General features: G+C 71.8%; 45 protein-coding genes, 8 tRNA genes and 1 riboswitch (2 of these 54 cut by a window edge). Of the genes, 24 read left to right on the top strand and 29 right to left on the bottom strand.

The features are described from left to right. Positions 1-555, bottom strand: the 5' end (the start) of a protein-coding gene (locus ACGFZW_RS13685; protein WP_393893247.1) for a M23 family metallopeptidase. 624 nt of this gene lie to the left of the window's left edge; 555 of the gene's 1,179 nt are visible here — the first part of the coding sequence; its start codon is at positions 553-555; the stop codon falls past the left edge of the window. Positions 556-566: 11 nt separating this feature from the next. Further along, positions 567-710, bottom strand: a riboswitch (cyclic di-AMP (ydaO/yuaA leader). A 538-nt stretch (positions 711-1,248) separates the two neighbouring features. On the opposite strand from ACGFZW_RS13685, the gene ACGFZW_RS13680 reads away from it, so the two are divergent. Further along, positions 1,249-2,355 carry a DUF2332 family protein gene (locus tag ACGFZW_RS13680; RefSeq protein WP_393893246.1) on the top strand — a complete coding sequence of 369 codons (1,107 nt, stop codon included), beginning with the start codon at positions 1,249-1,251 and terminating at the stop codon, positions 2,353-2,355. A 108-nt stretch (positions 2,356-2,463) separates the two neighbouring features. Here the strand turns inward: ACGFZW_RS13680 and ACGFZW_RS13675 are convergent, their stop codons facing one another. The 5 genes from ACGFZW_RS13675 to ACGFZW_RS13655 all read right to left on the bottom strand — a co-directional run bounded on the left by ACGFZW_RS13675 (position 2,464) and on the right by ACGFZW_RS13655 (position 8,032). Next, positions 2,464-3,543 (bottom strand): PP2C family protein-serine/threonine phosphatase, encoded by a 1,080-nt coding sequence (locus ACGFZW_RS13675; protein WP_393893288.1) that lies wholly within the window; start codon positions 3,541-3,543, stop codon positions 2,464-2,466. A gap of 499 nt (positions 3,544-4,042) precedes the next feature. Next, positions 4,043-4,115 (bottom strand) — tRNA-Lys (locus tag ACGFZW_RS13670). Between the two features lie 334 nt (positions 4,116-4,449). Continuing rightward, on the bottom strand, positions 4,450-6,657 hold the full coding sequence (locus tag ACGFZW_RS13665; protein WP_393893245.1) for a DEAD/DEAH box helicase: 2,208 nt from the start codon (positions 6,655-6,657) through the stop codon (positions 4,450-4,452). Between the two features lie 225 nt (positions 6,658-6,882). Continuing rightward, entirely contained in the window at positions 6,883-7,506 is a 624-nt protein-coding gene (locus tag ACGFZW_RS13660) for a hypothetical protein (protein WP_393893244.1), read from the bottom strand. A gap of 175 nt (positions 7,507-7,681) precedes the next feature. Further along, a complete protein-coding gene (locus ACGFZW_RS13655; RefSeq protein WP_393893243.1) occupies positions 7,682-8,032 on the bottom strand; it encodes a metallopeptidase family protein in 351 nt (116 codons plus the stop codon). Between the two features lie 194 nt (positions 8,033-8,226). On the opposite strand from ACGFZW_RS13655, the gene ACGFZW_RS13650 reads away from it, so the two are divergent. The 4 genes from ACGFZW_RS13650 (at position 8,227) to ACGFZW_RS13635 (ending at position 10,223) form a co-directional block, all read left to right on the top strand. Next, positions 8,227-9,867 (top strand): metallophosphoesterase, encoded by a 1,641-nt coding sequence (locus ACGFZW_RS13650; protein ID WP_393893242.1) that lies wholly within the window; start codon positions 8,227-8,229, stop codon positions 9,865-9,867. An 82-nt stretch (positions 9,868-9,949) separates the two neighbouring features. Next, positions 9,950-10,022: transfer RNA gene (locus ACGFZW_RS13645), tRNA-Glu, on the top strand. 48 nt (positions 10,023-10,070) lie between these two features. Beyond that, positions 10,071-10,145 (top strand) — tRNA-Asp (locus ACGFZW_RS13640). A 4-nt stretch (positions 10,146-10,149) separates the two neighbouring features. Continuing rightward, positions 10,150-10,223 (top strand) — tRNA-Phe (locus ACGFZW_RS13635). A gap of 148 nt (positions 10,224-10,371) precedes the next feature. Here the strand turns inward: ACGFZW_RS13635 and ACGFZW_RS13630 are convergent. Next, positions 10,372-11,448, bottom strand: a complete 1,077-nt coding sequence (locus ACGFZW_RS13630) for an ABC transporter permease (protein WP_393893241.1) — start codon at positions 11,446-11,448, stop codon at positions 10,372-10,374. 192 nt (positions 11,449-11,640) lie between these two features. On the opposite strand from ACGFZW_RS13630, the gene hrpA reads away from it, so the two are divergent. The 3 genes from hrpA to ACGFZW_RS13615 all read left to right on the top strand — a co-directional run bounded on the left by hrpA (position 11,641) and on the right by ACGFZW_RS13615 (position 16,475). Next, positions 11,641-15,723 (top strand): ATP-dependent RNA helicase HrpA, encoded by a 4,083-nt coding sequence (gene hrpA, locus ACGFZW_RS13625; RefSeq protein WP_393893240.1) that lies wholly within the window; start codon positions 11,641-11,643, stop codon positions 15,721-15,723. A 96-nt stretch (positions 15,724-15,819) separates the two neighbouring features. Then, positions 15,820-15,894: transfer RNA gene (locus tag ACGFZW_RS13620), tRNA-Asp, on the top strand. Between the two features lie 347 nt (positions 15,895-16,241). Next, positions 16,242-16,475 carry a DUF6274 family protein gene (locus tag ACGFZW_RS13615; RefSeq protein ID WP_393893239.1) on the top strand — a complete coding sequence of 78 codons (234 nt, stop codon included), beginning with the start codon at positions 16,242-16,244 and terminating at the stop codon, positions 16,473-16,475. A gap of 532 nt (positions 16,476-17,007) precedes the next feature. On the opposite strand, the gene bldC is transcribed toward ACGFZW_RS13615, so the two are convergent. Further along, positions 17,008-17,214: a developmental transcriptional regulator BldC gene (gene bldC / locus ACGFZW_RS13610; RefSeq protein WP_003949541.1), complete on the bottom strand. Its 207-nt coding sequence runs from the start codon at positions 17,212-17,214 to the stop codon at positions 17,008-17,010. Positions 17,215-17,716: 502 nt separating this feature from the next. After that, positions 17,717-18,553, bottom strand: a complete 837-nt coding sequence (locus tag ACGFZW_RS13605; RefSeq protein WP_393893238.1) for a hypothetical protein — start codon at positions 18,551-18,553, stop codon at positions 17,717-17,719. 195 nt (positions 18,554-18,748) lie between these two features. Here ACGFZW_RS13605 and ACGFZW_RS13600 point away from each other — a divergent pair, with 195 nt between their 5' ends. Next, positions 18,749-19,867: a Leu/Phe/Val dehydrogenase gene (locus ACGFZW_RS13600; protein WP_393893237.1), complete on the top strand. Its 1,119-nt coding sequence runs from the start codon at positions 18,749-18,751 to the stop codon at positions 19,865-19,867. Between the two features lie 325 nt (positions 19,868-20,192). Further along, complete coding sequence (locus tag ACGFZW_RS13595) at positions 20,193-20,441, top strand: DUF3073 domain-containing protein (RefSeq protein ID WP_393893236.1); 249 nt, start codon at positions 20,193-20,195, stop codon at positions 20,439-20,441. Between the two features lie 140 nt (positions 20,442-20,581). Here ACGFZW_RS13595 and purM read toward each other — a convergent pair whose 3' ends face one another. Further along, positions 20,582-21,676, bottom strand: coding sequence for a phosphoribosylformylglycinamidine cyclo-ligase (gene purM / locus ACGFZW_RS13590; protein ID WP_393893235.1), 1,095 nt, complete (start codon positions 21,674-21,676; stop codon positions 20,582-20,584). A 32-nt stretch (positions 21,677-21,708) separates the two neighbouring features. Then, entirely contained in the window at positions 21,709-23,268 is a 1,560-nt protein-coding gene (purF, locus tag ACGFZW_RS13585) for an amidophosphoribosyltransferase (protein WP_393893234.1), read from the bottom strand. 43 nt (positions 23,269-23,311) lie between these two features. Between purF and ACGFZW_RS13580 the strand changes: the two genes are divergently transcribed. Together ACGFZW_RS13580 and ACGFZW_RS13575 are read left to right on the top strand one after the other, a co-directional pair. Further along, positions 23,312-23,521, top strand: coding sequence for a putative leader peptide (locus ACGFZW_RS13580; protein ID WP_393893233.1), 210 nt, complete (start codon positions 23,312-23,314; stop codon positions 23,519-23,521). 261 nt (positions 23,522-23,782) lie between these two features. Then, the gene (locus ACGFZW_RS13575) at positions 23,783-25,300 is read left to right on the top strand and encodes a sulfatase (protein WP_393893232.1); all 1,518 of its coding nucleotides are present in this window, start codon (positions 23,783-23,785) and stop codon (positions 25,298-25,300) included. A gap of 61 nt (positions 25,301-25,361) precedes the next feature. Here the strand turns inward: ACGFZW_RS13575 and ACGFZW_RS13570 are convergent, their stop codons facing one another. The 6 genes from ACGFZW_RS13570 to purS all read right to left on the bottom strand — a co-directional run bounded on the left by ACGFZW_RS13570 (position 25,362) and on the right by purS (position 30,996). Continuing rightward, entirely contained in the window at positions 25,362-26,162 is an 801-nt protein-coding gene (locus ACGFZW_RS13570; protein WP_393893231.1) for a sterol carrier family protein, read from the bottom strand. 88 nt (positions 26,163-26,250) lie between these two features. After that, complete coding sequence (locus ACGFZW_RS13565) at positions 26,251-27,090, bottom strand: M23 family metallopeptidase (RefSeq protein WP_393893230.1); 840 nt, start codon at positions 27,088-27,090, stop codon at positions 26,251-26,253. A gap of 29 nt (positions 27,091-27,119) precedes the next feature. After that, positions 27,120-27,632: an ArsR/SmtB family transcription factor gene (locus tag ACGFZW_RS13560; protein ID WP_393893229.1), complete on the bottom strand. Its 513-nt coding sequence runs from the start codon at positions 27,630-27,632 to the stop codon at positions 27,120-27,122. 192 nt (positions 27,633-27,824) lie between these two features. Further along, entirely contained in the window at positions 27,825-30,074 is a 2,250-nt protein-coding gene (gene purL / locus ACGFZW_RS13555) for a phosphoribosylformylglycinamidine synthase subunit PurL (protein ID WP_393893228.1), read from the bottom strand. After that, positions 30,074-30,754, bottom strand: coding sequence for a phosphoribosylformylglycinamidine synthase subunit PurQ (gene purQ, locus ACGFZW_RS13550; protein ID WP_393893227.1), 681 nt, complete (start codon positions 30,752-30,754; stop codon positions 30,074-30,076). The genes purL and purQ overlap by 1 nt, the downstream gene beginning before the upstream one ends. Continuing rightward, positions 30,751-30,996 carry a phosphoribosylformylglycinamidine synthase subunit PurS gene (purS, locus tag ACGFZW_RS13545; protein WP_393893226.1) on the bottom strand — a complete coding sequence of 82 codons (246 nt, stop codon included), beginning with the start codon at positions 30,994-30,996 and terminating at the stop codon, positions 30,751-30,753. Before purS ends, purQ begins: the two co-directional genes overlap by 4 nt. A 299-nt stretch (positions 30,997-31,295) precedes the next feature. On the opposite strand from purS, the gene ACGFZW_RS13540 reads away from it, so the two are divergent. The 4 genes from ACGFZW_RS13540 to ACGFZW_RS13525 all read left to right on the top strand — a co-directional run bounded on the left by ACGFZW_RS13540 (position 31,296) and on the right by ACGFZW_RS13525 (position 32,560). Further along, on the top strand, positions 31,296-31,616 hold the full coding sequence (locus ACGFZW_RS13540; RefSeq protein WP_393893225.1) for an Lsr2 family protein: 321 nt from the start codon (positions 31,296-31,298) through the stop codon (positions 31,614-31,616). Positions 31,617-31,734: 118 nt separating this feature from the next. Further along, a tRNA-Gly gene (locus tag ACGFZW_RS13535) sits at positions 31,735-31,806 on the top strand. Between the two features lie 74 nt (positions 31,807-31,880). Then, positions 31,881-31,953, top strand: a tRNA-Gly gene (locus ACGFZW_RS13530). A 534-nt stretch (positions 31,954-32,487) separates the two neighbouring features. Further along, positions 32,488-32,560, top strand: a tRNA-Gly gene (locus tag ACGFZW_RS13525). Positions 32,561-32,621: 61 nt separating this feature from the next. Here the strand turns inward: ACGFZW_RS13525 and ACGFZW_RS13520 are convergent. From ACGFZW_RS13520 to purD, 4 genes are all read right to left on the bottom strand, one after another. Then, the gene (locus tag ACGFZW_RS13520) at positions 32,622-33,521 is read right to left on the bottom strand and encodes a phosphoribosylaminoimidazolesuccinocarboxamide synthase (RefSeq protein WP_393893224.1); all 900 of its coding nucleotides are present in this window, start codon (positions 33,519-33,521) and stop codon (positions 32,622-32,624) included. Between the two features lie 138 nt (positions 33,522-33,659). Beyond that, positions 33,660-35,138, bottom strand: coding sequence for a N,N-dimethylformamidase beta subunit family domain-containing protein (locus tag ACGFZW_RS13515; RefSeq protein WP_393893223.1), 1,479 nt, complete (start codon positions 35,136-35,138; stop codon positions 33,660-33,662). Positions 35,139-35,522: 384 nt separating this feature from the next. After that, entirely contained in the window at positions 35,523-37,379 is a 1,857-nt protein-coding gene (locus tag ACGFZW_RS13510; RefSeq protein WP_393893222.1) for a hypothetical protein, read from the bottom strand. Positions 37,380-37,851: 472 nt separating this feature from the next. Beyond that, the gene (gene purD / locus ACGFZW_RS13505; RefSeq protein WP_393893221.1) at positions 37,852-39,144 is read right to left on the bottom strand and encodes a phosphoribosylamine--glycine ligase; all 1,293 of its coding nucleotides are present in this window, start codon (positions 39,142-39,144) and stop codon (positions 37,852-37,854) included. Between the two features lie 357 nt (positions 39,145-39,501). On the opposite strand from purD, the gene ACGFZW_RS13500 reads away from it, so the two are divergent. Continuing rightward, complete coding sequence (locus ACGFZW_RS13500) at positions 39,502-40,290, top strand: SLATT domain-containing protein (protein WP_393893220.1); 789 nt, start codon at positions 39,502-39,504, stop codon at positions 40,288-40,290. A 62-nt stretch (positions 40,291-40,352) separates the two neighbouring features. Here ACGFZW_RS13500 and ACGFZW_RS13495 read toward each other — a convergent pair whose 3' ends face one another. The 4 genes from ACGFZW_RS13495 to ACGFZW_RS13480 all read right to left on the bottom strand — a co-directional run bounded on the left by ACGFZW_RS13495 (position 40,353) and on the right by ACGFZW_RS13480 (position 44,330). Next, the gene (locus ACGFZW_RS13495) at positions 40,353-41,003 is read right to left on the bottom strand and encodes a hypothetical protein (RefSeq protein ID WP_393893287.1); all 651 of its coding nucleotides are present in this window, start codon (positions 41,001-41,003) and stop codon (positions 40,353-40,355) included. 94 nt (positions 41,004-41,097) lie between these two features. After that, positions 41,098-41,775 (bottom strand): GntR family transcriptional regulator, encoded by a 678-nt coding sequence (locus tag ACGFZW_RS13490; RefSeq protein ID WP_393893219.1) that lies wholly within the window; start codon positions 41,773-41,775, stop codon positions 41,098-41,100. A gap of 156 nt (positions 41,776-41,931) precedes the next feature. Next, positions 41,932-43,302, bottom strand: a complete 1,371-nt coding sequence (locus tag ACGFZW_RS13485; RefSeq protein WP_393893218.1) for an aspartate aminotransferase family protein — start codon at positions 43,300-43,302, stop codon at positions 41,932-41,934. A gap of 233 nt (positions 43,303-43,535) precedes the next feature. Continuing rightward, entirely contained in the window at positions 43,536-44,330 is a 795-nt protein-coding gene (locus ACGFZW_RS13480) for a VTC domain-containing protein (RefSeq protein WP_393893217.1), read from the bottom strand. A 243-nt stretch (positions 44,331-44,573) separates the two neighbouring features. Between ACGFZW_RS13480 and ACGFZW_RS13475 the strand changes: the two genes are divergently transcribed. The 4 genes from ACGFZW_RS13475 to ACGFZW_RS13460 all read left to right on the top strand — a co-directional run bounded on the left by ACGFZW_RS13475 (position 44,574) and on the right by ACGFZW_RS13460 (position 49,762). Continuing rightward, positions 44,574-45,242 (top strand): DJ-1/PfpI family protein, encoded by a 669-nt coding sequence (locus ACGFZW_RS13475; RefSeq protein WP_393893216.1) that lies wholly within the window; start codon positions 44,574-44,576, stop codon positions 45,240-45,242. Further along, complete coding sequence (locus ACGFZW_RS13470) at positions 45,239-45,730, top strand: MarR family winged helix-turn-helix transcriptional regulator (RefSeq protein WP_393893215.1); 492 nt, start codon at positions 45,239-45,241, stop codon at positions 45,728-45,730. The genes ACGFZW_RS13475 and ACGFZW_RS13470 overlap by 4 nt, the downstream gene beginning before the upstream one ends. 134 nt (positions 45,731-45,864) lie before the next feature. Beyond that, positions 45,865-47,694 (top strand): serine/threonine-protein kinase, encoded by a 1,830-nt coding sequence (locus ACGFZW_RS13465; protein ID WP_393893214.1) that lies wholly within the window; start codon positions 45,865-45,867, stop codon positions 47,692-47,694. A gap of 202 nt (positions 47,695-47,896) precedes the next feature. Then, positions 47,897-49,762 carry a serine/threonine-protein kinase gene (locus tag ACGFZW_RS13460; RefSeq protein ID WP_393893213.1) on the top strand — a complete coding sequence of 622 codons (1,866 nt, stop codon included), beginning with the start codon at positions 47,897-47,899 and terminating at the stop codon, positions 49,760-49,762. A gap of 65 nt (positions 49,763-49,827) precedes the next feature. Here the strand turns inward: ACGFZW_RS13460 and ACGFZW_RS13455 are convergent, their stop codons facing one another. Further along, the gene (locus tag ACGFZW_RS13455; RefSeq protein WP_393893212.1) at positions 49,828-51,114 is read right to left on the bottom strand and encodes an adenylosuccinate synthase; all 1,287 of its coding nucleotides are present in this window, start codon (positions 51,112-51,114) and stop codon (positions 49,828-49,830) included. Positions 51,115-51,350: 236 nt separating this feature from the next. Between ACGFZW_RS13455 and ACGFZW_RS13450 the strand changes: the two genes are divergently transcribed. Next, entirely contained in the window at positions 51,351-52,307 is a 957-nt protein-coding gene (locus ACGFZW_RS13450) for a hypothetical protein (protein ID WP_393893211.1), read from the top strand. 52 nt (positions 52,308-52,359) lie between these two features. On the opposite strand, the gene ACGFZW_RS13445 is transcribed toward ACGFZW_RS13450, so the two are convergent. Further along, the gene (locus ACGFZW_RS13445; RefSeq protein ID WP_393893210.1) at positions 52,360-52,872 is read right to left on the bottom strand and encodes a GbsR/MarR family transcriptional regulator; all 513 of its coding nucleotides are present in this window, start codon (positions 52,870-52,872) and stop codon (positions 52,360-52,362) included. A gap of 94 nt (positions 52,873-52,966) precedes the next feature. On the opposite strand from ACGFZW_RS13445, the gene ACGFZW_RS13440 reads away from it, so the two are divergent. Both ACGFZW_RS13440 and ACGFZW_RS13435 read left to right on the top strand, forming a co-directional pair. Further along, positions 52,967-53,926 (top strand): ATP-binding cassette domain-containing protein, encoded by a 960-nt coding sequence (locus ACGFZW_RS13440; RefSeq protein ID WP_393893209.1) that lies wholly within the window; start codon positions 52,967-52,969, stop codon positions 53,924-53,926. Further along, positions 53,923-55,569, top strand: coding sequence for an ABC transporter permease (locus ACGFZW_RS13435; protein ID WP_393893208.1), 1,647 nt, complete (start codon positions 53,923-53,925; stop codon positions 55,567-55,569). The genes ACGFZW_RS13440 and ACGFZW_RS13435 overlap by 4 nt, the downstream gene beginning before the upstream one ends. Before the next feature lie 354 nt (positions 55,570-55,923). On the opposite strand, the gene ACGFZW_RS13430 is transcribed toward ACGFZW_RS13435, so the two are convergent. Beyond that, a complete protein-coding gene (locus tag ACGFZW_RS13430; RefSeq protein WP_393893207.1) occupies positions 55,924-56,580 on the bottom strand; it encodes a response regulator in 657 nt (218 codons plus the stop codon). Then, positions 56,577-57,671, bottom strand: the 3' portion of a protein-coding gene (locus tag ACGFZW_RS13425; RefSeq protein ID WP_393893206.1) for a sensor histidine kinase. 261 nt of this gene lie beyond the right edge of the window; only the last 1,095 of its 1,356 coding nucleotides appear in the window; the start codon falls outside the window, past its right edge; its stop codon occupies positions 56,577-56,579. The genes ACGFZW_RS13430 and ACGFZW_RS13425 overlap by 4 nt, the downstream gene beginning before the upstream one ends.

Below are 57,671 nucleotides of genomic sequence, written 5' to 3'. Positions count from 1 at the left end.
GCGCAGTGCCTCGCCCGCGTCCTTGCCCTGGGAGGCGAGGGGGGCGCCGGCGACCGCGGAGTCCGCGCCACCCGCGGCCGATGCGGCAGAACCGGAGTCCTGGTCCGCGTCGGATATGAGGCCACCGATGCCGGGGAGCGACTTGGCGTCCGGCAGCTTCTCGGAGAGGTCGTCGGCCATGCCGCTGACGTCCGGCATCGAGATCGGGACCGGCGGCCGGCCCTCGGCCGTGGCCATCCCGCCGGCGCCGACCGCGGCGATCACGCCGACGCCCAGGACGGTGCTGCTGCGGGCGAGTCCGCCGCCGCGCTGTCTGGCCACCCGGTGCTTGCCGCGGACGGGGCGGATGGACTCCTCGGTGGGATTCCACTCCTCCCATTCCCCGTCGCCGTCACGGTCGGCGGGAGGGAATCCGAATCCGGAGTCCCGGACGTCGAGGGGACCTCGGCCGTCAGGGGATCCCGGGCCGTGGAGGGGACCCGGCCCGTCGAAGACGCTCCGGTCATCGAGGTCGTAGGCGGACGGAACCTCGGGGGCAGGCCTGTTGGACGCCACGGGGGCGCACTCCTTTCCTTCCTTCTCGCCTACCGGGTTAGCTGACGGGTTCGGAGCAGGAAGGTCTCCTACGGGCACCCTCTGGCGAGAGCGTCCGATTCACCCCAAGGTGGTGGTTCCCCGGTTCCCTTGGTGCAGTTCGGTGCGTTTCGGTGCGCCTTCGGCGAGCTCGGCAGGGCCGGTGTGTTCCGCGGCTCCGGCCGACGGCTTCGGGCCTTCGGCGCGACTCGGCGGTCTTCGGTGCACCGGAGCAGGTCGTGCGGCCGACCGGTACGAGGTGCGGTGGCGGCGTGCGCGATGTGCAGAAGGTGCGTGAAGTGCGGGAGTTGCGTGAAGTTCGGAGCGAGACTGGAGATACGGAGGGTGCGGCATTGCTGGGAGTGCTGGAGGTGCGGGAGTGCGTGAAGTGCGCTTACGGGATTCGGCGTCGGCGCGCGGTGCCGCCACTTGCGACGGCTGGGACGACCGCGCTGCGTTATCGGACAGTAATAGAGATGGCCACTGAATTCCAAGCGTTCCCGGGAATCCGTATGTGCTCCGTAGGACCTTTGGCTTGGACTTTTTCACCCATGGGTGCCCCAATCCGGGCGAGTTGATCGCTCCGCTCCAAACGATCTCGCGACGATCGTGCGCCAGTCGTTATGCGGAGGGGTGCCCGCCCCTCACGGAGCGTGAGAGCAGTAACGTCGGATCATGGTCGTCAACGTCGTCAACAGCGCGCAGACAGTGGCCGATCGATACCGGGAGTTCTCCTGGCAGCAGGCGCGGGGGCAGTCCGACGCCCACGAGGAGCTGACCGCGCGGATCAGTCAGGACGCCGAGTTCTGCGACGTGCTCGCGGGTTCGCTGCCCGCCGGGAACAAGCAGCAGCCCAATCTCCTCCTCGCCGCCGTCCGCTATCTCGACGGTCCGCACGCCGAACAGGGCCCGCACGGTGAGGCCGCGTACGGGCGCTGGCGGGAGTGGACGATCCGGCACTGGGACGAGGTCCGCGCGGTGATCATGCAGCGCGCCACCCAGACCAACGAGCCTGCCCGCTGCGCCACCCTGCTTCCGCTGCTCGCCCGGCTGCCACAGCCGCTGGCGCTCCTGGAGGTCGGTACGTCGGCCGGGCTGTGTCTGCACCCCGATCGCTACCGCTACCGCTACGAGGGCGGTACCGAGGGACGCGGCCACGGCACCCAGGAGATGGGCGCCCCGGGGAGCCCGGTGACGTTCACCTGCCGTACGAGCCGGGCGACGCCCCCGCCGGCGGACGGTCCGCCCGCGCCCACCTCCCTGCCGGAGATCGTCTGGCGTGCGGGCATCGATCTGGACCCGCTCGACCCGATCGCCCGGCCCGACGACCATCGCTGGCTGCAGGCCCTGATCTGGCCCGGCCAGCGGGCGCGTGCGGACCGGCTCGCGGCCGCCGTCGAAGCGGTACGGGACGCGCCCCGCCCCGCTATCGTCCGCGGGGATCTGGTCGACGAGCTGCCGGCGCTGGCCGCCGCGGCCCCGCGGGAGGCGACGCTGGTCATCTTCCACAGCACCGTGCTGATGTATCTGCCGCCGGCCCGCCGTGCGGAGTTCGCCCGGCTCGTACGGTCCGTCCTCGCCGAGCGGGGTGGCCCCGGGCACTGGATCTCCAACGAGCACCACACCGAGCTGCCCTGGATCACCGACCCGGCGCACGACGCGCTGCCCCCCGAGTACGCACACCTGCTGACGCTCTCGCTGAACGAGCAACCGGTCGCCCTCACCGGACCGCACGGCCAGATCCTGCACTGGCTCCGGGAACCCGACCTCGGGGCCCGCTGACCGCCCTGCCCGGACGAAGGGGCCCGAGGGCGGCGGAGCCCCGTAGCGGCCCGAAGGCCGCCGAGCCCGAAGGAGGGTACGGAGCCGCGGGCAAGGGAGCCGCCGCCGCTAGACCCCCAGCGGCCGCTGCACCGCGAGCAGCGCCATGTCGTCGGCGGGCGCCCCTCCCGTGTGCCGCGCGACGTCCTTCACCAGCAGGTCGAGGAGGTCCGCCGGGCCGTTGAAATGACGGCCGCGCAGCCTGGCCGACGGGTCGTAGAACCGATTGGCGAGGTTGCGGGCCTCGGTCACCCCGTCGGTGAAAAGCAGCAGCAGCGAACCGGCCGGGAAGAACGTCTCGTCCGCCCGGTCCGGCCACCCCGCCACCTCGCTCATCCCCAGCGGCAGCGCCGGCGCCGAAGGGGCCAGTTCCAGCAGGCCGCCGTCCGGGGCGAGCAGCAGCGGGGGCGGGTGGCCGCGGTTGAGGACGCGCAGCACGGCTCGCTCCTTGGAAGGGACCTCCGCCAGGACGGCCGTGGTGAACCCCTCGAACTGGTCGAGCCCGTCGCGTCTCCTGCCCTCGCGCTGCAGTGCCCGCTCCAGTCGGCCCGCCACCGCCTCCAACGAGGTCTCCTGCTCCGCCGCCTCCCGGAAGGCGCCGATGACGATCGCCGCGGCCTCCACCGCCTCCAGCCCCTTGCCGCGCACATCGCCGACGATCAGCCGGACGCCGTGCGGGGTGTCCTGCACGGCGTAGAGATCGCCCCCGATCCTGGCGTCCGCCCGCGCCCCCACGTAGCGCGCGGCGACCGCGAGGCCGCCGATCCGGTCCGCGGGCGTCGGCAGTACGGCCCGCTGGGCGGCCTCGGAGACGTCGCGTACGGAGGCGAGCCGGGCGTCGTTCCTGCCGACGGCGCGGTTGATGCCGAGAGCCAGCACGGCGACGATCAGAACGGTCACGGCCTCGGTGGCCGACTCGTGGGTGTCCTTGGTGCCGTGATGGACGACGGACCAGAGTTCGCCGATGACGGCCGCCGCTGCGACGGCCGCCGTGGCGCGCAGGGAGTAGAGCGGTGCCGCGACGAGCGGGGCGGCGGAGAAGAACGGCGAGGCGGTGTACTGCTCCGGCGTCGCGATGTCGAAGACCACGCCGCCGACGATCAGGATGAGCGGCAGCCAGCGCGCCGAACGGCGGCTCAAGGGCGACATCCGCTCCCGGCGCGCGCGCCGCTCCGCGTCGCCCGTGCGGGCCCTGCCGCCTCCGAGTACCCGCACCGGCCCTCTTCCCTCTCCCGCCCGCCGCGCACGGCGTCGGCATCGGTCATGGCGTCGGGCGTCGGCCATGGGGTGCGGCGCCCTCGGCTTTCCCAAGGCTTTCCGTTACGGGGCCACGGGGCGAGTCCTCATGGGCCGGACGGGTCACGGCACGCGGCCCGGACCGCCATACCGCCGGCGCCCCCTCACAACCGCCACAGCCGTCACATGAGAGACCACTACCCGAAAGCGGGCAATTCCGGGATCAACGCCTGGGTCTGACGGGACGACCGGGACGACGACTGCTGCCGGGCGGCACCGCACACCCGGCCACGCACTCACCACCCCGGGCACACCACCGGGCCGATGCCCCAAAAAACAGCTGTGCCTCGGCCGCTCGCGCGCGCCGAGGCACAAAATTGCTGGTCAGCCCCTCACGGGGCGTCAGAAACGGTGGGCCATCAGGGGCTCGAACCCTGAACCAATGGATTAAAAGTCCACTGCTCTGCCAATTGAGCTAATGGCCCGCACCGAGCAGCATAGCCCGACCATGCGCCCCAGCCCGAAGCCATTAGGCATCAGCGGTCCCGACGGGCTTGCCCGGGCCCTCCCCGAGCCACTCCCCCCACACCGTCGGCAGCTCCCGCTGACCGGAATCCGGGCAGCCGCACACGCCCGCCGATCCGCCCGGAGAGCCACGCAACCCAGGCCCGTCCCTGGGAACCGACGCGCCGGGCAACCCGCCCTGTCCTGGCCAACGCACAGGGCCCGTACGGCACTTGCGTGTCGTACGGGCCCTGCGTTGCCTCAGTTGTCGACGTGCCGGCCGAAGTGATCGACCGGCACGGTCAGACGGAACCGTCAGCCGTTGCGCTTCCAGCGCGGCTTGTCGTCACGGCGGCCGAAGGAGCCGGTCGCGGTGCCGGTGCCACGGTGCTCGTCACGACGGCCGTGCGGACGGTCGCCGCCACCGGAGCGGAAGCCACCGGAGGACGGACGGCCACCGGAGCGGTCGTCGCGGTTGAACGGACGGTCGCCGCCACCGGAACGGTAGCCACCGGAGGACGGACGGCCACCGGAGCGGTCGTCGCGGTTGAACGGACGGCTCGGACGGTCGCCACGGTCGCGGTTGAAGCCGCCGCCGGAACGGTCGTCGCGACGGTCACGGTTGAAGCCACCACCGGAACGGTCATCGCGACGGTCACGGTTGAAACCGCCACCCGACCGGTCATCACGACGGTCACGGTTGAAGCCACCACCGGAACGGTCATCACGACGGTCACGGTTGAAACCGCCACCCGACCGGTCATCACGACGGTCACGGTTGAAACCGCCACCCGACCGGTCATCACGACGGTCACGGTTGAAGCCACCACCGGAACGGTCATCACGACGGTCACGGTTAAAACCGCCACCCGACCGGTCATCACGACGGTCACGGTTAAAACCGCCACCCGACCGGTCATCACGACGGTCACGGCGGTCGAAGTTGCCGCGGTCGTCACGGCGCTCGTAGGAGGAGGAGCGACGCGGCGCCTCGTCCGAAGTGGCCTGGGCCGGCACGGTGACCTCGGGCGCCTCGGCGGCGGCCTCTTCGGTCGCGGCAGCGGCGGCGAGCGCCTCGGCCGGGTCCTCGCCGCGCTCGCGGGCGGCGCGGGCGGTCAGCCGGTCCGCCTCCTCGCGCAGCTCGGTGGCGCGGCGCTGCAGGCGCTCCAGCTCGCGGGTGAGCTCGGCCACCTCGCGCTCAGCCTGCTTGGCGGAGTTGTTGGCACCGTCGGCCTGGACCTCGGTGAGCGAACGCGCGCCGGTGATCCGGGCGACGTCGTCGTCGAAGGCACCGGCGCCGCCGACGATGTGGCGCGAGGCGTCCACGCCCGCGTCCTCCATCAGGCGGAAGATCTGCCGACGCTGGTGCGGCAGCGACAGCGAGACGACCGTGCCGGACTGGCCGGCGCGAGCGGTACGGCCCGAGCGGTGCAGGTAGTCCTTGTGGTCACCTGCGGGGTCGACGTTCAGCACCAGGTCGATGCCGTCGACGTGGATACCGCGGGCGGCGACGTCGGTCGCGACGAGCGCGTTGACGTAGCCGTCCTTGAAGTCCGCGAGGACCCGCGTACGGGCGCCCTGCGTCATGCCGCCGTGCAGCGCGTCGGCCTTCACGCCCGCGTCGACGAGCTGCTCGGCGATGCGGTCGGCGCCCAGCTGGGTGCGGACGAAGATGATCGTGCGGCCCTTGCGGGCGGCGATGGCGGCGGTGACCGGCGCCTTGTCCTTCGGCTTCACGACGAGGACGTGGTGCGTCATGGTCGTGACGTTGCCCTGGGCGCTGTCGACCTCGTGGCTGACCGGGTCGGTCAGGTAACGCTTGACCAGCGTGCCGATCTCGTTCTCCATCGTGGCGGAGAAGAGCATCCGCTGACCGCCGGACGGAACCTGGTCGAGCAGCTCGGTGACCTCGGGCAGGAAGCCCAGGTCGGACATCTGGTCGGCCTCGTCGAGGACCGCGACCTGGACGTTCTCCAGGGAGCAGGCGCCACGGTTGATGATGTCGCGCAGCCGGCCCGGGGTGGCGACGAGGACGTCGACGCCGCGCTCCAGGGCGTAGATCTGGTTGCCCATGGACGTGCCGCCGCAGACGACCTTCATCTTCAGCCCGAGGACGTCGCCGTAGGGCTGGAGGGCGTCCGCGACCTGCATCGCGAGCTCACGGGTCGGCGTCAGGATGACCGCGCGCGGCTTCTTCTTCTCGGTGTGGCCACCGGCGAGCTGCGCCAGCGTCGGCAGACCGAAGGAGAGGGTCTTGCCGGAGCCGGTACGGCCACGGCCGAGGATGTCCTTGCCGGCCAGGGCGTCCGGGATGGTCGCGGCCTGGATCGGGAAGGGCGTGGTGACGCCGTTCTGGGCCAGCTTGCGGACGACGCCTTCGGGCAGTCCGAGGGAGTCGAAGGTGACGGTCGGCTCTGCGGCCTCGTCGATCACCGGGGCGTCGGCCGTCTCGGCCGTCTCGATCGCCTCGGGAGCCGTCTGCTCGTCTGCGGGCATGACGGACTGCTCAGTGGAAATTGACATGCGAAATGCGAAACCTTCCGGAGTCTCGGCACGCGCCCAAACTCCGTGTGTTTCACAAAGACCGCCTCTATGCGGTCAGCCACGGCAAGGGAGAGAACGCGCCACGCGGCGCGCTTCTTTTCTGGCGCCGGGCAAATGGGATCAAACGATCTACCACCATACGCACTCCGCCCCCTGGAAGGCAAATACGCCCCTCGGGGGCCGCTCCCGCCCTCCTCCCGGCGCTCACGCGCCCGGGTCGACCTGCGAGGACAGCGGGGAGCTGGGCAACGGACCGGACGCCTGCGCCGAGGGCGGCGGGCTGCTCGGCGGCGCAGTGGGCTCCGCGGGCGGCGTGGTGGGGGCCGGCGAGGGCGGCGGTGAGGACGGCCGGTCGGGATGCGAAGGCGCCGGGTCCGGGTCGCCACCGGACCCGCCCGCACCCCCTGAGCTGCCATGACCCGCGCCGGGTTCCGGCCCGGACGGTTCCACCGGAAGCTTCGGCGTCGCCGGCACCGATGCCTTCGGCGTCGCACCCGCCGACGGCTCCGCGTCCCCGCCGGCGCCGGCCGCCCGCTTCGCCTCGCCGGTACGCCCCATCCGCCGTGGACCGTCGCCGCGCCCGTCGGCCGTGACCCCGCCGGGTCCGGGCTCCGCGTCCTTCCCGTCCTGCCGGGCGGCGCTGCCCGACGGCTTCGGGGGCTCCGCGTCACTCACGCTCAGGCAGCCGGCCAGCGAGGCGGCCAGCGCCGAGACGGTCACCGCTGCGGCGGTGACCCGGGCCAGCGGGCGGCCCGTGGGCAGGACCGGAGCGGACCGGGCGGGGCGCCGGGCGGCGGGGGACGGCGCGGGGGACGGCGCAGCATTCACCGACGGGGACGGCGTCGGCGAGGGATGGGGGCCGGGGACGGGGACGCGGGGACGGGAAGGGATCGGGCGCACGGGCGGGGACCTCCGGATCCGGAGCGCAGGGACAGCGGCGACGGACGCCCTGCCCAACTCCCGCCCCGGGCTTGAGGACACGCGTACCGCAGGCCGGATCGGCTCAGCCGTAGCCCAGCGCGTGCAGCCGCTCGTCGTCGATGCCGAAGTGGTGCGCGATCTCATGAACGACCGTCACCTCGGTCTCGGTGACGACGTCCTCGCGCGTCGCGCACATCCGCAGCGTGGGCCCCCGGTAGATCGTGATCCGGTCGGGGAGCACGCCCGCGTACCACTCCCCGCGGTCGGTGAGCGGCGTCCCCTCGTAGAGCCCGAGCAGCTCGGGGTCCTCGGACGGGGGCTCGTCCTCGACGAACACCGCAACGTTGTCCATGAGCCGGGTCAGCTCCGGGGGGATCCGGTCCAGCGCCTCTGCGACCAGTTCCTCGAACTCCTCACGCGTCATTTCCAGCACACCACCATTCTCCGCTACCGGCCCCGGAACCGGGCGTCGAGGACCGCGGTCGACGCGCGCCCCTGGACCGCACCAGCAGCCCCACCCTTCCTTCCCGCACCACCACTCCCGCACGCATGACCCGTGACAGGTCTCCCGCCATGGACCGGAACCCGCCCCGCTTACCGGGCGCCGCGGTGGGGCATACGGGCCCAATGGCCCGCGTAGCGCGCTCCCGGACACAGACCACCGACACCTCGGCATCTCTTCCGCTCCGGCTGCTCCGAGCCACGCTCGACGGCGTACGGAGACTGCCCGGCAGCGTCCGCCGCCACTACCGCTCCCGCCGTACGGCCCCCACCCTGGCCCTCGCGCCGTCGACGCACCCCTGGCCCCGCGCCCTCGGTCTGGCGGGCGTCACCGTGCTGGGCGCCTGGCTCGGCCTGCTCGTCATCGGCGGCGTCCACGCCCCCGTCGGCCCGATGGACACCCACATGACCCTGCGCCCCTCCCTGACCGGTGGCACCAGGATCAACGTCTCGCCGCTCGGCGACCTGGAACTCAGCAGCCACCACGGCCCCGTACGGCTCGATGTCGACGTCGACCGCCTGGACCCGCTCCGCTCCCAGGACCTGGTCGACCATCCCGAGCGGTTCGCCGGCCTGCAGGCGCAGGTCACCCACGACGTCACCCGCGGCACCGCGGGACTCGCCCTGAACGCCTGTGCCGCCGTGGCGTTCGGCGCCACCGCCCTGGGCCTGGCCGTCTACCGCAGGCCCCGCCGCGCCCTGGCCGCCGGCGGCCTGGCGCTCGCCCTCCTCGCCGCCTCCGGGGCGGCCGCCTACGCCACCTGGAACCCGAAGTCCGTCCTGGAGCCGAAGTTCTCCGGGCTGCTCTCCTCGGCCCCCTCCGTGGTCGGCAACGCACGCAACATCGTCAGCGAATTCAACGTCTACCAACAGGAGTTGGCGCGCCTGGTCACCAACGTCACCAAGCTCTACGACGCCACCTCGACGCTGCCGACGTACCAGCCGGACCCCACCACCATCCGGGTGCTGCACGTCTCCGACATCCACCTCAACCCCGGCAGCTGGCGGATCCTCGAATCCCTCGTCGAGCAGTACCGGATCGACGTGATCATCGATACCGGCGACACCATGGACCACGGCTCGGCCGCCGAGAACCATTTCCTGGACCCCGTCCCCACCCTGGGCGCCCCGTACGTCTGGGTGCGCGGCAACCACGACTCCCGGACCACGCAGAAGTACCTGGCCGGGCGTAAGCACGTCACCGTCCTCGACGACGGCAAGGTCACACAGGTCGCCGGGGTGCGCATCGCGGGCGTGGGCGACCCTCAGTTCACACCCGACCGCTCCGTGCTGCCCGCCGGCGACCCCTCCGAGCGGACCGCGGGCGGCAAGCTCGCCGACTCACTGCGCACCCAGCGGCTGGCCGGTACGCCCGTCGACATCGCGCTGGCGCACAACCCCACGGCGGCGACCGAGGCGGACGGCCTGGCCCCGCTGGCGCTGGCCGGGCACATCCACCACCGCGAGAACACGATGCTCCCCCAGGGCACCCGCCTGATGGTCGAGGGCTCCACGGGCGGCGGCGGGCTGCGCGCGGTGCAGAACAAGAAGCCCGAGCAGGTCCGCGCCTCGGTGCTCTATCTCGACCGCACGACCAAGCGGCTCCAGGCGTGGGACGAGATCACGCTCGGCGGGCTGGGCCTGTCGCGGGCGGAGGTGAGCCGGCACCTCCCACGGGAGAACCAACCCGGCGCCACACCCGAGCGGACCCGCTCCCCCAGCCCCTCGGCAGAGCCGTCCAGGGACCCCTCGGAGAGCCGTGGGTAAACCGTTTTGGCGAACGGTCCCCCCATCCCATATGCTTCTCACGTCCCCGACGGCGCCGGTAACGACGCCAAGGTGGCCACCAGCCCTCATCGTCTAGTGGCCCAGGACGCCGCCCTTTCAAGGCGGTAGCACGGGTTCGAATCCCGTTGGGGGCACGCATCACCGTGTGCGAGACTGGTTCACGCCGCTTTCGCACAATGCAAGGTCCTGTGGAGCAGTTTGGAGTGCTCGCCACCCTGTCAAGGTGGAGGCCGCGGGTTCAAATCCCGTCAGGACCGCTGCGGCTGGGTAGCTCAGTTGGTACGAGCGATCGCCTGAAAAGCGATAGGTCGCCGGTTCGACCCCGGCCCCAGCCACACCCTTTGGGAGAAGGCCCCGATCCAGTGGATCGGGGCCTTCTTCGTATGCGCGGCCAGGCGTCGTGAGACGGGGCCGAGCAAAAGACCCCCCGCCCACCCGACCGCCGCAATCCCGTGGCCGCCTCCCCACGCGCGGCCCGCGCCGTCAGCCGGCAGCTTCCGCGTGTGCGGGGGCGGTCTCGCGGCCACCCGGGTGACGGTGGCGCCAGACCCAGAAGACCGTGCACGAGAGCACCGACCAGCCGGCCAGCACCAGGAACGGAAAGAGATGCTGGTGGCCGCCGAAGTACACGGCGGTGTGCTGGGCGTTGACCGAACCCCCCGGCGGCAGCCAGCGGCCGATATGGCCCAGTGCGGACGGCAGCAGCGGCCAGGACACCGCGCCGCCCGAGGACGGGTTGCCGAGGAGCACCATCAGCCCCCAGGTGGGGATCATCGCCCAGCGCCCGATCAGGGTGTTGAACATCGTGAAGACCATGCCGGACGTGAACATCGTCAGCGCCAGGATCAGCCACGACTCCACGAACGGCAGATCCAGCGCACCCAGCCACCAGTCCACCACCGCGGCGATGGCGAAGCCTCCCAACAGGGCGTACACCGCGGTGAACGCGGTCCGCTCCGCGGGATTGAGGGCGCGCGCGTGCACGCTGAGCTGGATCGCTCCCACGAAACCGATGATCACCGCGGCGAGCGAGATGTAGAAGAGCGCGAGCCCGCGCGGGTCGCCTTCCTGCAGCGGCTTGATGTCCTTGATCCGGACGTCCACCCCGACCGCCTTGCCGACCTTCACACCCGATTCGCCCAGCAGCTGCGCCACCGACGCGCCCGAGGCCCCGGCCACGTCCAGCTCCACGCCCCGGCCGCGCGGCCGCAGGATCGCGAACTCCCGCTGGTCCTCCACCGCCTCCACGGCTTCGCCGTAGGTGCCGTACCGGGTCAGCCGCAGCGGGGCGTTCAGCGCCTTCTCCATGCCCGCCACGAACGACTTCTCCTGCGGGGCGTCGAGCCGGCCGACCACGGCGGTCGGGATGTGCCGCGGCGCCGGCTTGGCCATGGTCGAGGTGTACGAGCCGGCGAACAGCCCGGCGGCCGCCGCGACGATGAACACCAGCACGATGGCGGGCAGGAACGGTGATTCCTTGAAGGCCGCCCACTTCTCCGCCCGGGTCGGACGCCTTCCATGGGCACCGTGCGGAACATGATCGCCGCGCTGATCAGACATGTGAACACGCTAAAGCAATGATCACGGACATACCCCCGTAGGTCCCCCTGCGCGGCGGCCCCGGAAGCCCCGGCTCCCCCCGCACCGACCGGTTCTTGCCACTGCCGCGAGGACACCGCGCCACCGGCGCCCCGGTTGCCGCCCGCAAATGGTTCGCCAGTCCGATCCGTGAGGTGAGATCCTGGGGGACGTATGTCCAGTCAGCCTGCCCCCGCCCTGCCCGCCCTGCTGGAGCGACTGCCCGAGCTGATGCTGCGCGACCAGCAGCGGCTGGGGCGTCGACTCGACGGCGCGCGCCGGATCCGTAAGCCCGAGGCCCGAGAGGCCGTGCTCGCCGAGATCTCCGACGGCATCGAGGAGGCGGAGCTGCGCGTCGCCCAGCGGCGCGCCGCGGTGCCCGACATCACGTACCCGGAAGAACTCCCGGTCAGCCAGAAGAAGGACGAGATCCTCGCCGCGATCCGCGACCACCAGGTCGTGATCGTCGCGGGCGAGACCGGATCCGGCAAGACGACGCAGATCCCCAAGATCTGCCTTGAGCTCGGACGGGGCGTCCGCGGCCTCATCGGGCACACCCAGCCCCGCCGGATCGCTGCCCGTACCGTCGCCGAGCGGGTGGCCGAGGAGCTCAAGACGCCACTGGGCGAGGCGGTCGGCTGGAAGGTGCGCTTCACCGACCAGGTCGGCGGCGACACCCTCGTCAAACTGATGACCGACGGCATCCTGCTCGCCGAGATCCAGACGGACCGCGAGCTGCGCCAGTACGACACGATCATCATCGACGAGGCACACGAGCGCAGCCTCAACATCGACTTCATCCTCGGCTATCTGGCGCAGCTGCTGCCCAAACGCCCGGATCTGAAGGTCGTGATCACCTCAGCGACCATCGACCCGGAGCGGTTCGCCAAGCACTTCGGCAGTTTCACCGCTGTGGACGCGCGCGAGGCCGAGGGCACGGCCCGGGAGGACGGTGCGGCGCCCGCCGGCGCCCCGATCGTCGAGGTCTCCGGGCGGACGTATCCGGTCGAGGTCCGCTACCGCCCGCTGCTGGAGGAGGGTGGCCAGGAGGGCGACCGCGACCAGATCACCGCGATCTGCGACGCCGTCGACGAGCTCCAGGCCGAGGGGCCCGGCGACATCCTGGTCTTCCTCTCCGGCGAACGCGAGATCCGCGACACCGCCGACGCGCTCAACAAGAAGAACCTGCGGTCCACCGAGGTGCTGCCGCTGTACGCACGGCTCTCGCACGCCGAGCAGCACCGCGTCTTCCAGCGGCACACCGGCCGCCGCATCGTGCTCGCCACGAACGTCGCGGAGACCTCGCTGACCGTCCCCGGCATCCGGTACGTCATCGACCCGGGCATGGCCCGGATCTCCCGCTACAGCTTCCGCACCAAGGTGCAGCGACTGCCGATCGAGCCGGTCTCGCAGGCCAGCGCCAACCAGCGCAAGGGCCGCTGCGGGCGTACCAGCGACGGCATCTGCATCCGGCTGTACTCCGAGGACGACTTCGTCAGCCGCCCGGAGTTCACCGACGCCGAGATCCTGCGTACCAACCTCGCCTCCGTCATCCTGCAGATGACCGCGGCCGGCCTCGGCGACATCGAGAAGTTCCCCTTCATCGACCCGCCGGACCGCCGCAACATCAAGGACGGCGTCGATCTGCTGCACGAGCTCGGCGCGCTGGACGGCAAGCCGAAGTCGGGCGGCTCCGGGCGGCCCGGGCAGAAGGGCGGCCAGCGGCTCACCCCGCTCGGCCGCAAGCTCTCCCAGCTGCCGGTCGACCCGCGGCTGGCCCGGATGGTGCTGGAGGCCGACCGCAACGGCTGTGTGCGCGAGGTCATGGTGATCGCGGCGGCGCTGTCGATCCAGGATCCCCGCGAGCGGCCCTCGGACAAGCAGCAGCAGGCCGACCAGCAGCACGCCCGTTTCAAGGACGAGACCAGCGACTTCCTGGCCTTCCTCAACCTGTGGCGCTATGTGCGGGAGCAGCAGAAGGCGCTGTCGTCGTCTGCATTCCGGCGCATGTGCCGGTCCGAGTTCCTGAACTACCTGCGGATACGCGAGTGGCAGGACATCTACTCCCAGCTGCGCTCGGTCGCCAAGACCATGGGCATTCACCTCAGCGAGGAGGATGCGGCGCCCGACCACATTCACACCTCCCTGCTTTCCGGTTTGCTTTCGCATATCGGACTCAAGGACACGGACGCCAAGAACGAGTATCTGGGCGCCCGCAGCGCCAAGTTCGCGGTCTTCCCCGGCTCCGCGCTCTTCAAGAAGCCACCGCGCTGGATCATGTCCGCGGAGCTGGTCGAGACATCCCGCCTGTGGGCCCGGGTGAATGCCAAGGTCGAGCCGGAGTGGGTCGAGCCGCTGGCGCAGCACCTGGTGAAGCGGACGTACAGCGAGCCGCACTGGGAGCAGAAGATGGCGGCGGTGATGGCGTACGAGCGGGTGACGCTCTACGGCGTGCCGATCGTCGCCCAGCGGAAGATCACCTACGGCCGTATCGACCCGGAGACCTCACGGGACCTGTTCATCCGTAACGCCCTGGTGGAGGGCGACTGGCGCACGCACCACCAGTTCTTCCATGACAACCGCAAACTCCTCGGCGAAGTCGAGGAGTTGGAGCACCGCGCCCGGCGCCGCGACATCCTCGTCGACGACGAGACGCTCTTCGACTTCTACGACCAGCGCATTCCGGCGGACATCGTCTCGGGGGCGCATTTCGACGCGTGGTGGAAGAAGCGCGGCCAGGCCGACGGGCCGGATCCGGAGCTGCTGAACTTCGAGCAGTCCATGCTCATCAACGAATCCGCGGAAGCCGTCACCAAGGACGACTACCCGGACTCCTGGCGCCAGGGAAAGCTGAAGTTCAAGGTCACCTATCAGTTCGAGCCCGGCGCGGACGCGGACGGCGTGACCGTCCATGTGCCCCTCCAGGTCCTCAACCAGGTCTCCTCCGAGGGCTTCGACTGGCAGATCCCCGGCCTGCGCGAGCAGCTGGTCACGGAGCTGATCCGCTCGCTGCCCAAGCCGATCCGCCGCAACTACGTCCCGGCGCCGAACTTCGCGGCCCGGTTCCTCGATTCCACGGTGCCGCTGCAGGGTGCCCTGACCGCGTCGCTGGCCGCGGGGCTCCAGCGGATGGTGGGCGTGCCGGTGCAGGCGGCGGACTTCGACACCGCCAAGGTGCCCGACCACCTCAAGATCACCTTCCGGGTGGTCGACGAGCGGCGCCGCAAGCTCGCCGAGGCCAAGGATCTCGAAGCGCTGCGGCTCCAGCTCAAGCCGAAGACCCGGGAGGCCATCTCCAGGGCGTTCGAGCAGGCGGCGGACCGGCCGTCGGACGGCAAGGGCGGCAAGGGCGCCAAGGGCGACGGCTCCGCGCCGGCCGGACCGGAGCAGCGGACCGGCCTGACGTCCTGGACGATCGGGGTGCTGCCGCGCACCTTCGAGACCCGGCGCGCGGGCCAGCCGCTCAAGGCGTATCCGGCCCTGGTGGACGAGGGCAGCAGCGTCGCCGTACGCCTCTTCGACACCGAGGCCGAGCAGCTGCAAGCCATGTGGGCGGGCACCCGCAGGCTCATCCTGCTCAACGTTCCCTCCAACCCCGCGAAGTTCGCCCAGGACAAGCTGAGCAACCAGCAGAAGCTCGCGCTCTCCCGCAATCCGCACGGCTCCATCGCGGCGCTGTTCGAGGACTGTGTGACGGCCGCCGCCGACCGCCTCATCGCGGCGCGGGGAGGTCCGGCGTGGGACGAGGAGTCCTTCCGCAAGCTCTTCGACGCGGTGCGCGCCGATCTGGTGGACGCGACGCTGAAGACCATTCAGCAGGCCCAGGAGGTGCTGGCCGCCTGGCAGGCGTGTGAGCGCCGGCTGAAGGCCACGACGTTCCCCTCGCTGCTGCCGTCGCTCGCGGACGTCAAGGAGCAGCTGGCGGCGCTCATCAAGCCGGGGTTCGTCACCGCGCACGGCGCCAAGCGGCTGCCGGACCTGCTGCGCTATCTGGTGGCCATCGACCGGCGCCTCCAGCAGCTGCCCACCAACGCCGAGCGGGATCGCACCCGGATGGCGAAGGTGAAGGAGATGCAGGACGAATACGCCTGGCTGCTGGAACAGTTCCCCCAGGGCCGCCCGGTGCCGGCCGCGGCCCTGGACATCCGCTGGATGATCGAGGAGCTGCGGGTGAGCTACTTCGCGCACGCGCTGGGGACCGCCTATCCGGTCTCCGACAAGCGCATCGTGAAGGCCGTGGACGCCGCGGCGCCGTAGCCGCCGGGGGGCCACCGGCATCGAGTTCGACCGCACCCCCTGACCTGCTGTACAGTCTTGCTTCGCAGCCCGCCGCAAGCGGAAAGCGAAACGCAAGGTCCTGTGGAGCAGTTTGGAGTGCTCGCCACCCTGTCAAGGTGGAGGCCGCGGGTTCAAATCCCGTCAGGACCGCATCAGTTACGGCCCGCATCCTTCTCGGATGCGGGCCGTAACGCGTTTTCGGGCAGGTACCCATGGGCGCCTCGGACCGGAGCGGCGGTTTCCGCACCGGGCGCACCACGCGCATCCTCGCGACGCCCCCGCCTCTCCCCGCGCCCTTCGACGCGTCCCCGGCAGGCAAGCCGCCCTCCCCTGTTCACCACCCACAGCGGCATGCCCTCTTCGCATGCCAGTCCGGCAGGCCCGCTCACCTTGGCGCGAAGGCGCGGGTGGCGGGCCCCGTCGCCCGCTGCCGTCTTGACGGCCGTGGACGCCACCGGTACTCACAAAGGAGGCGCGGGGCCGGGGAGGTACGTGCGATGACGACACGGGCGAGGCACGAGACCAGGGCGCTGCTGCGTGCCCATCTGTCGGCTGCCGCGAGCTACCGCCATCTGACGCGGCACTGCCCCATCTGCCACCAGCTGCTACGGCTCGCCATGGAGCCGCACAGGGCCCGCCGGGGGGCCTCGGCACCCGAGGCCGGCACCGCCTCCTCCCCGGCCGCCTGCGCGCCCTCGGGGGCGGACGGCGAAAGTCCCTCGCCTCGTTGAGCGGAGTCGCCTCCTTCACCGCCCGTGCGGTGGGAGGCTGTTGAGCGGGTGTCGGCGAAAGCGCACTACCGCAGCGGCTGTACCGCCTTCAAGGACTGCGCCGTGTGACGGGTGTCACCGAACAACTTTTGCGAAGTAGGGAACTTACACCCTCCCTACAACCTGTCAATTTAATATGTGCAATTGCACTCTCCCTCCAGCACTCTCGGAACGAGACCGCAGGGTCCGCGCAGACACCCCCTCAGAGGGCCCCTGTGGGCACGCAGGGAGCCCCGCGGGGGGACACGAGCGCCGGGCCGACCCGGCCGGTCCGGCGGGCCGGGGAGCGGGCGCACACACAAAAAAATCGCGCTGGACCCGGCGGAGTCCAGCGCGATCGGTGACGTACCCAGATGGAGCGGGTGTGGAGCCTGTTGGGGCAGGCGCCGCGTCGGTGTAGCTGTGGAGCTTGGGTGGAGCAGTCGAGCTATGTGGTGCCAAAACGGGCATTTTCGGGTTGGGGGCCCCGAAAACAGCCTGGCTATGCGGTTGTTCAGGCCTCGCTGCGCTGCTGCGGGATACCCGCGAGCAGTGCGCGGACCTCAGCCTCGCGGTAACGCCGATGCCCTCCGAGCGTGCGGATGGACGTGAGCTTGCCTGCCTTGGCCCAGCGGGTCACCGTCTTCGGGTCCACGCGGAACATCGTGGCGACCTCAGCAGGGGTAAGCAGCGGCTCGGCGTCAGGGGTGCGAGCGGTCATGAGCGGCCTCCTCGGGAGAACCGAACCATCACGGTTCTTTCCTCTAAATTCTGCACCTTGACCCACGTTGCCCGAAATGGCGGACGCGGGCCGAGTCGGTTATAGGACGAACGGCTTGTCCTCGGCACTACAACTACACCATCCGTCCAGCCACGTCGGCCAAACCGATGGAATTGCCCTCTCAGGTGTTCAACCTCGGCGGAAGCCGATGGACCATGCCATAGCGGACAGTCACGCCCCCGTGACGATCAGTCACAACGGGATCAGTCGCCAGGAAACCCTCAAGGAGCGCAATACCGATCTATCCGCCCATAGTTAGGCGGAAGGAGCCCCAGTCAGCCTCCTTGTCCTATTTTGGCACGAGGGTATGGCTTAGGAGCAAGACCCGAAGTCAGTGCTTTAGGTCACGCTTGGGGCAAACGCCCGGATCGGGACCTACGTCCCGCGCCGTCAGGCCCTGGATGACAGGCCCTGTCCGGCGTCACACCGCCGCCCCGGACGCTCAGCTGGAGAACTGACGTTCGCGCACCGCACGCCATCGGTCGGACAGCTTCTCGTACGCGACGCCGGCCCGCTCGCCGTCCCCGTCGCGCAGCGCCGCCAGCCCCTCCGCCACCTCCGCGGCGGAGCGGTCCTCGGCGAGCTGCTCCTCGGGCACCGCGTGCACCAGGCCTCCGTAGTCCAGCTCCACGAGCGAACGCGGGTGGAATTCCTCGAGCCAGCGCCCCACATCTACCAGGCCGTCGATCAGCGGCCCCTCTTCCAAGGTGTCGCGCAGCGTCCGCAGTCCGCGCGCGACCCGGCGCCGCGCCTGCACCATCGGAGTCCGATAACGCAGGTGCGATCCCTGGTCACTCTTCGTGTACTCGCGCTCCTCGTCGTCGAAGAGCACGAACCAGCGGACCGGAACATGCCAGGTCGCACCGCGGGTCCAGGGTCTGGCGTCCGGGTTGCGCTCCCGCCACTGTTCGTAATCGGTGGCCGCCTGCCGCCGCACGACCGGCGGCAGCGCCGCGTCCAGCACGGGCGCCGGCAGCAGCTCCTCGAGCGCCTCCAGCGCCTGCCAGCCGCGCAGCCGGGTACGCCACGGACACACGCACGTGACACCGTCCACGACGGCCACGAAGGCGTCCGCGCTCTCGTGGACCGGCACCGGCACCGGCGGGGTCGGCAGCAGATCGGCGAGCGCCCGGCGCTGCTCGTCCTGGGCGGTGGGGGTGTGCTCGCGCTCGGCGTACCGCGCCCAGTGGGAGCGCTCCGGCTCGGGGAACGCTGCCAGCGGCTCATAGACCCGCAGATATGCCACATACGGGACCATCACCGACGACGCCAAGGCCACGCCCGCTCCTTTTCAGGGAAGTCCGCCTCCGGAAGGAGTCGCCCACCTCCACCCGGCCGGGATACGGGCAGATCGTCCCATGCCCGTCCCCCACGCGAGGGTGATCCGGGGCACCTGACCGATCAACGGGTCGAGAGGTCTTACGCTCTTTGCGACCGGCCCTCCCCACCCGCACGAGGGCGTCCTTCGCGACTTATGGGAGTCACCACAGTGACTGACGTACGTCCTGCCACCGTCAGTGCCGACGGCGGCGTTCTGCACACCCTGTTCCGATCGGAGCAGGGCGGCCACGAGCAAGTCGTTCTCTGCCAGGACCGCGCCAGCGGCCTCAGGGCCGTGATCGCCCTCCACAGCACCGCCCTGGGCCCCGCCCTCGGCGGTACCCGCTTCCATGCCTACGCCTCCGAGGAGGAGGCCGTGCTGGACGCTCTCAACCTCTCGCGCGGCATGTCCTACAAGAACGCGCTGGCCGGCCTTGAGCACGGCGGCGGCAAGGCCGTGATCATCGGCGACCCCGACGTGATCAAGACCGAGGAGCTGCTGCTCGCCTACGGCCGTTTCGTGGCCTCTCTGGGCGGCCGCTACGTCACCGCGTGCGATGTCGGCACCTACGTCGCCGACATGGACGTGGTCGCGCGTACGAACAAGTGGACCACCGGCCGCTCGCCCGAGAACGGCGGCGCCGGCGACTCCTCCGTCCTGACCGCCTTCGGTGTCTACCAGGGCATGCGCGCCTCGGCCCAGCACCAGTGGGGCGACCCGACGCTGCGCGGCCGCAAGGTCGGCGTGGCGGGGGTCGGCAAGGTGGGCCACCACCTCGTCGAGCACCTCCTCAAGGACGGCGCGGAGGTCGTGATCACGGACGTCCGCAGCGAGTCGGTGGACCGCATCCTTGCGCGGCACCCCCGGGTGACCGCCGTCGCCGACACCGAGGCGTTGATCCGCACCGAGGGTCTGGACGTCTACGCGCCGTGCGCCCTGGGCGGCGCGCTGAGCGATGAGTCGGTGCGGGTGCTGACCGCGAAGGTGGTGTGCGGGGCGGCCAACAACCAGCTCGCGCACCCCGGCGTCGAGAAGGACCTGTCCGACCGCGGCATCCTCTACGCACCGGACTACGTCGTGAACGCGGGCGGCGTCATCCAGGTGGCCGATGAGCTGCACGGCTTCGACTTCGACCGCTGCAAGGCCAAGGCGACGAAGATCTTCGACACCACGCTGGCGATATTCGCTCGTGCGAAGACGGACGGGATCCCGCCCGCCGCCGCGGCCGACCGGCTGGCCGAAACGCGTATGGCCGAGGCCCGACGCGCCTGACGGACCGGGAGCGCTTCGGGGCCGCCCCCATGGCCGGAAACACGGCCTTGCGCGACCCGCCGACGGGTGATCGAGGAGACTTCCCTCACCACCCGTCGGCGGGTCGCCGTACCGGACAGGTTAAAATCGCAGTTGACCAGCGGGAAAAGGGTGCCCCGCGGGTCGTGCCGAGCAGTGGGTGATGCGGGCGACGTACCGAACGGCCGCGGAAGCAGGTACCGTTAAAGCCCTACAGACCGGCCTCTCTGTCGAGAGTCCGTTCTGAATCATGAACGCGTGTCAAGACTCTGGGGCCATCGAGCCCCGTCATTGAGGGGGTCGACCCATGGGGCGCGGCCGGGCCAAGGCCAAGCAGACAAAGGTCGCCCGCCAGCTGAAGTACAGCAGCGGTGGGACGGATCTCTCACGACTGGCCGACGAGCTGGGTGCATCGCCGTCGAACCAGCAGCCTCCGAACGGGGAACCGTTCGAGGATGACGAGGACGACGACGACCCGTACGCACAGTACGCGGATCGGTACAACGACGATGATGAGGACGAGGGCGACTCGTCCGACCAGCGTCGTCGCGCCTGACGCCCTGTGCGTACCAGGCTCTGACAACAGACAGCATCGAGGACCCGGTCCAGGCCAGTGCCAGGACCGGGTTCTGTGCTGCCCGGGTGGCCGCGGAGCGGGCGCCGAAGTGGCCGCCGGATGAGCGGCGGCCACTCAGATCAGCTCGCGTAGTCACCGGTCAGGGTCACCGCGTCGGCACAGTCGCCACGCTCGTTGATCTCGCCGCTCACCCAGGCGTCCACCCCGCGGTCGGCGAGCGTGGTCAGCGCGACCTCCACCGACTCCTGCGGGACGACGGCGATCATGCCGACGCCCATGTTCAGGGTCTTCTCCAGCTCCAGGCGCTCGACCGAGCCGGCCGAGCCGACCAGGTCGAAGACCGGTCCCGGCGTCCAGGTGGAGCGGTCCACGGTGGCGTGCAGACCGTCCGGGATGACCCGGGCGAGGTTGTTGGCCAGGCCGCCGCCGGTGATGTGCGAGAAGGCGTGCACCTCGGTCGTACGGGTCAGCGCCAGGCAGTCCAGCGAGTAGATCTTGGTGGGCTCCAGCAGCTCCTCGCCGAGGGTGCGGCCGAACTCCGGGATCTCGCGGTCCAGGGCGAGACCCGCACGGTCGAACAGCACGTGGCGGACGAGGGAGTACCCGTTGGAGTGAAGTCCGGAGGACGCCATCGAGATGACGGCGTCGCCCGTCCGGATGCGATCCGCACCGAGCACGCGGTCGGCCTCGACCACGCCCGTCCCGGCGCCGGCGACGTCGAACTCGTCCACGCCCAGCAGCCCGGGGTGCTCGGCGGTCTCGCCGCCGACCAGCGCGCAGCCGGCCAGCACACAGCCCTCGGCGATGCCCTTCACGATCGCGGCGACGCGCTCGGGGAAGACCTTGCCGACGCAGATGTAGTCGGTCATGAACAGCGGCTCGGCGCCGCAGACGACCAGGTCGTCGACGACCATGCCGACGAGGTCGTGACCGATGCTGTCGTACACGCCCATCTTGCGGGCGATGTCGACCTTCGTGCCGACGCCGTCGGTGGCCGAGGCCAGCAGCGGGCGCTCGTAGCGCTTGAGCGCGGACGCGTCGAAGAGGCCGGCGAAGCCGCCGAGCCCGCCGACGACCTCGGGGCGGGTGGCCTTCTTCACCCACTCCTTCATGAGGTCCACGGCGCGGTCGCCCGCTTCGATGTCGACACCCGCCGCCGCGTAGCTGGCACCAGCGCCCGCGGACTGCGCAGGCTCAAAGGAATCGGTAGGCATGGCCCAGAACTTTCGTGTCGTGTGTGTGCGAGCTACGGGCGGCGCAGCGCGTCGGCGCCGCCGACCCCGGCCGTCAGCGTCTCGACGCCGTCCAGGTCCGGCTTGGCCTGACCGGCGGTCTCCGACTCCAGGAGGTGCTTGCCCAGCAGCTCCGGGTCGGGCAGATCCATCGGGTATTCGCCGTCGAAGCAGGCGCGGCACAGATTCGGCTTGGCGATGGTGGTCGCCTCGATCATGCCGTCGATGGAGATGTACGCGAGCGAATCGGCGCCCAGCGACTTGCCGATCTCTTCCACGCTCAGCCCGTTGGCGATCAGCTCCGCGCGCGTGGCGAAGTCGATGCCGAAGAAGCAGGGCCACTTGATCGGCGGGGAGGAGATCCGGATGTGGACCTCCAGCGCGCCGGCCTCGCGGAGCATCCGCACCAGGGCGCGCTGGGTGTTGCCGCGGACGATCGAGTCGTCGACGACCACCAGGCGCTTACCGCGGATGACTTCCTTGAGCGGGTTGAGCTTGAGGCGGATACCGAGCTGCCGGATGGTCTGCGAGGGCTGGATGAAGGTCCGGCCGACGTAGGAGTTCTTGACCAGACCGGAGCCGTAGGGGATACCGCTGGCCTCGGCGTAGCCGACCGCGGCGGGGGTGCCCGACTCGGGTGTCGCTATGACGAGGTCAGCCTCGGCCGGCGCTTCGGCGGCCAGCTTGCGGCCCATCTCCACGCGGGAGAGGTACACGTTGCGGCCGGCGATGTCGGTGTCCGGGCGCGCGAGGTAGACGTACTCGAAGACGCAGCCCTTGGGGCGGGCCTCGGCGAAGCGGCTGCTGCGCAGGCCGTCCTCGTCGATGGCGACCATCTCTCCGGGCTCGATCTCCCGGATGAAGCTGGCGCCGCAGATGTCGAGGGCGGCGGTCTCGGAGGCCACCACCCAGCCGCGCTCCAGGCGGCCGAGGACCAGCGGGCGGATGCCCTGCGGGTCGCGGGCGGCGTACAGCGTGTGCTCGTCCATGAAGACGAGGGAGAAGGCACCCATCACCTTGGGCAGGACGCGGGGTGCGGCCTCCTCGACGGTGAGCGGCTTGCCGTCCTCGTCGACCTGGCCGGCGAGCAGCGCCGTCACGAGATCGGTGTCATTGGTGGCCGCGACCTGGGTCGCGCGGCCGCCCTCACGGGGCAGCGCCGCGACCAGATCCGCCAGCTCGGCGGTGTTGACCAGGTTGCCGTTGTGGCCGAGCGCGATCGAGCCGTGCGCGGTCGCACGGAACGTCGGCTGCGCGTTCTCCCACACCGAGGCACCGGTGGTGGAGTAGCGGGCATGGCCCACGGCGATATGGCCCTGGAGAGAGCCGAGCGAAGTCTCGTCGAAGACCTGGGAAACCAGGCCCATGTCCTTGAAAACGAGGATCTGCGAGCCGTTGCTCACTGCGATGCCCGCAGACTCCTGTCCACGGTGCTGCAGCGCATACAGCCCGAAATAGGTGAGTTTGGCGACCTCTTCACCCGGAGCCCAGACACCGAAGACGCCGCAAGCGTCCTGGGGGCCCTTCTCGCCGGGGAGCAGGTCGTGGTTGAGTCGTCCGTCACCACGTGGCACGCCTCCGAGTCTAGGGCAGGTCGCGCATTCATCCGAACCGGGGATGGTCCGGCTTCTGGATGAGTGCATGAACGGAGTGTTGCGCGTCCTTGACGTGCTCACGGCTTTGCGAGCAGGATTCCCGACCATGCAGACCCCGCAGCCCTTGGCACGCCTGGTGTGTGGCCGAGTGGCCCACCGCGTGCGACCGCTCGTGCGGCGCCGCCACGTCGACCTCGGTCGCGTCGCCAGCGCCATGTGTCGCTGCGCATAGGTCCGCCGACCGCACGTAGCGACGGGGCGGTCCAAGTTGACTCGCCCCCTCCGGTTACACCCCTCTGAGCTGCGCTTTCCCGGTCGGTCTCGCCGCTTACCGCGTACGCCACCCATGCCGCCGATGTACCTGTCGCGGCTTATGTCGGGTGACTGCCCCCTGTTCCCGTGTGAGATACGCGACCCCCATGCCCTCGCGCCACTCCCGTGAGGCGTTATGCGACCTCGCGTCCTGAATCAACCTCTTTGGAGAGTCGTACCGATGTCATCCGTCGACCCTGGCGCGCCCGATACGTCCGCTCCCTCCCCCGAGCCCGCGCTCTCCCGCCGTATGTTCGGCGGCCTGGCCGGTGCGGGCGCCGCGGCGGCGGTCGGCGGGCTCGGCGCACTCGGCACCTTGGCGGGCGCGCCGAGCGCCGCGGCCGGGACCCCGGCACCCGGGGAGCGCCCGTTCCGGGCCGCGCCGGACCGGCACTCGCGGCGCCCCAACATCCTGTTCATCCTCGGCGACGACCTGGGCTGGGCCGATCTGTCCTCCTACGGGGCACCGGAGATCCGGACCCCGCACCTGGACCGGCTCGCCCGCCAGGGCGTCCGCTTCACCCAGGCCTACTCGGGATCGGCGACCTGCTCGCCCACCCGCTTCTCCCTGTACACGGGCCGCTACCCGGGCCGTACCGAGGGCGGCCTTGCCGAGCCGATCGCCGACCGGAGCGTGGGGCTGGAGCCGGGACACCCCACGCTCGCCTCGCTGCTGCGCGACGCGGGCTACGCGACGGCCTTGATCGGCAAGTGGCACTGCGGCTACCTGCCGGACCACAGCCCCACCAAATCCGGCTGGGAGACCTTCTTCGGGAACCTCGGCGGGGCGCTGGAGTACTACTCGAAGCTCGGACTCGCCGGCGAGTACGACCTCTACGAGGGCGACGCCGAGTACCAGGACCTGCGCTACTACACGCGGATCCTCACCGAGCGGGCCGTCGACCTCGTGACCGCCGCGGGACGGCGGGCCGGCGAAGGCCGTGCCACCGGCGGCCGTCCCGCGGCGGACCGGCCCTGGCTGCTGAACCTGAACTTCACCACTCCGCACTGGCCCTGGATAGCCGACGGCGACACGGCGCAGAGCGCGGAGATCGTCCGACGGATCAAGGCCGGTGAGCCGGGCGCCCTGCAGCACCGGGACGGCGGCTCGCTGGCGAAGTACCGGGAGATGGTCGAGGACCTGGACCGCTCGGTCGGCGAGGTGCTGGCCGCGCTGAAGCGCTCCGGTCAGGAGGAGAACACCCTCGTCTTCTTCGCGAGTGACAACGGAGGCGAACGCTGGTCGTACAACTGGCCGCTGTCCGGGAACAAGGCATCGCTCCAGGAGGGCGGCATCCGGGTGCCGACGATCGTGCGCTGGCCGTCCCGGCTCGACGCAGGGCAGGTGAGCCATGAGCCGGTGTTCACCCCGGACTGGACGGCGACCCTGCTGGAGATCGCGGGCGCCCGTCCGGACCGGGCACATCCACTGGACGGCACCAGCCTTGCGGGCTACCTGCTGCGCGGTGAGCGGCTCGCCGAGCGGGACCTGTTCTGGCGGGTGCGGGGCGAACGGGCGCTGCGGCGCGGCGACTGGAAGTACTACCGGGGCAAGAAGGGCACCGACCAGCTCTTCCACCTCACCGACGACCCACGTGAGCAGGCGGACAAAGCGGCGGTCGAGCCACGGCTGCTGGCACGGCTGAAGGCCGCCTGGGAGGCGGTGGACGACACTCTGCTCGCGTATCCGGAGGGCTGAGGGACGTGCCGTACGGCCGGGGCCGGAGCCTGACGGCGATGCTCCCGGCCGCTCGGCGCCGTCAGTGCAGCACGGGCAGATGTCCGCCGATGTCCGCCCGCTCACCGCTCGCGCTGACCGCGGCCGCCTCCAGCGCGGCGGACCACGTCGTGCGCCCGGTGGCCAGCCTGAGCCAGGTGAGCGGGTCGGTCTCGACGACGTTGGGAGGGGTGCCGCGAGTGTGCTTGGGACCCTCGACGCACTGCACGACGGCGAACGGCGGCACCCGGACCTCGACGGAGTTGCCCGGGGCCTTGCGGGCCAGGGCATCGGCGAGCAGCCGGGTGGTGGTGGCGAGGGCCTGCCGGTCGAAGGGGATGTCCTGGCCGGTGGCGCGCGCCAGGTCGTCGGTGAGGAGCACCAGTCGCACACAGCAGGTGACCAGGGTGTCGTCCAGCCGCATCGCGCCGGCGCCGGTCGCCAGCAGCCGGCCGTCGGGCGCGGCGGGGACCAGGTCGGCGTAACGGGCCGCGGCCCGGTCCAGCAGCACGGCGGGCTCCGAGGGGGCCGCCGTCTCCGGGGCCGCCTCCTCGGACCGATCGGCCCTCGGTCCGGCGCAGGCGGACGGCCAGTCGACGAGGGCGATCTCCTGCCTTGGTGGCTCGGGCTGCCCCAGCGACCGGCACACGTCCTCCAGGACCAGGGCGGCACGGGCGGCCTGCTCACCTGCCGTCCCGTCACCGGACGGTGCGGGCCGGTCGAGCTGCTCCGGCGCGAGCGCGCGCACAGCCTTCTGGAGATGGCCGAACTGGGCCGGGACGGCGGCCCGGGTCTTCTTCGGGTCGTACCGGCGTGATCGCGGCTTCCGTACTGCGGGAGGCATAACGGCCAGAGTATGCGGCCCCTCTGACAACGGGCCCGGACATCCGACAGCCCCTGGCCGCTACTGGCCAGGGGCTGTCCGAAGGGGTTCAGCTCGTGGGCGTCCGGTCCGTCTCCCCGGCCACGAATATCTCCTCGTTGCGCGGCACACCGATGCCCCGCCAGGTGAACGGCACTCCGTCGGCGGTGTCCGGGTCCGCGGTGTCCATCAGCTGGAAGTGCACGTGCGGCTCCGTGCTGTTGCCGGAGTTGCCGCACTGCCCGAGCGTCTGGCCGGCCGTCACCCGGTCCCCGGGACCGACGGTCAGCGAACCGTGCCGGACGTGGGCGTAGAGCGCGTACGTGTCGTCGCCGAGGTCGAGGATCACGTGGTTGCCGACGACTCGGCGGGCGCCGCCCAGTGTGCGCGCCAGCCCTTCGACGACGAAGAGGTATACGAGCGCGAACCAGGAGGTGCGGCTGAGGTGGTCCCGCTGACCGTCCTCGGCCGCCACCACGGTCGCGTCCGCGACGGCGAGCAGCGGCGCTCCGAACGCCGGGAAGTCGTCGTTGCGGCGCGCCAGGGGCCACCAGCCGAAGGCGGGCCTGGAGCCCGGCGCCGGCTCCGCCACGATGTCTATGGCGTACGCCTGGCCGTAGGTCCTCGTGCCGTGGCTGGGGACCTTGTCGGCGGGGCTGTTCATGGCCTTCCACCGGCCGTCGACGGGGGCGCCGACCTCGACCGCCTCGGTGCGGGCGGAGGTCTCGCGCCGGCCCCCCGCACGGGCCGCCCAGCCACCGAGACCGAACAGCACCCAGAGGCCGACGGGGACCCAGCCCCACCAATACGGGTAGTCGACGAAGAATCCCGCCACGATCATCGCCAGGAAGACGAGCAGGCAGATGCGCGCGGCGGTCTGGAGGAATTTTCGCAAGGGCGTGGACTTCATGGGCTTCCCCCTGGAGTCGGGCCGGGCGTTCAGCGTCCGGCGGCGGTGATCATCACGAGCAGCGGTACGACGCGGTCGGCCGGTACCTCGTAGCGGCCGCGCGCGGCCGTGCGCAGCCAGCCGCCTGCGGTCAGCTGGCGCAGGTGGTGGTAGATCTGCCCCGACGTGCCCGTCCCTTCGAGTTCGGTGAGTTCGGCGGCGGTGCAGCGGCCGCCGAGGATCTCTCGGAGCAACGTCAGCCGGACGGGCTGGCCCAGGGCCGCGAACGACTCCGCCGCCGCCGTCCAGTCGCCGTCCAGCACCGTGTCGGTGACCTGGCCGTACTGCCACTCGTAGCGCTGCCCGGCCGGGAGGCGCACGGCTCCGGTGAACAGCACTCCGCCGTTCTCCGCGCCCAGCTCGGCCAGTTGGGCCTTCAGTCCGCCCAGGGCCCACAGCTCGTCGCCGGACTCCCGTTCGGGCGGGCTCGCCGTACGGCCCGCCGACCGCTCCAGCGCGGCCAGCCGCCGTTCCAGCTCGGCCACACGTCCTTCGAGATCCATGACTGCGATATTACGTAATTACGTAACCACAGGCAACGTCCGTACGGAAACCCCTCGCGCACCCACCGCTCCGGAGACCGGCGCCGCGCGTCCCCGTTTCCGCGCACCCCGGACAGCCGAAACGGCCCGCCAGATGTCCTGGCGGGCCGTTTCGGCACTGCGGGGGTCCCGGGTCCGGCCCGGGCAACCGTTCTAGGCGATCAGCGCAGGGATCGTGCCCTCATGGGCGTCCTTCAGCTCGCTCAGCGCGATGCTGAACTGCCCCTGGATGTCGATCTCCGCACCGTCGACCACACCGATGCGGGTGGCCGGCAGCCCCCGCGCACCGCACATGTCGGTGAAGCGGAGCTCCTCGCTGCGCGGCACGGCGACGATCGCCCGTCCCGCCGACTCCGAGAAGAGCAGGACGAACGGGTCGACGCCGTCCGGCACCACGACACGGGCGCCCTGGCCGCCACGCAGACACGACTCCACCAGCGCCTGGATCAGGCCGCCGTCGGAGAGGTCGTGCGCCGCGTCGATCATGCCGTCGCGGGAGGCGGAGATCAGGATCTCCGCCAGCAGCTGCTCCCGGGCGAGATCCACCTGCGGCGGCATACCGCCGAGGTGATCGTGGACGACCTGGGACCACGCCGAGCCGCCCAGCTCCTCGCGGGTGTCACCCAGCAGGTAGATCAGGTGGCCCTCGTCCGAGAACGCCATCGGCGTGCGGCGGTTGACGTCGTCGATCACGCCGAGCACCGCGACCACCGGCGTCGGGTGGATGGCCACGTCACCGGTCTGGTTGTAGAGCGAGACGTTGCCGCCCGTGACGGGCGTACCGAGCGTCTGGCAGCCGTCCGCGAGACCGCGGGTGGCCTCGGCGAACTGCCACATCACCGCCGGGTCCTCGGGCGAGCCGAAGTTCAGGCAGTCGGAGATGGCCAGCGGCTTGGCGCCGGAGGCGGCGACGTTGCGGTACGCCTCGGCCAGCGCCAGCTGCGCGCCGGTGTACGGGTCGAGCTTGGCGTACCGGCCGTTGCCGTCCGTCGCCACCGCGACACCGAGGTCGGAGCCCTCGTCGATCCGCACCATGCCGGAGTCCTCCGGCTGCGCGAGCACGGTGTTGCCCTGCACGAAGCGGTCGTACTGATCGGTGATCCACGCCTTGGACGCCTGGTTCGGCGAACCGACCAGCTTCAGGACCTGCGCGCGCAGCTCCTCCGGGTTCGCCGGCCGCGCCAGCTTGCCCGCGTCGTCGGCCTGGAGGGCGTCCTGCCAGTCCGGGCGCGCGAAGGGCCGCTGGTAGGTCGGGCCCTCGTGGGCGACGGACCGCGGCGGGACGTCCACGATCTGCTCGCCGTGCCAGAAGATCTCCAGCTGGCTGCCGTCCGTGACCTCACCGATGACGGTCGCGATCACATCCCACTTCTCGCAGATCTCCAGGAAGCGGTCGACCTTGCCCGGCTCGACGATCGCGCACATCCGCTCCTGCGACTCGCTCATGAGGATTTCCTCGGGCGAGAGGGAGGAGTCACGCAGCGGCACGGTGTCCAGCTCGACGCGCATACCGCCGGAGCCGGCCGAGGCCAGCTCGCTGGTGGCGCAGGACAGCCCGGCGCCGCCGAGGTCCTGAATGCCGTCGACCAGGTCTTCCTTGAAGATCTCCAGGGTGCACTCGATGAGCAGCTTCTCCTGGAAGGGGTCGCCGACCTGGACGGCGGGACGCTTGGCGGGCTTCGTCGAGTCGAAGGTCTCCGACGCCAGGACGGACACACCGCCGATGCCGTCGCCGCCCGTGCGGGCGCCGTAGAGGATGACCTTGTTGCCGGCGCCGGACGCCTTGGCGAGGTGGATGTCCTCATGCTTCATGACGCCCACGCACAGCGCGTTGACCAGCGGGTTTCCCTGGTAGCAGGGGTCGAAGACGACCTCACCGCCGATGTTGGGCAGACCCAGGCAGTTGCCGTAGCCACCGACACCCGCGACGACACCGGGCAGCACCCGCTTGGTGTCGGGGTGGTCGGCCGCACCGAAGCGCAGCGGGTCCATCACGGCGATCGGCCTGGCACCCATCGCGAGGATGTCGCGGACGATGCCGCCCACGCCGGTGGCCGCGCCCTGGTAGGGCTCGATGTACGAGGGGTGGTTGTGCGACTCCACCTTGAAGGTGACCGCGTACCCCTGGCCGACGTCGACGACGCCGGCGTTCTCCCCGATACCGACGAGCAGCGCGTCGGTCTCGGGCGCCTTCTCGCCGAACTGCTTCAGATGGACCTTGCTGCTCTTGTACGAGCAGTGCTCGGACCACATGACCGAATACATGGCGAGCTCGGCGCCGGTGGGACGGCGGTCGAGAATCTCCCGGATACGCGCGTACTCGTCCTGCTTCAGGCCGAGCTCAGCCCACGGCTGGTCGGTATCCGGCGTCTCGGCTGCGTGCTTGACGGTGTCCAGAGTCATCAGGCGTTGACCAGCTTCTTCAAGATCGAGGTGAAGAATCCGAGGCCGTCGGTACGGCCGGTACCGATCAGCGGCTCGACGGCGTGCTCGGGGTGCGGCATGAGACCGACGACATTGCCCGCCTCATTGGTGATGCCGGCAATGTCGCGCAGCGAGCCGTTGGGGTTGACGTCGAGGTATCGGAACGCGACGCGGCCCTCGGCCTCCAGCATGTCCAGGGTGCGCTCGTCGGCGACATAGCGGCCGTCGATGTTCTTCAGCGGAACACTGATCTCCTGGCCGGCCTCGTAGTCCGAGGTCCAGGAGGTCTGGTTGTTCTCCACCCGCAGCTTCTGGTCGCGGCAGATGAAGTGCAGATGGTTGTTGCGCAGCATCGCGCCGGGCAGCAGGTGCGTCTCGGTGAGCACCTGGAAGCCGTTGCAGATCCCCAGGACCGGCATACCGGCCCTGGCCTGCTCGATAACGGTCTCCATCACCGGCGAGAAACGGGAGATGGCCCCGGCCCGCAGGTAGTCGCCGTAGGAGAAGCCGCCGGGCAGAACCACGGCGTCGACCTGCTTGAGGTCCTTGTCCCGGTGCCACAGCGGCACGGCTTCGGCGCCGGCGACGCGGACCGCGCGCTGGGTGTCGCGGTCGTCGAGTGTGCCGGGGAAAGTAATGACACCGATACGAGCGGTCATGATCCGACCCGAACGGTGAAGTCTTCGATGACGGTGTTGGCGAGGAAGGTCTCGGCCATCTCACGGATGCGGGCGAGGGCGGCGTCGTCGACCGGTCCCTCCACCTCAAGTTCGAAACGCTTGCCCTGACGGACGTCGGCGATCCCCTCGAAACCCAGGCGTGGCAGTGCGCGCTGCACCGCCTGGCCCTGCGGGTCGAGGATCTCCGGCTTGAGCATGACGTCGACTACGACGCGTGCCACTGGCACTCCCGGTGGTGTGGTGCGTAAGGCGGTGTACTCACAGTACCGTGTTCGAAAATCTACGCGCATAGATATCCGGAAGGCCGATCACGGTCCGGTATCGGCAGGAGTGAGTGCTGGGGAAAATCCTCGAAAAGATCTAGGGTCCGGATTGCAGCATGACACGCTGAAAAAATTAACTGGGCTTCACAATGCAATGCCCCTCGCTGTACAAATGAAAAAGCATTGATCCCAATCAGCCGGATCTGAAGCATCACCCCACGTCAAACCGGGGTTGCTGCACGAAAGGACCGATATCCGTGGCGCAGCGAGTAGTAGTAACGCTCTCCGACGACATCGACGGGGGAGAAGCCGCCGAGACGGTCGCCTTCGGATTGGACGGGAAGTCGTACGAGATCGACCTCAATCCCGCCAATGCGAAGAAACTGCGCGGCGCCCTCGCTCCGTTCGTGGACGCCGGCCGCAAGCGTGCCAAGTCCGGCAAGGCCTACCACCGGACCGCGGTGAACGCCGACCCGGCGGCCGTCCGCGCCTGGGCCCGTTCGAACCAGATGGACGTCCCCCCGCGCGGCCGCATCCCCAAGAAGGTCTACGAGGCCTTCAACGCGGCGAACCACTAGCCGACTTGCCGGCACCCCGCGGCCCGCGGCAGCCGACTTGCACAGCACCCCTACTGATCAGCTAGAGTCTGGAGCACGCCGAGGGGCCAGGCCGAAAGGCCGAACCTCACGGAGTCACGCGGGTGTAGCTCAGTAGTAGAGCGCCCTCTTTCCAAGAGGGAGGCGCAGTGTGCAATCCCTGTCACCCGCTCTGACTGCTCAACCGGTCTTTTGGATCAGGTACAGTAGCTGTCGCGCCGCTCGGTGAAAGCCGAGTGGATGCCTGCGGACGTAGCTCAGTTGGTAGAGCACCACCTTGCCAAGGTGGATGTCGCGAGTTCGAGTCTCGTCGTCCGCTCAGATAAAGAAGGCCCTGGTCATTGCGACCGGGGTCTTCTTGCTTTTCCGGAATGATCTGTCCCGCCCTTCCCTCGGGCCGATGTGTCCCTGGACACATCGCGGGTGGGGCGACCATCGGCCGAAAGTGATGCTCCGTCGGCGGCACGGACGCGCGGCGGGCGCCGTGGGCCGGAAAGAGATGCCGCTCTCGCCGCCGGGCTGCGGGAAGGCCCGGTGAGCCGGGTGCGACCACAGCGCACCCGGCGCTCACGGGAAACCGTTGCGCCGCCACGGAGTTGAGGATCAGGCAATCGATGCCGGGGGCGGGCGTCGGAAGCCCTGAAGACCGTCAGCAGGCCGAGACCGGGGCCGGTCGGCGTCGACGTGGCGCGGAGCGCAGTGCCGGAGGGCGGCGGCGGCGCTCGGCCACCCCGGCCCGCCCGAGGCACCCGCGCAGGTTCGGAGCCGCGACAGCGCGCATCCCACCCGCCCGGGTTGGCTATAGTGGTGCCCGCACCGCGCACCGGCGAACTCGCTGGACAGCACGGAGCATGCGGACGTAGCTCAGTTGGTAGAGCACCACCTTGCCAAGGTGGATGTCGCGAGTTCGAGTCTCGTCGTCCGCTCCGATGAAGAAGGCCCCGGCCGGTGATGACACCGTCCGGGGCCTTTTTCTGTCGGCCGTGGTCACGACCAGGGGAGACCCGTGAGGCGCTCGTACGCCTCGATGTACTTGGCGCGTGTGTGGTCGACGACCTCCTGGGGGAGCGCCGGCGGCGGCTGCTCGCTCGCGCGGTCCCAGCCGGAGGCCGCGGAGGTCAGCCAGTCACGGACGAACTGCTTGTCGAAGGACGGCTGGGCGCGGCCCGGCTCCCACTGGTCGGCGGGCCAGAAGCGGGACGAGTCCGGCGTCAGCACCTCGTCGGCGAGCGTCAACTCCTCGCCGTTGAAGCCGAATTCGAACTTGGTGTCCGCCAGGATGAGGCCCCGCTCACGGGCGATGTCGCGGGCCCTGCCGTAGACGGCGAGCGTCAGCTGCCGGAGCTGGGCGGCGACCTCCGGGCCGACCTGCCGGGCCACCTCCTCGTAGGAGACGTTCTCGTCGTGCTCGCCGACGGCGGCCTTGGCGGCCGGGGTGAAGATCGGCGCGGGCAGTTCGGAGCCGTCGACCAGGCCCTCGGGGAGCGCCAGGCCGCAGACCGTACGGCTCTGCCGGTACTCGGCGAGGCCGGAGCCGGTGAGGTAGCCGCGGGCCACGCACTCGACCGGGACCATCGCGAGGGACGTGCACACGAGGGTGCGGCCCGCCCAGTCGGCGGGGGCCCCGTCGGGGATCTCGGTGGACAGGACGTGGTTGGGCGCGAGGTCCGCGAGCTGCTCGAACCACCACAGGGACAGCTGGGTGAGGACGCGGCCCTTGTCCGGGATCTCGGTGGGGAGCACCCAGTCATAGGCGGAGATGCGGTCGCTGGCGACCATGATCAGGTCGCCGGCGGCGTTCTGATAGAGGTCGCGCACCTTGCCGGTGTGCAGGTGGGTGAGACCCGGGACCTGCACGGGCTCGGGCTTTTCTACGAAACCGGACACGCTGCCTCCGCGTAGGTTGATCCAGGAGTCCGTCCGATTCTCCCGTATGCGGGGTCGGGGTGTCGCCGCAGGGTGGGGCCGGCGAGGCATCGGCCCTGCGGGCCGGGCCGACGGGTGCCGCGCGGCGGGCCGGGCGCCCTAGTCGCGTTTGCAGATCCGGTCGAGGAGGTTGGCTGTGGCGCGCTGGACGCGCTGGTCGACATGGCCGGGGCGGTCCAGCGCCGGGGACCAGGCGAAGGTGCCGGACGAGAAGACCAGGGCGCCGCTGGGGGCGCGGTAGAGGGAGGTCTCCTGGTGGCGGAGGGCTCCGTCGCTGTCGCGGTACGGGGAGTGCGCCAGCAGGATGCGGTGGGTGTGGTCGGGGAGGCTGGTGCGCGGGAAGTAGCGGTCGGCCTCGCCGGCGACCAGGCCGGGGAGTTCGTCGCCCTCGTGGGCGCCGGTGGCCTCCCACAGCCAGTGGCTGCCGTTGCGGACGACGAGGGGCGCCGGTTCGGGGACGCGCCCGGCGTACTGGATGCCCATCAGGCGCTGTTCGGGCTCGCCCACCTCACGCCAGAGCACCGGCCTCCCGGGGCCCTGGCGCTTGCGGCAGCTGAGCAGCGAGTCCGGTCCTGAGGGGGACGGGGACAGCTCGACCTGCCAGTACATGGTGTTGGCGGAGAGGAAGACGAGGGATGTGCCGCTGTCGCGGGCGCGTTCGACGGTGCGGCGCATGGGCACCGACCAGTACTCGTCGTGGCCGGGGAAGACCAGACCGCGGTAGCGGGTCGGGTCGACGCGGCCGGCGTGCAGATCGCGGGCGTCGGCGTAGGCGAGGTCGTAGCCGTAGCGCTCGGCCCAGCGGATGAAGTCGTAGGCGTGGCCGACGTGGAGGGGCAGGCCGGCGCCGGCGTAGGGGCGGTCGAAGGAGACGGTGGTGGCGGCGTCCTGCTCGCCCAGGAGCGCGCCCGTCTCGTCCCAGGCGTGGTAGAGGCTGGCGCCCGTACGGCCGTCCTCCGGGTAGAGGTTGTAGGCCTGCCAGGTGATGTCGGGCAGCAGCAGGAGGAGGTCGGCGGGGTGGTCGTCGCGGACCGTGAAGGGGATGTGACTGCGGTAGCCGTCGGCGGTGGTGAGGACGGCGACATACGCGCCGAGATTCCAGTACGCGGGCACCTGCAGACGCCAGGACAGCCACCAGTGGTGGCAGGAGACCGTGCGGTCGGCCGCGAGCGGGGAGGGCTGGACGATGCCTGCCAGGCGCGGGCTGGTGGTGATCTTGGAGGCGCCCGCGCCGCCGTAATGGCCGATGCGGTAGACGTCGATGCTGAACGGCTGGGGCGGGTCGACCGAGACCCGGAAGTCGATGGCCTCGCCGGGTGCCACCGCGCCGGTGCTGGCGAAGCCCTTGATCTGCCGGTGGACGTCGTCCGCGGTGCGGGGGCCGTTGTGCTTGTGGGGGGCGGGGAAGCGCGGGTCTCCCTGGGCGACCGCGGGATCGACGTACCAGGGGACGACCTGGCCGGAGTCGAAGTAGTTCTCGCTGCCGCGCAGCCAGGGCAGTGGCCCCTGGCCGAACGGGTCCGTGACCGCGTGGGCGAGAGCGCCCGACTCCCAGCGCCTGATCTGTTCCGTCGCCACCTTCCACTCCCCTCCCGCGTCCCCCGTTCGGCCGCGGCCGAACGGCCGTTTCTTTTCACCCGCCTGCCCGCTCGGGCGGTGGCGGGCTCCGTCGGGTCCGACCGGTCGAACCCCGGGGCACCCCCCAGCACATCACATTACGCACTCACTTCGTCACCCTTCGTCGTGAATTCAGGGGTCGTGCTGCCCGAAACACGAACTGGAGGGGAACATTCAGCCGGTGTGCCAGGGGTTTGCGGCGTGCGGGGCTGCGACGTGGACGGCGGCACCGGGGCGCGGCGCGGCGGGCGCGCCGCTTGGGGCGGAGCGGGCATCGCGGGTGCCCGGGTGCGGAGGGCCGAAGCGGAGTGCCGCAGGGCCTCGGTGGTCGTGCGCGGAGTCAGGTCATACCAACCGGACCGGCTTCTCCGCGCGGACGCCGACGGTCGACAGCCAGCCGCGCAGTGGTGCGGCGTCGCCGTCGTCCACCAGGCTCAGCACCGAGCGGCCGAGGTCGGAGCGGCGGGCGCCGTCCACCAGCAGGGCCGGGCCGTCGAGCCAGTCGAGCCCGGGGGCGGCGCCCGCGGTGTCGACGGCGGCGCAGCAGACCATGGCCGTGACGTGGTCGGCGAGCAGTTCCCGGCCCGTGCGGGGCGGCTGGAGCGGGAACAGCGGGAGGCCGCCCTCCACCAGGCCGTCGCCCCAGGCCACACCCGCGGCCGCGTCCTGCGCACGGGCACCGAGGGTGGTCTGCCGGGCGGCCTCCTCGCGCTCCTCGCGCTCGACCTCCGCACCCAGCCGGGCGGCGACGAGGTCACCGGCCTGGTCGTCGCGGGCCAGCCGCTCGATGACGCGGTCGAGGGTGGGCCCTGGGCCCGGGGCCCCGCTCTCGTCGGTGCGGGTCGCCGCGGGTGCGTACGGGACGGAGGCGGCGGAGGGCCGGCCGGTCGCGGCGTGGGACGGGGGCGGGGCCGGTGAGGGCGCCGCGGGCGCGGGCCCCACGGTCCGGGACGCGGAGCCCGCCACGGTCGACGGGGCCGGTGCGGCATCCGCGGCCGTGCCGGTGGGGGCGGCCGGGCCGGGCGGGAGGTCGTCGAGGACGCGGTGCAGGCGGGCCGCCTCCAGGCGCCACTTACGGTCCACGACCTCCTCCGGATACTGGTTCCAGGCGACCGGCGACCAGTCGGGGCCCGGTTCGGCCGGGCCGCCGTGGAAGAGGCGGGCGGCCAGCAAGGAGGCGGCGCGGTCGATGGCGCCCGGCTCCTCCAGCAGGTCACAGGCGGGCCGCTCCCCGAGACGTGAGGTGAAGCCCTCGGCGAGGCGGTCGCGGCGGGAGAGTTCGGTGAGTGCGGAGACCACGCCGGCGTCGAGGCGGGAGGGCCAGCGGCCCATCCGCCAGGCGGGCAGGGCGACCCGGGTCAGCAGCCGGTCCCAGCCGGCGTAGGCCAGTCCGACCTGTTCCTGGGCGACTATCCGGAGGCCGTAGTCGACGTCCTGGGCGCGCTCGGACGCGGCGGCCGCGACACCGCGCTCCATGATCGTGGCGTGGTCCCGGCAGGCGCGCAGCAGCAGGCGGGCCACCTTGCCGACGAAGCGGAGCGGGAGGCGGCGCAGCGGGCCCTCGGCACGGGCGGAGACCGCGACGGCGGCGTCGAGGCCGCGGATGAAGCGCCGGGCGGCGGCTATATCGGGGTGCGCCGAGGGGCCGGTGCCGGCCACGACCGGGGCGAGCAGGGCGCGCAGCTCGGCGACCCGCATCCACCACAAGAAGGGCGAGCCGATGACGAGGACCGGTGCCTCGGGCCTCCGGCGCTCCTCCCCGCCGGCGGGCCCTGCGGTGCGGGGCGGGCCGTGGGCGCGGTGCGTGCGGTCCTCCAGCCAGCTGTCGCAGTCCGGGGTGAGCGCTATCGCGGAGGGCGCCGGGACTTCCAGGCGCTCGGCGAGATCACGCACCAGGCGGTAGAGGTCGGGGGCCGATTTCTCGGAGATCGGCACGGAGGGGCTGAGCGCGGGTCTGGCGCGGGCGACGACGGTGGTGACCAGCGCCGCCAGCAGCAGGGCGACCACCGCGAGTGCGCCGACGCTCCAGCGGGCCACGCTCCAGCCGGTGCCCGTACCGAAGTGGCCGGTCGCGCCGCCGACGAGCAGCACCACGGCCACGGCCGCGGGCAGCAGTGCGGCGGCCCACGCCGTGCCGCGGATCCGCAGCACCGCGAGGGCGCGGGCACGCGCCGCCAGGACGCCTGTTTCCGGACCTGCCACGAGCCTGTACACCCCCTGCTGTCCTGATGGAGACGGACGGAGAGAACGACGGAGAGAACACGGGACGGAACTGCGCGGTACGAGCGAGTTGCCGCAACGGGCGGCGGACGCGGGCGTCCGCCGTGATCGCTGCTCACTCCTCACCACTGTGGCACCGGCCACTGACATCGCAATGTCGGTGAGCCACTTGCCGGACGCCGACGCGGCAACCGTGCCGATGCACGGCACGGCGTCCGCAGGGCGCTTGCGCGGCACCCTAGTTGGGGGTTCCGCTCTCGTCAGCCGGATACCTGGGGTCGTCACTCGATGGAATGGCTTTGGGTAAAGCCGGGAACTGGTGACGGCCCGACCCGGTTCGTGCCGGAAGCGCCCCGAACGCCCAGGTCACCGGTATGGCGGTACGCCACGGCCCCGCGTGCACCGCCTCTCGGGGCGGGTACGCGGGGCCGTGGGCGAGCGTCCGCTGCGGGCCCTATGCCTCGGGGGCCGCCTCCTCCGGGGTCTGCCCGGCCGCCTGGTCCGCGACCTTGGCTGCGATGTCCGTGCGGTGCTGGGAGCCGTCGAGCGAGATCCGGCCGACGGCGCGGTAGGCGCGTCCGCGGGCGGTGGTGAGGTCGGAGCCGGTGGCCGTGACGGACAGCACCCGGCCGCCCGCGCTGAGCACCGCGCCCGCGGCGTCCCGCTTGGTGCCCGCGTGCAGGACGTACGCCGTGGGGGCGTCCTGCTCGGCGACATCGGCGAGGCCCTTGATGGGGTCGCCGGTCCGCGGGGTGTCGGGGTAGTTGTGCGAGGCGATGACGACCGTGACCGCCGCGCCGTCGCTCCAGCGCAGCGGCGGGAGGGCGGCGAGGGTGCCGGTGGCGGCGGCGTGCAGCAGGCCGGCGAGCGGGGTCTTGAGGCGGGCCAGGACGACCTGGGTCTCCGGGTCGCCGAAGCGCGCGTTGAACTCGATCACGCGGACGCCGCGCGAGGTGATCGCCAGGCCCGCGTAGAGCAGCCCGGAGAACGGGGTGCCCCGGCGGCGCAGCTCGTCGACGGTGGGCTGCAGGACAGTGTCCATGACCTCGTCGACCAGCTTGGGGTCGGCCCAGGGCAGCGGGCTGTACGCGCCCATGCCGCCGGTGTTCGGGCCGGCGTCGCCGTCGTAGGCGCGCTTGAAGTCCTGGGCGGGCTGGAGCGGCACGACCGTCCGGCCGTCGGTGACGGCGAACAGCGAGACCTCGGGGCCGTCGAGGAATTCCTCGATCACCACCCGGTCGCAGGCCAGGGCGTGCGACCGTGCGGCCTCGATGTCGTCGGTGACGACGACTCCCTTGCCTGCCGCGAGGCCGTCGTCCTTGACGACGTAGGGGGCGCCGAAGGCGTCGAGCGCCTCGTCGATCTCGGCGGCGTTGGTGCAGACGTAGCTGCGGGCGGTGGGGACGGCCGCGGCGGCCATCACGTCCTTGGCGAACGCCTTGGAGCCCTCCAGCTGGGCGGCCTCGGCCGAGGGGCCGAAGACCGGGATGCCACGGTCGCGTACGGCGTCCGCGACGCCCGCCACGAGGGGGGCTTCGGGACCGACGACGACCAGATCGGCCTGCAGGCCGGTGGCGAGTTCGGCGACGGCGGTGCCGTCGAGGGCGTCGACCCCATGCAATTCGGCCACCTCGGCGATACCGGCGTTGCCGGGAGCGCAGTGCAGCGCGGTGACGTCGGGGTCGAGGGACAGAGAGCGGCACAGGGCGTGTTCGCGGGCGCCGCCGCCGATGACGAGGACCTTCACGGGTGCAGCCTAGTCGCCCGGTGAGGCGGGACGGGCCACGGGCCGGGGCGGCCGCTCGCCGGACGGGCTCCCCGGCCCCGGTCGGCTGCCGGCGTCGGCGCCGGCCGGGAAGTCCCCCGACGGGACGCCCCGGCAGGAGGCGAGCCGAGGACGGCCGGAAACCGGCCACCGCCTCGGAGGCAACTCTTTCGGGTGAGATGCCCGGCGGCCTTATACCGGATCACGCACCACTTCCGGGCGGAAATACCTCGATCTTGGGAGCAAGGCCAACCGTTCGGCGGTAGGAAGGGGCTGCGCGTATCGGCCGTCTCCAGGCCCCGCGCGCACCGCACGTATCCGTAAAGAGGGAGCCCACGGGTGAGTCAGCCGGAGATGCAGCCCGAGGGGCCTCCTTGGGACGAAGGCGGACGCTTCCGGCGCCCCGGGCGCCGCGACCGGCGCCCCCGGCAGGACCGGCTCCCGGGGCGGCGGGACTTCGCGGGGCGGGTCTTCCCGCTCGGCGACTGGGGGGAGCCGGCCGACCGGCTGGACGCGCTCTATCTGTGGACCGAGGAAGGCGCGCTGCGCGCCGCCGACTGGTATCTGCACGACCGGCTGGCCAAGCGCCGTGGCGCGCGGGCACTGCGGCTGGGTGCCGCGGCCGGGGTCACGGCGGGCGGTGTGCTGCCGCTGCTGGATCTGGCGGCCGGCTGGCACGGCGGGACGCCCTGGGGCTATCTGACGCTGCTGTTGGCGGCGGTGTGCGTGGGGTGCGACCGGTATTTCGGGGTGACCGCAGGCTGGATGCGCGATCTCGCCACCGCCCAGGCCATTCACCGCAGGCTGGAGACGCTGCAGTTCGACTGGGCTTCGGAGAGCGTGCGCGAGGTGCTCGGTCCGGCGGACGGTACGGCGAGCGAGGCGGCGGAGCGCTGCCTGGGCGTGCTGCGGCGGTTCAACGAGGACATCGGCGAGCTCGTACGGTCCGAGACGGCTGACTGGATGACGGACTTCCGGGCCGGGCCGGTGCCACCGGCGACGCAGTCGATGCTTCCCTGGACGGTGGCGCCGCGACCGGAGAGCGCGGGACCGCCCGCGCGGTTCATCCTGCCGCCGTCGGCCCGGCCGAACATGCCGCGGCAACGGCCGCCGGAATCGCCGCGCTGAGCATCGCGTGACGCCGCCCCGGACGGCGCCGCGCCGGGGGCGGGATGCCCCCGGCGCACCGGTCAGCTAAAGACGATCATGGAGCCTTGGCCCAGGCTCCGGGTGGCGGCGGCGTGCAGGCCCAGCCACACGTGCCGTTCGCGGGCGAACGGACTGTCGTCCAGGGGGACGGCATTCGCCCGCTCCTCCAAGGAGGTGGGTCCGGCCGGCGGTGCGGGCGCGGCCGGCGGGTTGGCCGGATCGATGCCGAGCGACGGGGCGACGAGTTCGAGGTCGCGCAGCAGGCCGTGCGAGGAGCCCAGCGGGCCGCCGCCCTCCAGCAGTTCGTCGTCGGCGAGCGGGTGCGGGAAGTCCACCGGAACGTAGGCGCCCGCGTGGTCGTAGTGCCACACCAGGTGGGACTGCTGCGCGGTCGTCTCGAACATCTCCAGCAACTGCTCGTAGTCACCGCCCAGTTCGTCCACCGGAGTGACCTCCAGGCCGCACAGGCGCAGGAGGTAGGCGCGCCGCAGGAAGTGCAGCGCGTCGTAGTCGAAGCCCGCGACCGGCGCGACATCGCCGGAGAGGCCGGGCATGTAGCTGAAGACCGGGACCGGCGGCAGGCCCGCGTCCGTCAGGGCCCTGTCGTAGGTGGCGATCTCTTCCGAGAAGGGGTTGTCGGGGCTGTGGCACAGCACATCGACGAGGGGTACCAGCCACAGGTCACATGCCACGAGTGAGGACTCGCTTCCGGTCGGGGACGGGAACACCGGCGCACGTACAGCCACGGGTACGGCCCATTACGGCCGATGGTCGGACAGCGTAGTGCTAGCGGGGCTTTCCCACGAGAGCGAGAGAGTGCTCGTTGTACTCCGCGATCAGCCGCTGGGCCGTCGGCAGGTCGTACCGGACCAGGGCGTCGGCCAGCTCTCCGTGGTGGTGCCACAGGTGGCCCTTGAGGTCGTCCTCGCACCGCAGCAGCGGCACCGCGAACATCCAGGTCTGAATGCGGACCCGGTCGAGGAAATCGGTGATGTACGGGTTGCCCACGATGCTGCTGAGTTCCCGCCAGAACCTCAGGTCGTAGCCGATCAGCACATCCAGGTCACCCGCCCGCGCGGCCCGTTCGGCCTCGTCGGCCCGGCGCCGTACGGAGACCAGTACCTCGGGGGCGACCTGGCGCAGCGCCTGTTCCGCGCCGCCGCGGAAGATGCCCTCGATGATCAGGGTGCGGGCCTCGACCATGGCGCGGAAGTCGTCGGCGGAGAAGGCGTGCACCTTGAAGCCGCGGTGCTGTTCGACGTCGAGGAGGCCCTGCGCGCACAGGTCGAGCAGCGCCTCGCGCACCGGGGTCGCCGAGACGCCGTACTGCTCGGCGATCTCCTTGACGGTGAACGGGTGGCCGGACGGCAGCCGGCCGGCCAGCAGCTCGTCGCGCAGCGCGTCGGCGATCTGCTGACGCAGCGTGCTGCGCCGTATGAACCCGTTGTCTGCGCCGGCAGCCATCGTGTGCGTCTCCTTCGACGACTCCATGACCGCGCAGGTGGAAGCGGCCCCCGCCCACGATAGGCGAGGGCCGCGGCGACCACTCTCCGCGCGTCCGTCCCGGAGGCCCGGCGGGCCGGGTGCCGCACGCGCGGGTGCGGCACCCGGTCGAAGGCGTCAGACGGTGTGCGCGTCCGCCTCGGTCAGGGCCTCGTCGAGGGCGGTGAGGCCCTCCTTGGCCTCGGCCTCGGTGACCGTGCAGGCCGGGACGACATGCGTCCGGTTCATGTTCACGAAGGGCCACAGGCCGCCGCGCTTGCAGGCCGCGGCGAAGGCGGCCATCGGGGCGTTGGCGGCGCCCGAGGCGTTGTACGGCACCAGCGGCTCGCGGGTCTCCTTGTTCTTGACCAGGTCCAGGGCCCAGAAGACGCCCATGCCGCGGACCTCGCCGACCGAGGGGTGGCGTTCGGCGATCTCGCGCAGCGCGGGTCCGATGACCTTCTCGCCGATCTCGGCGGCGTTCTCCACGATGCGCTCCTCGGCCATCGCGTTGATCGTGGCGACGGCGGAGGCGCAGGCCAGCGGGTGGCCGGAGTAGGTCAGGCCGCCGGGGAAGGGCCGCTGGTCGAAGGTGGCGGCGATCTCGGCGCTGATCGCGACGCCGCCGAGCGGGACGTAGCCGGAGTTGACGCCCTTGGCGAAGGTCAGCAGGTCGGGGGTGACGTCGAAGTGGTCGGCGGCGAACCAGCGGCCGGTGCGGCCGAAGCCCGCCATCACCTCGTCGAGGATGAAGACGATGCCGTGGCGGGCGCAGATCTCGCGGACTCCGGCGAGGTAGCCGGGCGGCGGGACCATGATCCCGGCGGTGCCGGGGACGGTCTCCAGGATGATCGCGGCGATCGACTGCGGGCCCTCGAAGGCGATGGTCTGTTCGAGGTGCGCCAGGGCGCGCTCGCACTCCTGCGCCTCGTTCTCGGAGTGGAACGGGGAGCGGTAGAGGAACGGGCCCCAGAAGTGCACGACGCCGGCCGAGGCGGTGTCGGAGGGCCAGCGGCGGGGGTCGCCGGTCAGGTTGATCGCGGCGGCGGTGGCGCCGTGGTACGAGCGGTAGGCGGACAGCACCTTCGCGCGGCCGGTGTGCAGCCGGGCCATGCGGACCGCGTTCTCCACGGCCTCCGCGCCGCCGTTGGTGAAGAAGATCTTGTCGAGGTCACCGGGGGTGCGCTCGGCGATCAGCCGGGCGGCCTCGGAGCGCACGTCCACGGCGAAGCCGGGTGCGATGGTGCACAGCTTCGCGGCCTGCTCCTGGATGGCCGCGACGACCTTGGGGTGCTGGTGGCCGATGTTGGTGTTGACCAGCTGGGAGGAGAAGTCGAGGTAGCGGTTGCCGTCGTAGTCCCAGAAGTAGGAACCCTCGGCGCCGGCGATCGGGAGCGGGTCGATGAGGCCCTGCGCGGACCAGGAATGGAAGACATGCGCGCGGTCGTCGGCCTTGACCGCCGCTCCGGCGGCAGGGTCGGCGGCGGAGGCGGAATGCGTCGTGGTCACGGTCAGTACCTCGGATCGGGTCGCTCGGGTCCGCCGGGGACAGGCGCGGCGAACGCCTCCAGCGTAAGGATCACGATCCGCTGACCGGTACCGACAGTGTGTATGGCGCTCACCACCCCCACGGACAGAATGTCGACGCTCCTGTAGGAAGCTCCAGCACGTGGGGCGGGAGCGACGCCTCCCCCGGGAAGCGTCGTGCGCGGTCCCTGGAGGCGTCTCCTCGTGCGCGGTGGTCAGCCGGCCGAGGGGAAGGCCGTCCGCACCGTCCGCCGCCACCGGTCGGCGGCGAGGTCCGGGCGCAGGGCCGCCAACGCCGCGCTGTACGTGGTGAATTCCGGGGCGTGCAGCCCGTGGTCGCGCAGCAGCCGGTCCGCCGCGGTCTGCCCGCCGGCGCTTCTGGTCCCGACGAGGACGAGGCCGCCGTCGGCGCGTACGGTCCGCCCGGTCGCCGGGTCACGGCACACCAGGGCGGCGTCGCAGGTGATCCGCTGGCCGTCGGCGACGAGGGTGGTGCGCTGGTGGTGGGTGGCGAGGACGGGGCGCAGGCCGGCGGGGGCGTCGATGCCCTGGGAGCGGGCGAGCTCGGTGGCGAGGAAGCGGTGCGAGGCCGGGCCCAGGGCCGCTTCGTCCGGCAGCAGCGGGCACCGGCGCTTGACCGTCTCCGGGCGCCGCCCCTGGAGCACGATCTCCAACTGCCGCTCGCCGGTGTCCTCGTAGAGCCGCTCGCCGACCGTGAAGCGGGGCCGGCGGCGCTGCCGGTGGTCATGGAAGCTGCGCAGGTCGGAGGTGTCGTGGTGGACGCAGCGGTAGCCGAACCAGCGGCGGCCGTTGACGCACAGGGCCGCGAACGGGCCGCCGGGCCGGCCGCGGTCGGTGAGTTCGGCGGCGAGGGCGGCGAAGACCTCGACCGGGACGAGGTAGCCGCGGTCGACGCGGGTCAGCAGTTCCGCGCGGGCCTGGACGTCGGCGAGCGGCACGGGGCGGGCCGCCATGGCGGCGCGGGCGATGGCTCGTACGGCGGGAATCACTCGGTCTCCTCGGCGGACGTTCGGGGGCGGGCGAGCGTGCGGGGCCGGGGCGCGTGGGGTGGTTCGGCGCGTCCTCTGCCCCACGCTCGGGGAAAGTTCCGGAAAGCGGAATCGAATATCCGCCATGAGGCGAATCTCGGACACTTTTCGCGCCTCGTCGTGACCCTGGAGCATTGACAGCATCCTGTCGAGAAGACAGAATGCTGTCATACGCATCGTGGCTCAGCCGACCGAGGAGACGCCATGACCCGCAGCAGCCGCCCCCGCACCATCCACCTCGCCGTCTACGACACGCTCGCGGACTGGGAGTTCGGCCACGCCGCCGCCCACCTCCGCCAGGGCACCTACTTCCGTGCCGACCGCCCCGCCTACGACGTGGTCACCGTCGCCACCGCGACGGACCGGCCTTCGACGACGATGGCCGGGCTGCGGGTCCCCGCCGATCTGGCAGTCGACGCCCTTCGCCCCGAGGACAGCGCACTGCTGGTCCTCTCCGGCGCCCACCTCTGGGATTCCGGCGAGGAGCTGGCCCCCTTCGCCCGCAAGGCCCGTGAGTTCCTCGACGCGGGCGTGCCGGTCGCCGCCATCTGCGGGGCGACCGCCGGTCTCGCCCGGGAGGGCCTGCTCGACGACCGGCCGCACACCAGCGGCGCGGCCCCCTACCTCGCCGCCCAGCCCGGCTACCGCGGTGGCGAGCACTACCGGGACAGCGACGCCGTCCGCGCCGACGGGCTGATCACGGCGGGGCCGACGGACGCGGTGGCGTTCGCCCGCGAGATCTTCGCCGAACTGGACGTCATGGAGCCGCAGATCCTCGACGCCTGGTACCGCCTGTTCGCCCGCTCCGACGCGTCCGCCTTCCCCGTCCTGATGACGGCGGGCAGCGCGGGCTCACGGGCCGAGGACGCATGACGGCGCCCGACTCCGGCCCGCAGCCGTCCACGGCGCCACCGGCCCCCGAACTCCTCAGCCGTACCGCCCTCGCCGTCTTCCGGCTCAACGGCCAGTTCCTCTCCGTCGCGGAGGGCCTGGCGAAGCCGGCCGGGATGACCGCCGCCTGGTGGCAGGTGCTCGGCGCCGTACTGCACGAGCCGCTTCCGGTCGCCGGCATCGCCCGCGCCATGGGCATCACCCGCCAGAGCGTGCAGCGCATCGCCGATCTGCTGGTGGAGCGCGGTCTGGCCGCCTACCACCCCAACCCGGCGCACCGCCGCGCCAAACTCCTCGCCCCCACCGGGGAAGGACACGCCGCGATCGCGCGCATCACCCCCGGACACGCGGAGTTCGCCGATCTGTTGTGCGAACGGCTCGGCGGTGCGGACGACTTCCACCGCGTGATGGCGGCGCTGGAGGATCTGTCGGACGCGCTGGAGGAGCTGCCGCGACCCTCCGCGAGCTGAGCGGACCTCGGTATCCTCGCGACGGAAGAGCAGCGTGCCGGGGAACCCGGAACGGGACGGCTCACGTCGTCCCGGGTGTTCATGCCTGCGCCTACTCTCCCGCAGGCGGATTCCGGGGGGAAAGGCGGCGCATCGTGCAACAGCCTGGACGTGCTGGGCGGCAGGGACGGACGGGACGGTCCGGGGGGCTCGCCCCGCTGCGGGAGGGTGATCCGCAGCGCATCGGTGACTACCGCCTGATCGGGCGGCTCGGGGAAGGCGGCATGGGGCAGGTCTTCCTGGCCCGTTCGGACCGCGGACGCACCGTCGCCGTCAAGCTGGTGCGCGCCGAACTCGCCGACCAGGAGGAGTTCCGCGCGCGCTTCCGGCAGGAGGTGCGGGCCGCACTGCGGGTCGGCGGGGAGTGGACCGCGCCGGTGCTGGACGCGGACACCGAGGCGGCGACCCCCTGGGTCGCCACCGGCTACATCGCCGGCCCCTCTCTCCAGCAGGTCGTCGCCGGGAGCGCCGCGCCCCTGCCCGAGCGGACGGTACGGATCCTGGCCGCCGGACTGGCCCGGGCGCTCCAGGCGATCCACACCGCCGGGATCATCCACCGCGACCTCAAGCCGTCCAATGTGCTGCTGACCATCGACGGCCCCCGGGTCATCGACTTCGGCATCGCCAGGGCGCTTGAGGCGGTGACGGGCAACGGTCTGACCCGCACCGGCGCCGCGGTCGGCTCGCCGGGCTTCATGGCGCCCGAGCAGGTCAGGGGCGAGGCGCTCACCCCGGCCTGCGACGTCTTCTGCCTCGGCTCGGTCCTCGCGTACGCGGCCACCGGCCGGCAGCCGTTCGGGACGGCGGACAGTGGCGTGCACGCGATGCTCTACCGCATCGCGCAGGAGGAGCCCGACCTGACGGCGCTCCCCGCGGGCCTGCACGACCTGGTCGCCGCGTGTCTGGCCAAGGATGCCGCACAACGGCCCACGCCGAGCGAGCTGTTGGCGCTGACGGAAGCCGCGGACGGCAGCGGCGGCGAGGACGGGACGGCGGACGAACCGTGGCTTCCGGGTGCGCTGGTCGCCCAGTTGGGGTGGCATGCCGTGGAGCTGCTGGAGGCGGAGAACCCCAAGGGCGGTACGGACGGCGCCGGTTCGCGGCTCGCGCCACCTGAATCGCCGCGCGCGGCACAGGCAGGGACGGCGGAGGCGGGGGCGGCCCCCGGGGTGCACAGCCTGCCGACCACGGTCTCACCGGCCGCCGGGGCGGCCACTCCGCCGCCGTCACCGGTGCCGCAGGGCCCGGCGTCCGTCCAGGCCCCCGCGTCGGCGTACGGATATCCCTACGCGGTCGGCGGTCAGGGCACAGCCTCCCCCGCCCACCCCGACCACGGCCCCTACGGACCCGGCCATACGGCACCGCCGACGGCCGCACACGCACCGCGCCGCCGTGGCTCCGGCACCGCCCTGATGGTGGCGGTGGCGGTCGTCCTTGCCGGGGCGGGCGCGGCCACCGCGTACGTCCTGCTGGAGGGCGGGAGTGGCGGCGTGCGGTCGGCGGCAAAGGACGACCGGCCCTCGGGCAAGGGCGGGACGGACGAGGAGGGGCAGGGGCCGGCCCGGGAAGGGCAGGGTTCGGCGGAACCGGCCGGGGACGGCGGCATCCCTGCGGACTACCTCGGCACCTGGGAGACGACGGTCGGCGGCAGCAGCGCGGACGTCCGGCGCTTCCGGCTCACCCAGGGCGGCACCGGGGACACCGTGCTCACCATGACGGCCACCGGCCCCGCCTACCACTGCGAGTTCGCGGCCACACTGGACAGCGCCGGACCGCCGGTTCGTCTGGGGCCGTCCACCGTGACGTCCGGCCCCGCCGAGAGCTGCCGGCCCGGCCCCCCGAGCACCTTGGAGATGGTGGACGGCAGACTGCGGCGCACCTTCGACGACGGCAAGGCGCCCCTGACCTACGACAGGACCGGGTGATGCGCCCGCGCGGCGGGCGCCCGCTTCCGGTGCCCGACCGGCCCGGCGATCGTTCTCCCGTCGTGACGATCCCTCTGCCGTCGCGCGACCGGCAGAAGCCTAGGCTCGTCGAAGACGATCAGGGAACGGCGCACCGCACGGCCCGCGGGAGCAGGCCGGTCACCCGCACGACGGGCAGGGAACGACACGGGGGAGGGCTCGGATGGAGAGCCTGCGCGGGCTGACGGCCGGCGATCCGGAGTGGATCGGGGACTACCGGCTGCTCAGCCGCCTCGGCAGCGGCGGGATGGGCCGGGTCTACCTCGCCCGTTCCGAGGGCGGCAGGACCGTCGCCGTGAAGCTGGTGAAGGCCGAGCTGGCGGCCGAGGAGGAGTTCCGCGACCGCTTCCGCGCCGAGGTCGCGGCCGCGCGCCGGGTGGGCGGCCACTGGACGGCTCCGGTGCTCGACGCCGACACCGAGGCCGACGTGCCCTGGGTCGCGACCGGCTATATCGCCGGCCCGGCGCTCAGCGAGGTCGTCGGCGGCTCCTACGGCCGGTCCGGCACCTACGGCCCGCTGCCCGAGTACTCGCTGCGGCGCCTGGCCTACGGCCTGTCCTGCGCGCTGCTCGACATCCACGGCGTGGGCCTGGTGCACCGCGACCTCAAGCCGTCCAACGTCCTGCTGACCATCGACGGCCCCCGCGTCATCGACTTCGGCATCGCCCGCGCCCTGGACGCGGTCGGCGACCAGACCCAGACCCGCACCGGCACGGTGGTCGGCTCACCCGGCTTCATGTCGCCCGAGCAGGTCCAGGGCCACCGCATCGGCCCCGCCAGCGATGTCTTCTGCGTCGGATCGGTACTGGCGTACGCGGCCACCGGGAGGATGCCGTTCGGCAGCGTCGCCTCGGGCGTGCACGCCGTGATGTTCCGGATCGCCCAGGAGGAGCCCGACCTCGGCGACATCCCCGACGGCATGCGGGAGCTGATCGGCGGTTGCCTGGCCAAGGACCCGGCGGCCCGGCCGGCACCGGAGGAGATCGCCTCCCGGCTCGGCCCGGTGAGCAGCGGCGGAGCTGATTCCCCCTGGCTGCCGGCCGAGCTGATCGCGCGACTGGGCCGGCACGCCGTACGCCTGCTGGACACCGACACTCCGCCCGGCGGATCCCCTCCGCCGGGCCGGCGCGCCGCCGGCCGGCCGGCCGGCGAGACCGCGACGACCCTCTTGGCGGCGCGGCAGGACGGCGGGGGCGGAGCCCCGCAGGAGGCGCCGGCGGACTCTCGGGAGGCCCCGCCCACGCGACGCCGCTGGCTCCCCCTCCTCGCCACGGCCGTCACCGCGGCCGCCGCGACCGCGGTGGCCGTACCCCTGCTGACCGGCGGCGCCGGGCCCGATGACCGCCCCTCGGACATCCCGTCCCGCTACGTGGGCATCTGGACCGGCGCGGTCCAGCGCGACGGCACCCCCACCGGGCAGCAGCGCCGGTTCGTGATCTCGCACGGCAAGGTCGGCGAGGTGGTCGCGAACAGCACCAGCCTCGGCGCGAGCTACGAATGCCGCAGCGACGCCAAGCTGGTCTCCGCCACGGCGGGCGACGGGCGCCCGGGTCTGCGGCTGGACACCAAGGTCGTGAAGTCGGTCCCGCCCGGCCGCTGCGCCGCGCTCGGCGAGCACACCCTGCGCCCGGGCGGCGCCGGCACGCTCACCTGGGCGGCGGCCGGCCGGACCGCGACGCTGCGCCGGACCGCCCCCGCCGCCGAGCAGGTCCCGGCCACCTTCCTCGGCACCTGGCAGCGGCCGAACGCCGACGGCTTCGGAACGCAGCGGCTGACCATCGAGCGGGCGCCCGTCGGCAGCCCGGTGCTCACCACCGTCGTCGAGGGCCGCGGCGGGCGGTGCACCGCGCACGCCGACCTCTACTCCGCCGACGGCGAGCTGACCGTCGGGCCGTCCGTCATCGACCGGGCGGCGCCCGGCTGCGCGCCGAGCAGCACCTCGGTCCTCCAGGTCAACGGCGACGGCACCCTGCGCCGCGAGTTCCTGGGCGACGACAAACAGCCGCGGACCTACTCCAGAGCGGAGTAGGCCCACGGCCGGTGGTGCGAAGGCGCCCTTGCGGGCACCGCGCGGGGGGCAACGGCCCCGACGTCCTACGACAGGAACGAGTTGATCTCGATCGTCTCGTCGCGGCCGGGGCCGACGCCGATCGCGGAGATCGGGGCACCGGACATGTCCTCCAGCGCCTTGACGTACGCCTGCGCGTTCTTCGGCAGGTCGGAGAAGGACTTCGCCTTGGTGATGTCCTCCGACCAGCCCGGCAGGTTCTCGTAGATCGGCTTCGCGTGGTGGAAGTCGCTCTGGCTGTAGGGCAGCTCCTCGACGCGCTTGCCGTCGATCTCGTACGCCACGCAGACCGGGATCTGCTCCCAGCCGGTGAGCACGTCGAGCTTGGTGAGGAAGAAGTCCGTCAGGCCGTTCACGCGGGTCGCGTAGCGGGCGATGACCGCGTCGAACCAGCCGCAGCGGCGGTCACGGCCGGTGGTGACACCGCGCTCACCGCCGATCCGGCGCAGCGCCTCGCCGTCGTCGTCGAACAGCTCGGTCGGGAACGGACCGGCGCCGACACGCGTCGTATAGGCCTTGAGGATGCCGATCACGCGGCTGATCTTCGTCGGCCCGACGCCCGCACCGGTGCAGGCGCCGCCCGCGGTCGGGTTCGATGACGTGACGAAGGGATACGTGCCGTGGTCGACATCCAGGAGCGTGCCCTGACCGCCCTCGAACAGCACGACCTTGCCGTCGTCAATGGCGTTGTTCAGCAGCAGCGTGGTGTCGGCGACGAAGCCCCTGAGCTGGTCCGCGTAGCTCAGCATCTCCTCGACAACCTGGTCCGCGACGATGGCGCGGTGGTTGTAGAGCTTGGCCAGCACCTGGTTCTTGAAGTCGAGGGCCGCCTCGACCTTCTGGTGCAGGATCGACTCGTCGAAGAGGTCCTGCACACGGATGCCGGTGCGGTTGATCTTGTCGGCGTAGGTCGGGCCGATGCCCCGGCCGGTGGTGCCGATCTTGCGCTTTCCGAGGAAGCGTTCCGTCACCTTGTCGACGGTGATGTTGTACGGCGTGATCAGGTGCGCGTTACCGCTGATCAGCAGCTTGGACGTGTCGACACCGCGCTCGTTGAGTCCGCTCAGCTCGGAGAGCAGGACCGCAGGGTCGACGACGACGCCGTTGCCGATGACCGGGGTGCACCCCGGCGAAAGGATTCCGGAAGGGAGAAGGTGCAGCGCGTACTTCTGGTCGCCGACGACGACCGTGTGGCCGGCGTTGTTGCCGCCCTGGTAGCGCACCACGTAGTCAACAGACCCACCGAGCAGATCGGTGGCCTTTCCCTTGCCTTCATCACCCCACTGAGCACCGAGCAGCACAAGTGCGGGCACAGGCGTACACCCCTTCCGGGCGGGGCAGGACCAACGTGCGTGGATGGCATCCGTATGCGTGTTCACGCGGACGTCATCGCTGGATCCGTTGGACCGGTGCCCCGGAATAGACGAAGCCCCTGGCGCAATAGCGCAAGGGGCTCTTGCACCGAGATGCTACCTGAGGAAGGACCGAGGTGTCGGCGCAGCCTTCTGGGCACTCTCCCGCAGACTCCGTTCGGGGGTACCCCCTGCTCGTGGTCATCGACCCGGTCGCCCGCAGTACGGACGGCGAATCCGTACGCATCGCGAAGGATGTCCTGTGCGCTCGCGCGGGAGCGAAAATCTGCCTGCCGCAGGACCCCGAGGAATTCGCCCGGGCGCTGGCCCGGCGCGGCCACCGGCGACCGGTGGTCATCGGGGACGACCGCGCCCTGCTACGGGTCGTGGGCCTGCTGCACAAGGAGCGGGAGCTGGCAGGGGTCACGATCTCGATGGTTCCGGTGGGCGCTCCTGCGGCGGTGGCGCTGAGCCGCGCGCTGGGGGTCCCCTCGGACACGGTGGCCGCGGCGCGGGCGGTCCTGGACGGCGCCGAGCGGCCGATGGACCTGCTGACCGACGACAGTGACGGAATCGTGCTGGGCGGGCTGCGCATCCCCGGCGGGGACCTCGGGGCGCGGGCCGGGCACGGCCGCCATGTGCCGCCCGCGGCCGCGCCGGCTGACGCGTGGGACGGCCGGCCCGGCGGCACGGCCGTCGACGGGCACCGGCCGTGGTGGGAGCCGGCCGCGCGGACGGCGCGCTCAGCGCTGTCGCTGCTGTCGTCGCCGGCCTGCGGGCTCGGCGGGCGGCGCGGACGGGTGCCGGCCCAGCGGCTGCGGATCGAGGCGGACGGCATCATGCTGGCCGACCTGGACCGCCCGGTGCGGGGCGTCTCGGTGATGCCCGGCGGTCAGGCCGGGGCGTCCGGCCCGGCCCGGACGGGTCCGGAGGTCGACGGTTTCGGGCACCGCGCCGCCGACGCGGGCGGGCTTGCCGAGGTCGTGGTGCACTGGCCGGGCTCGGACCGTCCCGTGCGGGCGCAGGCGCGAGCGGTGACGGTGTCCGGTGCGGACTTCCACTACCGGGCGGACGCGGTGGTGGGCGGCCCGGTCAGGACCCGTACCTGGACGGTGCAGCCGGCGGCCTGGCGGCTGACGCTGCCGCGGCCGTAGACCCGCAGGCCCGGCAGGCCCCGCAGGCCCGGCAGGATCCGAACGGGAGGCCCTAGCCGCCCGACTCGGCGCGCACCTTGTCCCTGTGGTCGCGCCAGCGCTCCATCATCCCGCCGAGTTCCTGCTGGATGAACTCGAAGAAGGCCAGCGTCTCGTTGATCCGCCGGCCGGCGGGGGACTCCTCACCAAGGCTGCCGACGCCCTCGCGGAGGGTGGTCTCCCAGCGGCTGAGGACGCTGTCCCGGCGGGCCAGCGCCTCGTACCACTGGTCGCTGTGCACCCGGTAGCGGTCGCGGCGGGAGCCCGGTTCCCGCTCCCGGCTGACCAGGTCGACCTGGGAGAGGTAGCGGATCGCGCCGGAGACGGCGGCGGGGCTGACCTGGAGGCGCTCGCCGAGTTCGGCGGAGGTCAGCACACCGGAGTCGGAGGCCAGCAGGCAGGCGAAGACACGGGCGGACATCCGCTGCATCCCGGCCTCGACCAGCTGGGCGGCGAAGCGCTCGACGAACTGCGAGACCGCCTCGTCGTCCCGGTCGTCGGCGCCCGGCTGTCGCTGCTCACTCATGTCCGCATCATCTCCCCTGATCAGAGCCGCCCCTCCCGACTTTATACGCTTTCTTAACTTCACAAATTTGTGAAATGAGCGTAGCTTCAAAAACATGACGAAGGCAACGTTCCCCTCGTGCCACTCTCCCGCGATCCGGGTGGCCGGCCTGCACAAGTCGTTCGGCCGTACCCACGCGCTGGACGGCCTCGACCTCGATGTCCAAGCCGGCGAGGTGCACGGCTTCCTCGGACCCAACGGCGCGGGGAAGTCCACGACGATCCGGGTCCTGCTCGGACTGCTGCGCGCCGACGGCGGCAGCGCTCAACTCCTGGGCAAGGACCCCTGGCGCGACGCGGTCGAGCTGCACCGCCGCGTCGCCTACGTGCCCGGCGACGTCACCCTGTGGCGCAACCTCTCCGGCGGCGAGGTCATCGACCTCTACGGCCGGCTGCGCGGCGGGCGCCTGAACCCCGCCCGCCGGACCGAGCTCCTGGAGCGCTTCGAACTCGACCCCACCAAGAAGGGACGCACCTACTCCAAGGGAAACCGCCAAAAGGTCGCCCTCGTCGCCGCCTTCGCCTCCGACGTCGACCTGCTCATCCTCGACGAGCCGACCTCCGGCCTCGACCCGCTCATGGAGGAGGTCTTCCAGAGCTGCGTCGCCGAGGAACGCGACCGCGGCCGTACGGTGCTGCTCTCCAGCCACGTGCTGTCCGAGGTCGAGGCGCTGTGCGACCGCGTCAGCATCATCCGCAAGGGCCGGACCGTGGAGTCCGGTTCGCTCGGCGAACTGCGCCACCTCACCCGCACCTCCGTCGTCGCCGAACTCACGGGCGCGCCCAACGGTCTCGCCCACCTCCCCGGCGTCCACGGCCTCGCGCATCAGCCGCTCGCCGGGGGCCGCAGCCACCGGGTCAGGTTCCAGGCCGACACCGACAAGCTCGACGCCGTACTGCAATCGCTCAGCGCATCCGGTGTCCGCAGCCTGACCAGCACCCCGCCCACCCTGGAGGAGCTCTTCCTGCGCCACTACCAGGCCGAGGTCCGCACCGAAGAGGCGAGCGCACGATGACCGCCGCAACCGCCACCGCCGCCACGGCCGCCGCCCCCGGCCCCTCCCGCCATCTGGCGGGCACCGGAGCCCTGTTGCGCCTCGCGCTGCGCCGCGACCGGCTGATGATCCCGGCCTGGGTGCTGGTCCTCGGCCTCACCGTCGCCGGCACCGGGTCGTCCATCGCGACGCTCTACGACGGCGCCGCCGAGCGCGCCGGCCTTGCTGCCTCGATGACCGCCAACGCCTCGATGCGCGCGATGTACGGGCCGGTCCTCAGCGACTCCGTCGGCGGGCTGGTCGCCTGGCGGATGACCGGCCTCGGCGCCGTCCTCGCGGCGGTGATGAGCCTGCTGATCGTCGTACGGCACACCCGAGAGGAAGAGGAGACGGGACGTCAGGAGCTGCTCTCGGCGGCGATGGTGGGCCGTCGCGCGCCGCTGACGGCCGCCCTGCTCACCGCCCTGGTCGCCAACACCGGCCTGGCCGTGCTGATCACCGGCGGACTGGCCGGGACCGGGCGCCCGGTGGCCGGCTCCCTGGCACTCGGCCTCGCCGTCGGCGGCGTCGGCATGCTCTTCGCCGGACTCGCCGCCATCGCCGCCCAGTTCACCGAGAGCGCCCGGTTGGCCAAGGGCCTGACCGGCGCCGTCCTGGGCCTCTTCTTCGCCCTGCGCGCCGCGGGGGATGTCGCCACCACCGACGCCTCCTCGCCCCTCACCTGGATCTCGCCGCTCGGCTGGGCCGAGAACGTCCGCCCGTACGCGGGCGAGCGCTGGGGGACGGCGCTGCTCTTCCTGGCGGGCACGGCACTCACCGTCTGCGCCGCATACGCCCTGACCGCCCGCCGCGACCTCGGGATGAGCTTCCTGCCGGCCCGTCCCGGCCGGGCCCACGCACCCGCGTCCCTCGCCGGCCCCTTCGGCCTGGCCTGGCGGCTGCAACGCACCACCCTGCTGGGCTGGACGCTCGGCTTCGTGTGTGCGGGCGCCGTCTTCGGCGGGATCGCGAACGGTGCCGCCGACATGGTGGGCGGCAACCGACGGACCCGCGAGATCTTCGAGCGGATGGGCGGCCAGGCGGGCCTGACCGACGCCTTCCTGGCCACGATGACCGGCCTGCTCGGCATGATCGCGGCGATCTTCGCGACCGGCGCGGTGCTCCGGCTGCGCGGTGAGGAGACCGACGACCGCGCCGAGCCGGTGCTGGCCGCCGCCGTCGGCCGCCTGCGCTGGGCGTGCAGCCATCTGGTCGTCGCGTTCCTCGGCCCGGTCGTGGTGCTGGCCTTCGGCGGCCTGGCGCTGGGCGTCAGCTACGGCGTCACGGCCGGCGGCCTCGGCGGCCGGGTCGCTCCGGTGCTCGGCGCGGCCCTCGCCCAGGTCCCGGCGGTCTGGACGCTCGCCGGCCTGGCGGTGCTGCTGTTCGGTCTGCTGCCGAAGGCGACCACCGCCGTCTGGGCCCTGGTCGGCGGCTGCCTCGCGATCGGCTGGATCGGCCCGACGCTGGAGTTCCCCCAGGTGGTGATGGACCTCTCGCCGTTCGGCCATCTGCCCAAGCTCCCCGGCGCAGAGGTCCACGCGGCCCCGTTCCTCTGGCTGACGGCCCTCGCCGTGCTCTTCGCCGCCGCGGGGCTCACCGGCTTCCGCCGCCGCGACCTCGGCTGACACCGGGCGGCCGGGACCGTGCCGGCCGCCCCCTCCTCGTGCGCCGCCGGAGCTGTAGCGGGGGGGGGGGGGGGGGGGGGTGTGGGGGGGGGGGGCGCGGGGGCGGGGGGGGGGGGGGGGGGGCGGGGCGGGGGGCGGGGGCGCCCCCGGGCGCCCCCCGCCCCCCCCGGGGCGCCCCCCGGGGGCCGGGCCCGGCGCCGCCCCCCCCCCCGGCGGGCCCCGCCCCGGGGGGCGGGCCCCCGGGCGCCCCACTTTTGCGCGGTGCGCCGCCGGAGTCCGCGGGGTCGGGGCCGGCACCGGGGCCCGGCGGGTGCGTCACACCCGCACCACTGTCCACAGGCTGTGGACAAACATTCACCCGCCCGGCGTGACCAGCCGCGCCTCGTACGCGAACACCGCCGCCTGGGTGCGGTCCCGCAGCCCGAGCTTCACCAGGATCCGGCTGACGTGCGTCTTCACCGTCGACTCGGCGACCACCAGATGCGTGGCGATCTCGCCGTTCGACAGCCCCTGCGCCACCAGCACCAGGACCTCCGTCTCCCGCTCCGTCAGATCTCCGATGCGTTCCTGGGCGGGCGCGCGGGGCGTGCCCAGCCGGGAGAACTCGGAAATCAGACGCTTGGTGACGGTCGGCGCGAGCAGCGCCTCGCCGGAGGCGACGATCCGGACGCCCTCGGCGAGCTGGCCGGCCGAGGCGTCCTTGAGGAGGAAGCCGCTGGCTCCGGAACGCAGTGCCTGGTAGACGTACTCGTCCAGGTCGAAGGTGGTCAGCACCAGCACCTTGGCGTCCGCGTCGGCGGCGACGATCTCCCGGGTCGCCTCCAGGCCGTTCATCACCGGCATCCGGATGTCCATCAGCACCACATCGGGCTTGCGCAGCGCCACCTCACGCACCGCCTGGCGGCCGTCGACGGCCTCGCCGACGACCTCGATGTCCGGCATGGCGTTCAGCAGGACCGAGAAGCCCTCGCGGACCATGACCTGGTCGTCGACGATCAGTACCCGGATCATGCCGTGCCCTCCCCTGCCGCCGTGCTCGTCACCGGGAGGAACGCGACGACCTCGAAGCCGCCCTCCTCGGTGTGGTCGGCCGTCATCTCGCCGCCCAGCATCTGCACCCGCTCACGCATCCCCAGCATGCCGTGCCCCGCGCCCGGGGACGGTTTGGCGAGCCGGCTCGGCACGCCGTTGACGATCCGCAGGCCGATGCCGCCCAGGACGTAGGAGACCTCGACCCGCGCCTCGGCTCCGGGCGAGTGCCGCAACGCGTTGCTCAGCGCCTCCTGGACGATGCGGTACGCGGACAGCTCGACGCCCTGCGGCAGCGGCCGGGCGGCGCCGGTGATCACCGCCTCGACGGTCAGCCCCGCGCCCCGGACGCTGGTGAGCAGCGCGTCGAGGGTGGCGAGGGTCGGCTGCGGGGCTTCGGGGTCGCTCTCCACGAAGGCGTCCGGGTCCTCGGAGCGCACCACTCCCAGGATGCGGCGCAGCTCGGTGAGCGCGGCGACGGCGTTCTCCCGGATCGTCGCGAAGGACGTGGCGAGCTCGGGCGGGGTGTTCTCGACGCGGTACGGGGCGGCCTCCGCCTGGATGGCGATGACGGACATGTGGTGCGCGACGACGTCGTGCAGCTCACGGGCGATGGTGGCGCGCTCTTCCAGCAGCGTGCGCCGGGAGCGCTCCTCCTGGGTGACGGTCTGCGTCTCGACGACCTGCCGGCGCTCCTCGCGCCAGGCCCGCACCGCGGCGGCCGAGACCAGCACCACCGCGGAGAACACCGCGACCGGCGGCCAGTTCGAGGACTCGAACCCGTCGAACAGTGACACCACGGCCCCCAGGCCGAAGGTGACCACCCACATCTCCACCGCGAGCCGCGGCCGGGTGCGCAGCACGACCAGCGTCATCACCGCGAGGTGCGTGGGGAACACCACCCCCCACGGGTCCATGCCGTGCGTGTCGAAGTACGAGGCGCCGATCAGCGTGACGACGAACGCCCCCAGCGACAGCCAGTACGCGCCGACCGGCCGGAAGAGGGTGAGCATCGGCGTGGCGGCGAGCAGCGCGCACAGGCCGACGGTGAGGACGCCGCGCAGCGGGCCCAC

The organism is Streptomyces sp. NPDC048248 (genome assembly GCF_043201875.1).
Lineage (GTDB): Bacteria > Actinomycetota > Actinomycetes > Streptomycetales > Streptomycetaceae > Streptomyces.
This window is presented reverse-complemented; position numbering and strand designations above follow the sequence as displayed.

Bases quoted from the DNA above. Each gene is read 5' to 3' on its own strand.
- ACGFZW_RS13440 (WP_393893209.1), top strand. From the start codon at position 52,967: ATGACGAAGGCAACGTTCCCCTCGTGCCACTCTCCCGCGATCCGGGTG.
- bldC (WP_003949541.1), bottom strand. From the start codon at position 17,214: ATGACCGCTCGCACCCCTGACGCCGAGCCGCTGCTTACCCCTGCTGAG.
- ACGFZW_RS13580 (WP_393893233.1), top strand. From the start codon at position 23,312: ATGGTCCGGCTTCTGGATGAGTGCATGAACGGAGTGTTGCGCGTCCTT.
- ACGFZW_RS13575 (WP_393893232.1), top strand. From the start codon at position 23,783: ATGTCATCCGTCGACCCTGGCGCGCCCGATACGTCCGCTCCCTCCCCC.
- ACGFZW_RS13615 (WP_393893239.1), top strand. From the start codon at position 16,242: ATGACGACACGGGCGAGGCACGAGACCAGGGCGCTGCTGCGTGCCCAT.
- ACGFZW_RS13560 (WP_393893229.1), bottom strand. From the start codon at position 27,632: ATGGATCTCGAAGGACGTGTGGCCGAGCTGGAACGGCGGCTGGCCGCG.
- ACGFZW_RS13490 (WP_393893219.1), bottom strand. From the start codon at position 41,775: ATGGCTGCCGGCGCAGACAACGGGTTCATACGGCGCAGCACGCTGCGT.
- ACGFZW_RS13680 (WP_393893246.1), top strand. From the start codon at position 1,249: ATGGTCGTCAACGTCGTCAACAGCGCGCAGACAGTGGCCGATCGATAC.
- ACGFZW_RS13650 (WP_393893242.1), top strand. From the start codon at position 8,227: ATGGCCCGCGTAGCGCGCTCCCGGACACAGACCACCGACACCTCGGCA.
- ACGFZW_RS13570 (WP_393893231.1), bottom strand. From the start codon at position 26,162: ATGCCTCCCGCAGTACGGAAGCCGCGATCACGCCGGTACGACCCGAAG.
- ACGFZW_RS13470 (WP_393893215.1), top strand. From the start codon at position 45,239: ATGACGGCGCCCGACTCCGGCCCGCAGCCGTCCACGGCGCCACCGGCC.
- ACGFZW_RS13600 (WP_393893237.1), top strand. From the start codon at position 18,749: ATGGGAGTCACCACAGTGACTGACGTACGTCCTGCCACCGTCAGTGCC.
- purM (WP_393893235.1), bottom strand. From the start codon at position 21,676: ATGCCTACCGATTCCTTTGAGCCTGCGCAGTCCGCGGGCGCTGGTGCC.
- purL (WP_393893228.1), bottom strand. From the start codon at position 30,074: ATGACTCTGGACACCGTCAAGCACGCAGCCGAGACGCCGGATACCGAC.
- ACGFZW_RS13630 (WP_393893241.1), bottom strand. From the start codon at position 11,448: ATGTCTGATCAGCGCGGCGATCATGTTCCGCACGGTGCCCATGGAAGG.
- ACGFZW_RS13430 (WP_393893207.1), bottom strand. From the start codon at position 56,580: ATGATCCGGGTACTGATCGTCGACGACCAGGTCATGGTCCGCGAGGGC.
- ACGFZW_RS13475 (WP_393893216.1), top strand. From the start codon at position 44,574: ATGACCCGCAGCAGCCGCCCCCGCACCATCCACCTCGCCGTCTACGAC.
- purQ (WP_393893227.1), bottom strand. From the start codon at position 30,754: ATGACCGCTCGTATCGGTGTCATTACTTTCCCCGGCACACTCGACGAC.
- ACGFZW_RS13595 (WP_393893236.1), top strand. From the start codon at position 20,193: ATGGGGCGCGGCCGGGCCAAGGCCAAGCAGACAAAGGTCGCCCGCCAG.
- ACGFZW_RS13460 (WP_393893213.1), top strand. From the start codon at position 47,897: ATGGAGAGCCTGCGCGGGCTGACGGCCGGCGATCCGGAGTGGATCGGG.
- ACGFZW_RS13435 (WP_393893208.1), top strand. From the start codon at position 53,923: ATGACCGCCGCAACCGCCACCGCCGCCACGGCCGCCGCCCCCGGCCCC.
- ACGFZW_RS13675 (WP_393893288.1), bottom strand. From the start codon at position 3,543: ATGTCGCCCTTGAGCCGCCGTTCGGCGCGCTGGCTGCCGCTCATCCTG.
- ACGFZW_RS13665 (WP_393893245.1), bottom strand. From the start codon at position 6,657: ATGTCAATTTCCACTGAGCAGTCCGTCATGCCCGCAGACGAGCAGACG.
- hrpA (WP_393893240.1), top strand. From the start codon at position 11,641: ATGTCCAGTCAGCCTGCCCCCGCCCTGCCCGCCCTGCTGGAGCGACTG.
- ACGFZW_RS13565 (WP_393893230.1), bottom strand. From the start codon at position 27,090: ATGAAGTCCACGCCCTTGCGAAAATTCCTCCAGACCGCCGCGCGCATC.
- ACGFZW_RS13445 (WP_393893210.1), bottom strand. From the start codon at position 52,872: ATGAGTGAGCAGCGACAGCCGGGCGCCGACGACCGGGACGACGAGGCG.